The sequence below is a fragment of the Luteimonas pelagia genome (genome assembly GCF_054776035.1).
This window is the reverse complement of record NZ_BAAHCG010000001.1, coordinates 788,843-845,845: the sequence shown is the minus strand read 5'-3', so window position 1 is coordinate 845,845 and position 57,003 is coordinate 788,843. Positions and strand designations below refer to the sequence as shown.

The window sequence follows — 57,003 nt, the reverse complement described above, 5'->3', positions numbered from 1 at the left end:
CAGGAGCCACATCCGGCCGCTGCGCGACGGGGCGCGGTTCCTGCTGATCATCTTCCGCATCGCCACGCTGTACTCGCCGTTGAAGCTGTTCGCGCCGGCGGCGATGGGGTTCGGCACGTTGGGGCTGGGGTACTACGCCTGGACGTTCGCGACCGAAGGCCGTTTCACGAACATGAGCGCGCTGTTGCTGAGCGCGGCGGTGATCGTGTTCCTCATCGGGCTGGTGAGCGAGCAGATCACGGCGCTGACGTTCCGGCAGGACCGGGACCACGCATGAAGCGCATCCAGGGCGCGTCCGATCTCGCGATCAACGGCGCGCCACCCGCGTTCGATGAACTCCTCCACGTCGGCCGGCCCAACATGGGGGACCGCGAGGCCTTCCTCAGGCTGGCGGGCGAGATCCACGACCGCCGCTGGCTGACCAACAACGGCCCGCTGGTCCAGGAACTCGAGCGCCGCGTCGCCGCGCTGCATGGCGTGCGGCACTGCGTGGCGATGTGCAACGGCACGATCGCGCTGGAGATCGCGATCCGCGCGCTCGGCCTGGAGGGCGAGGTCATCGTGCCCTCGTACACCTTCATCGCCACGGCGCACGCGCTGCACTGGCAGGGCATCGCGCCCGTCTTCGCCGACATCGACCCGGCCACCCACAACCTCGATCCGGAGTCCGTGCGCCGGGCCATCACGCCGCGCACGACCGGCATCATCGGCGTGCACCTGTGGGGCCGGCCGGCACCGGTGGAGGCGCTGCAGGCCATCGCGGACGAACACGGCCTGCAGCTGATGTTCGACGCGGCGCACGCCTTCGACTGCGCCCACGCCGGCCGCAAGATCGGCGGCTTCGGCCGGTGCGAAGTGCTGAGCTTCCACGCCACCAAGGTCTTCAACACCTTCGAGGGCGGGGCGGTGCTGACCGACGACGACGCGCTCGCCGAAACGATGCGGCTGATGCGGAACTTCGGGTTCATCGGGCTGGACGATGTCGTCCATCCCGGCACGAACGGGAAGATGACCGAGGTCAACGCGGCGATGGGGCTGGTCAACCTCGACGCGCTTCCCGTGTTCGTGGAAGCGAACCGTCGGCACCACGACGCGTACCGGGCAGCGCTGTCCGATGTGCCCGGCCTGTCGGTCATCGAGTACGCAGCGCAGGACGATCCCAACTACCAGTACGTCGTGCTGGAGGTGGGCGAGGCGTTCCCGGCCTCGCGCGACGCCCTGGTCGATGCGCTGGTGGCGGAGAACGTGCGCGCCCGCAAGTATTTCTGGCCGGGCTGCCACGCGATGAAGCCGTACCGCGACCTCGACCCGTCCGCCGGCGAGCGTCTGCCGGCGACGGTCGCGGTGGCCGGTCGCGTGGTCGTGCTGCCCACCGGCGCAACGCTCTCGGACGATGACGTGGCGGCGATCGCCTCGGTCTGCCGGGCGGTGGGGACGCGCGCTGAATGATCGTCGCGATCATGCAGCCCTACTTCTTTCCCTACATCGGCTACTTCCAGTTGATGGCCGCCGTCGACGCGTTCGTCTTCCTCGACGACGTGCAGTACGTGGAGCGGGGCTGGATGAATCGGAACCGGATCCGTCGCGGAGGCCGGAGCGAATGGCTTTCCATGCCGGTGCAGAAGAGTCCGCGAAACACGACGATCAACGAACGCCGCTATGTCCTGGGGAACACCCAGGCCGTGATCGCCAGCAGGGTCCGGGAGGCCTACGGGGCCGCGCCCGCGTACCGCGCGGTGGCCAGGGTCCTCATGGATACCGTGAACTTCAACGAGCCGAACGTAGCCAGGTTCAACGCGAATCTCCTGCAGGTCATCCTGGGCCAGTTCGGAGCAGGCTCCAGGTTGCTTTTTGCATCGGACGTTCGTGGCGCGCGCCGAGAGGCAGGGCAGGCGGGCATCCTGCAACTCTGCCGCCAGCTGGGTGCGACGCGATACGTCAATGCGATCGGGGGGGGCTCGCTTTATGAAGAAGCGGCATTCACCGATGCCGGTGTGGAGCTCCGTTTCTTGCGCACTCGCGTTCCTCCCGTCGAGCTGGCGGACGGCCCGGAGCACCTGTCGATCATCGACGGACTGATGCATCTCGGGGTCGAGGGCTGCAAGGCACTGTTGCCCGACTACGAGCTGCTGTCGCCCGCCGAGGCGCGCGCACTGTCGTGAACGGCACCGCGGCCCCGCGCATCGTCGCCGTCCACGGCGCGCCCCGATCGGGCACCAGCTGGCTCGGGCAGCTGTTCAACAGCAGCGAGCGCGTCGCCTACCGCTACCAGCCGTTCTTTTCCCACGCCTTCCGCGGCCGCATCGATCCGGCCAGCGACGCGGCGCGGATGCGGGCCTTCTTCGCGGACCTGCTGGAAACCGACGACGATTTCGTGCTGCAGCGGGACGGGTCCGCTCTGGCCGGATACGAACTGACGTTCGACAAGGCGGCCTCCACGCACCTGGTCTACAAGGAGGTGCGGTTCCACGACCTGCTCGGGCCCCTGCTGGAGCGGTTGCCGGGCCTGCATGCGGTCGGCCTCGTCCGCGACCCGCGGGCGGTCATCGCCTCCTGGACGGCTGCGCCCAGGGAGTTCAGGGACGCGTGGCGCCTCGAGGACGAATGGCGCGACGCGCCTTCCAAGAACGCCGGGCAGGCGGAGAACTGGTACGGATTCACGCGCTGGCACGCGCTGGCCCGCCTGTTCCTCGACCTCGCGGACCGGTACCCGGCACGGTTCACGCTGGTCCGCTACGAAGACCTCGTCGCGGACACGGACGCGACCCTCGCGCGCGTATTCGGCGCGGTGGGCCTGCCCATGTCACCGCAGGTCCGCGCCTTCATCGCGCGCTCCGCGTCGGAGGACGACGGGTCCGCCTACGGCGTGTTGCGCAATGCCCGGCGGCGCCCCGCGGTCGAGCTCGATCCGGGCATCCGGCAGGCGATCGAGTCGGCCCTGCAAGGCGACCCTGCGGGCCGGTTCCTTGATCCGAGATGGGGCGGCGGGCAGTGACGACGCCACCGCTCGCCGATCGCGCCGCCCGCGCGTCCTGGTGGGGCGCCCTGGAGATCGCGTCCCGGCACGCCGTCCAGCTCGGCGTGACGCTGGTCCTCGCGCGCCTGCTGGCACCGGCGGACTTCGGACTCGTGGCGATGCTGCTGGTGTTCACCAGCCTCGGCGCGCTGCTGGTCGATTCCGGGCTGGGCGCGGCGCTCGTCCAGCGAGGGGCTTCGAGCGACGACGAAGAGACGTCGGTTTTCATGTTCTCGGTGGCCATGGGCGTGGGAGTGGCGGGCCTTCTCTGGCTGGCCGCGCCCGCGGTCGCGGCGTTCTATCGCCAGCCACGGCTCGTCGAGCTGATGGCGGTCGCCGTCCTGGTCGTGCCCCTTGCGGCGTTGGCCGTGGTGCCGGACGCGTTGCTTTCGAGGTCCCTTGATTTCCGGACTCGTGCGCGTGCCGAGGCTGTCTCGTCGGCCACTGCGGGTGTGGTCGCGATCACGCTGGCCTGGCGCGGCTACGGGGTCTGGAGCCTCGCGTGGATGCCGCCGGTGACGGCGGCCATGCGGGCCATGTGCCTCTGGACGGCGACCGGGTGGCGGCCTCGGGGCCGCTTCGATCGGGTCGCGTTCGGCCGCCTCTTCGGGTTCGGCGGCTACGTGATCGCAGCCAACCTGCTCGAGGTCGTGTCATTGCGACTCCAGTCGCTGTTGCTGGGGCGCCTGTTCGATGCGCGTGTCCTCGGCTACTTCACCCTCGCGCAGAACACGGAGCAGGCGCCTGCCAGCTTCATCGCGTCTCTGCTGAACCGGGTGGGGCTACCGGTGCTGTCGAGCGTGGCCGGTGACAGGGATCGGTTGCGCGAGGCATTGCGGCGTGCGCTGCGCCTCTCGATGTTCTTGTTCCTTCCGGTGATGGCGGGCATCGCGCTTGCCGCTCCGCACCTCGTAGCGCTGCTCTACGGGCCCGGATGGGGCGCGGTGGCGCCGATCCTGGCGGTGTTGGCGCTCGGCTCCTCGCTTTGGCCGCTGCACGTACTGAACCTGGCCGCCATCAATGCCCTCGGCCGGTCCGACCTGTTCCTTCGACTGACCGTGGTGAAGAAGGCCATCGCGATCCCGCTGGTACTGATCGCCGCACCGCACGGACCGGTCGCCATCGCATGGGCGCTGCTTGCAGCGGGGATCGTGGGCGTGGTTGCCAACACCTGGTTCGCGCATCGCATGGTCGGCTACGGACTGCTGGCGCAGATGCGCGACCAGGGGGCCACGGTCGCCGGGACCGCGTTTGCGGCGGCGACGGGGTGGTTCTCGCTCGACGCACTGCCCGTTGGCGGGCCCTGGCTTCTCGCGGCCGGGCTGGCCTCGGCGGCGACCTACCTGCTGGTCGCGATCGTGTTGCGGAATCCCGCGCTGGACGAGGTGCGGATGCTGTCGCGGCGGGCACTCGCATGACCGGGCGTCCCCTCGTGTCGGTCTGCATCACCACGCGGAACCAGCGCGACTACCTGGCGCAATGCGTCGGCAGCGTGCTGGCGCAACGGGGTCCGTTCGAGCTCGAGATCCTGGTCGGGGACGACGCGTCGGAGGACGGCACGGGCGAGGTCGCCGCGGCATTGGCGGCGCAGCACGGGGACGTGGTCCACCACGTGCGGCACGCCGCGCGGGTCGGTGCGTCCGCCAACACCAAGGCGCTCGTGGCGCGCGCCCGCGGCGCGTACATCGCCCGGCTCGACGGCGACGACTACTGGCTCGAAGGGAAGCTGGCGAGGCAGCTGGCCGCGCTCGAGGCCGAACCCGGATGCGCTGCCGTGTACGCCAATGCCCTTGCAGTCGACCTGGAGGGATTTCCGCTGGGTGTCTTCAACGACGCCGGTGACGCGCGGATCGATCTCGGCGCGCTCCTGCGCGGCGGCAACTTCCTCAACAACAGTTCCATGCTGTGCCGGTCCGCCCACCGCGACGCGTGGCTTGCGATGGAGGATCCGCTGCTGGACTACCGCGTGCACCTGATGCACGCGCAGCACGGCGACCTGCTGCACCTCGGCGAGCCGATGGTTGTCTATCGCGTGGCGACGCGGGGATCGATGGTCGCGGAGGCGAACGCGCGGGTGCGCGAGCTGTACTGGGCGGCGCTCGAACGGTTGCCGCGGTCGCGCGTGTCCGCGGACGACCTCGCGCGCGGGCAGGCGGACTTCCTGCGCCGCGTGGCGTTCCGCGCGTTGCGCACGCGGGATGTCGACCTGCTGAGGGCATGGGTGCCGCGCGTGCTGGCGGCATCCCCCGCCGGACCGTTGCGCACCGTCGGACTTGCATGCGCGGCAATTGCACGCGCGGCCTGGCGTGAGCTGGCCGGCGCCGCGGCCCATCGACTGCGCGGCGCGCCGCGCGTGCTCTACCACCGGTGAACGGACGATGGCACTGAAGCCCCTTCGACTGATGCGATACGCCGCCGCCGGCTGGCTGCCCGGCGGGCGGAGGACCTGCGTGCTGTGCGGGCACCGGGTGTGGCGCTTCATGCCGTACGAAGGCGGGTCGAAGGCATCCGCACCGCTGATGCGCGCGCTTGGCATGGTCGGGAGCAACCGGGACGCGTTCGAGTGCCCCCGTTGCGGCAGCCACGACCGTGAGCGGCACCTGTACCTCTACCTGCAGGCGCTCGGCCTGTTCGATGCGTTGCGGGGCCGAACGGTCGTCCACTTCGCGCCGGAGCCCCGCCTGTCAGCGCGCATCGCGTCCGCGGCGCCCGCGCGCCACGTCACCTGCGACCTGTATCCGTCGCGGCCGGGCATCGAACGCGTGGATCTCCTGCGGATGCCCTTCGATGCAGGCTCGGTCGACGTGCTGCTCGCCAACCACGTGCTCGAGCACGTCGATGACGATGCGAAGGCGCTCGAGGAGATCGCCCGGGTACTCGCGCAGGGCGGGATCGCGATCCTGCAAACGCCCTACAGCGAGGTGTTGCACCGGACGTGGGCCGATCCCGGCATCACCGATCCGGTCGCGCGTTTCCAGGCCTACGGGCAGGCGGACCACGTGCGCCTGTACGGGCGCGACATCTTCGAGGCCTTCGCGCGCGCCGGCCTGGCGCCGGACATCCGACGCCACGCCGACCTGCTGCCGGACATCGATCCCGTGCGGTACGGGGTCAATCCGGCCGAGCCGCTGTTCCTCTATCGCCGCTCGGCCTGACCCGGCGCCTCAGCGCACCCGCGGCGCCCCGTGCCGCGCCAGCAACGCGAGCTTGCGCGGCCAGGGCACGAAGCACGACAGGTACTCGGCCAGCGACGCCGAGCGGCGGGACTGGACGTCCGCCCGGCGCGCCCGCAGTGCGGGCCAGTCCTTCCGCAGCGACGCGAAGGCCGGGTGGTAGACCTCGCGCCAGACCCCGGCGCGGGGATTGAGCAGCGCCACCACCACGCCCTCGATCGCGAGGGCGCCCACGTGCACCAGCAGCAGTGGCCAGGCCGCGGCGGTCGGCGTGCACACCACCAGCGCGGCGGTCTTGTTGCGTTCGCTCAGGCGCCGCCGGCGTACCGTCGTGTCCAGCCGGGCGCCGGCCACGCGGTTGCCACCGAAGCTCGCGCCCTGGCGGTGCCGGTAGCCACTGGCGGGGAGCGCACGGACGGGATGCCCGCGCAGCCGCGCCAGGCACCCCAGGTAGAGGTCCTCGCCGATCGACTCCATCCATTCCGGCAGCCCGCCCAGCGCGTTCCACAGGGCCCGCGGGATCCACAGGCAGGCCCCGATCACGTAGGCCACGTCGCTGCGCGCGGCATCGAGGTTGGGCACGGGGTTGTAGAACGGGTCGAGCAGGCAGCCGCGGTCCACCAGCACGCCGCTCTCCCAGTCGTACTGGGGCAGCGTCAGGATGCCGGTGTCGCCCGCGCGCGCCGCGTCGAGCAGCGTGCGCAGGGCGTCCGCCTGCAGCGCGGCGTCGTTGTTGAGCAGCAGCACGTACTCGCCGCGCGCGTGGGCCACCATGCGGTTGTTGGCGACGCAGAAGCCCACGTTGACGCCGCTGGCCAGCACCTCCACGCCCGGGTACCGATCTCGGAGCAACCGCAAGGAGTGATCCGTGGACGCGTCGTCGTGGACGATGATCTCCACGCCGGCGTCGACGTCCTGGGCCAGCACCGAGTCGATGCAGTCCGGCAGCAGCGCCTCGCCGTTGTAGTTGGCGATGCAGACCGAGACCACCGGCCGCTCCGGCCGGTCTACCGCCGGGTACGGAACCAGGTCCATGTCCGCTCCAGGCCCTCGGCCAGCGGGACCGCCGGCGCCCACCCGAACGTCGTGCGCGCGGCCGTGGCGTCGGGGACGATCGAGCGGATGTCCACCCGGCGCGAGGGCTGGGCGTCCCGCCGGAGCGGGGCGCCGGTCGTCGCGTCGATCGCGTCGAGCAGGGCCTCGAGTTCCAGTCCTTCGCCCGATGCGGCGTTGAACACGTGCGTGCCCGGCGCGAGGGCGCGGTCGAGCACGCGCCGGCACAACGCCACGAGATCGTCCACGTACAGGTAGTCGCGCACGCTTGCGCCGTCGCCCCACACCGTGAGCGGCGTGCCGTGCAGGGCGGCGTCGAAGGCGGCGGGGATGATGCCGAAGCCCGCGCGCGGCGGTTGGCCCGGGCCGTACACATTGGACGGGCGCAGCACCACGGCGGTCCCGCCGTACTGCGCCGTCCAGGCCTGGATGAAGTGTTCGGCCGCCGCCTTGCCCGCGCCGTGGTACGAACGCGGTTGCAGCGGGTCGGTCTCCAGCGCGGCGCCTTCGCGGTCGCCGTACAGCGTGCCGCCCGACGACAGGTACACCAGGCGCGTCGAGGGCGCATCCTGCAGGGCCTCCACCAGGGCCAGGGTCGTGCGCAGGTTGCCCTCGAGCTGCGGCTGCGCCGCGGTGCTGCCCGGCGTGGTGTCGGAGGCGGCATGCACCACGGCGCGCGCGTCGCCCAGCAGCGGCACGAACTGTGCCGCCTCGGTGTAGTCGGACACGATATTCCGGATGCCCGGGTGGTAGAACGCGGCGGGCCGGCGCGTTGCGGCAACCACCGGCGTGCCGCCTGCGGCCAGCGCCTCGGCGAGATGGCGGCCAATGAAGCCGCCGGCGCCCAGCACCACGATGGCGTCGCGTTGGTCGGTCATGTCCCCAGCAGCGTCCGGTAGCTGTCCACGTAGCGCGCGACGCAATCGTCCCACGTGCCGACCTCGCGGGCGACCCAGTCGCGTGCCGCCATGCCGATGGCGCGGTTGCGTTCGCCCGCCTCGAGTGCGGTGAAGGCGGGTGCCAGGTCGTCGCGTGGATCGCACAGCCAGCCCGTCTCGCCGTGGCGCAGGAAGCCCGCGTGCGCGGGCATGTCGGACGCGAGGATCGGGAGGCCCGCGGCCATCGCCTCGAGCATCACCTGCGGTCGGCCTTCCGCATGGCGGCTGAGCGTGACCAGCCCGGTCGCGGTGGGGAACCAGTCGCGCCGCAGGACGTCGGGGCCGACCGGGCCGTGGTAGTGGGCCCAAGCGGGCAGGGCGACCTGTTCCTGCATCGGGCCGAACAGGTGCAGTTCGCGCGCGCCGCCGGCGAACCAGTCGCCACCGCGTTCGAGCAGCGGGCCCAGCTTGTCTCGCGTCAGCCGGGTGACGGCCAGCCAGCGCGGCGGGGTGGCCGGCGCGCGTTCCACGGCGAACCAGCCCGGGTCGATGCCGAAGGACAGGAAGCGCACGTCGGCCAGGTCGCCGAACGCCGCGCGCAGCGGCGGCACCATCCAGTCGGCGTTCGGGTGGATCGCCGTCGCGCGCCGCGCGAAGACCCGCCGCAGGCGTTGCCGCACGAGCGGCAGGCCCAGCAGCTTCATGTCGGTGCCGAGCGCGGACACCACCAGGGGACGCCCGTCGTCGGGCAGGGGCAGGGCGTTCTGCAGCCAGTTCACGTGGCGCACGTCGGGCGTGTCCCGGCGAAAGGCCGCGTGCAGGTGGCGCAGCAGGCGGAACGCCTCGAGCGGACCGCTCAGCGGCGCGCGACGCCAGAGGTGCGCGATGCCGCCGGCCGCCATCAGCCGTTCGAGCCACGCACGCTCGGCATCGGTCGACAGCGGACGCACCGCGGGATGGTGCTCGCCGGGCGGTGCCCAGAGGCCGACGTCCAGGTCGTCGCGCCGGCCCAGCGCGTCGGCGAGGTGGCGGATGAACAGTCCGCGCCAGTCGCCGAGGTCGCGCGGGTACGACGTCGCCACCAGCATGACGCGCGTGCGGCGCCTCATTGGCCGCGCCCCGGCGGGTGGCGGAGCCGCTGCTCGAGCAGGCGCGCGTCGTGCTCGGTGCTGCCCGCGCGGCCGATGGCCCGCAGCGTGGCGATCTCGCGACGGGCCGCCTCGTCCTGTCCCGCGGCGATCAGCATGCGCGCGAAGTTGACGCGGTACTGCGGCGTCCGTGGCCGCAGGTTGACGGCGCGCTGCATGAGGGCCAGCGCGCCGGCCATGTCGCCATGCAGGTTCAGCCGCTGGTCCGCCAGCTGCGAAAGGAGTTCCGCGTCCGGTCCGCGCGAGAGCGCCGCGGCATAGGTGGCGTCCATCGCACCGGGCGGGAAGCGGCAACCGCCATCGCGCGCGCAGCGTGCCAGCCCGCCGAGCGCACCGGTCTCCTGCGGGCCGATCGGGTCGCGGCGCAGCCGGGCCTGCATGTCGGTCCACAGCGCGGGATCGGCGGGCCGCCCGGCGGCCTGTGCCAGCAACAGCAAACCGCTGTGCGGCAGGATCCCGCTGCGGGGCACGGTGCGCGCGTGCTCCAGTGCATCGACCGCCGCCTCGAACAGCGGCGAGGCCGGGTCGTAGCCGCTCGCGTCGGCCAGCAGCTTGCCGTACGCGTAGGTGGCGCGCGGCGACTGCGGGTGCTTGGCGGCTTCGCTCGCCGCGAAGCGGAACGGGTCGCTCCATTCCCGGGCGCGCAGGTGCGTCAGTCCTGCGAACGCGAGGACCACGACACCCGCGACCATCGCGCCGGCCCGGGCGATACGTGGCGGTGCCTTTAGCAGCAGCGCGCCGGCCGCCAGGCACAGGCCCAGCGCGGCGAAGTAGTTGCGGTGTTCGTAGACCAGCTCGAACGGGATCACCGTGGCCGTCAGCAGATGCGCGGCCAGGAACCAGGCGATGCCCAGGGTGGCCAGCGGCGCGCGCCGCCGCAGCCACCAGGCGAGGGCGGCCATCGCGCCGAGCACCAGTGCCGCGGCGAGCGTGGTCGACGGCTGCAGCCAGCCGCGCGAGATGGCGTAGTCGTCGTGGTACAGGCTCAACTGGCCGATGTCGGGGAGCACGATCCAGCGCGCGTAGTCGACCACCACCCGCAGTTCCGTCAGCAGGCGCTCGGCCAGGGTGAAGTCGCGGCCCGCCCACGCGCCGGGCGCGAGCATCTGCGGCAGCAGCCAGGCCAGGCCGAGGGCCGCGGGCAGGAACAGCACGGCCGCGAACAGCACGCCCATGCGGCGGTCGAGCCAGCGCGACGCGTCGTGCCGCCCCGACAGGCGCATGGCGAGCTCCACGAGGAAGGCATACAGCGGCAGCAGCACGGCCGACTCCTTCGCCAGCACGCCGAGCACGGTGCCGCCCAGCAGGCCCGCCAGCACCCACGGCCAGCCGCGGCGGCCTTCGTGCATCCGCTGCCGCCCGTGCAGGTACAGCCACAGGCCGGCGAACACGAAGGTGTGCGACAGGCTTTCCATGCGCTGCACGACGAACAGCACCGGCATCAGCTGGATCGGATGCAGCGCCCAGGCCGCGGCGACCAGCCGCGCCGTCCACGCGCGTCGGGTCGCGGGCGCCTCCGGCGAGGCCACCGCAAGCAGCTTCGCCACCAGCGCCAGCACAAGCAGGGCGTTGCCGGCATGCAGCGCGACGTTGGCCAGCTTCATCCACCACGGGTCCAGCCCGGTGGCGTAGTGCTGGGCGGCGAAGGTGAGCATCGCCAGCGGGCGGCTGGCGGGGCCGGCGTCGGACGCGAACGCCGCGGCCATCCAGCGCGACCACGCCATCGCATCGACGTGGACGCGCGGGTTGTCGACGATGTTGGGGAAATCGTCGAACACGAAGCCGCCGCCGAGGCCGGGCCAGTAGACCAGCAGCACCAGGGCGACGAGGCCGAGCGCCCAAGCGGCGCCGTGAAGGGTCGGGCGCGTCATGGGCGGGGAGTGTGACCGATCGCCGCCGCGTCGTCGCCGTGGCCCGCGTCGCGCAGATCCGCGTGCAACTGCCGGCGCAAGGCGGCGAACTCGCGCGGCCAATAGCCCTGCCGCGCAAGGATCCACCGGTGCAGGCGCGGCATGGCGAATCCAGAGTCGCGCGGCGCGTCGGCACGCAGGCGGTCGTAGTGCTCGAGGTGCGCCAGGGCCTGCGCTGCGTAACCGTGCCGGCCCAGCAGGGCGGCCTGGCTGGCGGCGGCGTCGGGACGCGGGTCCGCGGCGAGGCCGCGGTCGAAATGCGCCAGGGCCGCGTCGCCGTCGCCGCGCAGCAGCGCGAGCCGGCCGGCGAGCGCGGCCGCGTCCTGCCGGCGGCCCGGACTGCGCATGGCGGGATTGCCCGCCAGGGCATCGACCCAGGTGGCGAGTGCATCGGGATCGATCCCGGCGCACGGCGTGGTGGCCACCCGGTCGATCCTGCCGTCCAGCCAGCGCCAGGCCAGGTGCTGGCCGTGCGTCGCATTTGCCAGCGCGTGCGACACGCGCCGGGTCGTATTGGCGTCGATGCCGCCGGTCATGCAACGGGCATCTGCAAGGTTGAGCACGACCTGCAGCTCCGTCGGCACGGTATCGGCCAGCGTCGAGAGTTGGACGACGGCCACGTCGGCGCGACCCGCGCGCATCGCGTCCATCGCGGCCGTCGCCTGCGCACGCGGCGACCCGGGATGCTGCAGGGCCCAGACGCGCGCCATCCGCGCCGGCTGGCCCCACAACATGGCGCGCTGCCAGGTGGTGCCCGCAAGCAGTGCCAGCACGGCGACGGCGACCAGCACGCGCAGCGCCGGAGCCGCGCGCCAGCGCACGAGTGCGCGCGCCAACGGCCACGCCAGCAACAGTGCCGGCAGGTAGTTGCGATGCTCGAAATACAGCTCCAGCGGCACCAGGCTCGACTCGAGCATGTGCCCGGCGAGCCAGAACAGCACCGCGGCCGCCGCGACCGGCCACCGTCGCCGTGCGAGCCACGCGCCCATGCCGAGCGCGGCGATGGCCAGCAGTGCCGGCAGCGTCGTCCACGGCGACAGCCAGCCGGTCGAGACGGCGTACGCGTCGTTGTAGAGCCCGGACGACAGCACGCGCGGCACCGCCAGCAGCTGCAGGTAATCGAGCAGCACGCGGGGCTGGGTCATCAGCCGCTCGGCGACCGTCCAGCTGCGCACGTCGATCGGGTCGTGCAGCATCAGCGCGAAGCGGGCGAGGTACACCGCCAGCAGCAGCGTCGGCAGCCACAGCAGGACGAGCTGCCACCCCCGAAGCCGGCGCGCGGTGGCGGGCGCGTCGTCGCCGTCGCCGGCGCGCAGCACCGTGGCCTCGAGCACCAGCGCCAGCAACGGCAGCAGGCTGCCGTTCGCCTTGGCCAGTACGCCGAGCAGGGTGCCCAGGCCGATGCCGGCCACCATCCACGCCACGCCGGCGCGGGGCCGCGCCGCGTGCAGCCGCCGGCCGTGGACGTAGGCCAGCAGCCCCGCCAGCACGCACGTGGCCGGCAGCATCGCCTCGCGCTGCACGATGTACAGCGTGGTCGACACCAGCAGGGGATGCAGCAGCCATGCCGCGGCGCCGAGCACGGCCGCCCAGTCCGTGCGCGCGCCCGGGCCGTCGACATGGCGCCCCAGCCGCCGCAGCAACGCGAACAGCAGCGCGCCGTTGAGCAGGTGCAGCAGCACGTTGGTGCGCAGGAACGGGCGCGGGTCCGCCGGCCAGTCGCGCGCGTCGAGCAGGAAGCTCAGCAGCGAGAGCGGCCGGCCGGTCGGGTCCGCGGTGCCGGAGGTGAGGTAGCGCCAGAACGCGGGCCAATCGTCGATCGCACCCTGGCGACCCAGCGCGTCGAGGTTGATGAGGTCGTCGAACAGGAAACCGCCCGACAGCCCGGGCAGGTAGGCCAGCCACGCCAGCGCAAGCAGCACGGCGAAGGCGGCCAGCGGCAGCCGGCGGGATGCGGACTCGGGCAACGGCATCGGGTCGGTCGGAAAGAAGAAGGGCCGCATGCGCGGCCCTCGACTCTAGCCGGCGGGCCCGGTCGCGGCGAGCGCGCCCGGGCCGCGCAAGGGCCGGATCAATTGCGGCAGACGGTCGGCACCCACACGTCCTTGAGCGCGCCGGACGGGTTGCACACCCATGCCATGCTGCCGCCGCCAGGAACGGCGGAGAAGGTGAGCGACTCGCCCTGGAGGGCGGCGTTCGCGTCGTTGCCGAAGCGCGCGACGATGGTCCCGTTGCTGGCATCCACCTGGTCGACGAACTTGCCGGTGATCGACGTCATCGTTGGCAGGCCGAACGACGCGTTGCTCGATGCGAACGTGCCGGTGTTGTTGTAGTACTCGGTCACCGCGGTCTTGCTTCCCGTCACCAGGGACGCGCCCTCGGCGACCTGGGTCCGGATCACGTAGTCCTGGTACTGGCTGATGGCGATGGCCGCCAGGATGGCGATGATCGCCACCACGATCATCAGTTCGATCAGGGTGAAACCGGCCTGCGCCGGCGCGTGCTGCCTGCTCATCGTGCTGCCTCCCCTAAGGCTGCTGGGACGGATCGGCCCGCCCCACCGGCCGGTCCATGGTTCCGGAACAAGAGCGCTGCAAGAGTCGTGCCATGTGCCGGGTCCTTCCTGGAAACGGAAAGGCCGCCCGGGGGCGGCCTTTCCTGGCGTCGCTTGCGCGAAACCCGAACTACATCAGTTGCGGCAGACGGTCGGCAGGTACTTGGAGTCGACGTCGGTGCCGGCGGCGGCTTCGCAGTTCCACTCCATCGAACCGGCGTTCGGCACGGCCGAGTAGACCAGCACGTTGCCCTGGATGTTGTTGTGGGCCTCGTTGCCGTAGGTGACGGTGATGATGCCGCCGGAAGCATCGACCTGGGTGACGTACTTGCCGGAGATCGAGGCGGCGGTGGACAGGCCGAACGAGGCATTGTTCGAGCCGAAGGTGCCGTAGTTGTTGTAGAACTCGGTCACCGCCGTCTTGGCGCCGGAGGCCAGCGAGGAGCCCTCCGAAACCTGCGTGCGGATCACGTAGTCCTGGTACTGGCTGATGGCGATGGCCGCCAGGATCGCGATGATCGCCACGACGATCATCAGTTCGATCAGGGTGAAGCCTTTCTGGATTGCCTTCTTCATGGTGTTTCCCCTAGGAGTGTTGGAACTTCACGTGCCCACGTCGCCGGCTGTCCCGGTTCCGTCGGCTGGCCGTGCGTCGTTGCACGTGCAGGACAGGGTACGCACGAAACATGCCAGAACGGACAGTGCGGGGGGTGCTTGCCTATCCGGTGCCTGAACTGCCACGGGGGTCACGGTCCGGAACGTGCTAACCGGCCAAGCGGGTGACGCGCAGAGTCACTTTTCTGGGGAAAACTGACGCTGTGGGTCAGCTTTCCCCCCGCCGTGACGCGACGCGTGCCAATGCCGCCACGCGCCGGCGGCCAGCCAGCCCGCCGTCACCAGCATCAGCATCTGCAGGGGGCGATAGGGAATCGCGTAGCGCGGCTCCGCCTGGAACACCCCGTGGACCAGCGTCGCGTAGATGCAGAAGGCCGCCACCAGCACGGCCGGCACCCCCGCCCAGGCGCGGCGGCGCCAGGCCCCGGCGAGCAGCAGCAGGCTGGCGAGCGCCGAGGCCGCGAAGATCGCCGGGTTGGCGCGTTGCAGCCACCGCGTGGGTGCGTGCAGCCAGCCCCCGGTGTCGAAAGGCGACCCACGCACGCGCTGCCAGTGCACGCCGCCCGCGCCGAGCCGGATGCCCCAGTCCCACAGCAGGTACGGCTTTTCCAGCGCATACCAGCGCAGGTGCCGCGCCGGGTCGGCCCGCATGCGCGTGGCCATCGCGGCGAGACCCTCGGTCGGTGCCCGGTCGACCAGGCGCGCTTCGGCGTCGATCTCCGCCAGCACCGCCTTGGCGATGGCGTTGTCATAGAGGATCCGCTGCCGATGGGCCTCGTGGTAGATCGGCCAGGCGCCCTGCGCAAGGTTGAGCGCCGCGCGGCCGGGCGGCACGTGCTCGATGCCGATCCCGCGCACGCCCCACAGCGCGGGCCCGGCGAGCGCCGCGGCCACGAAGACGGCCGCGGCGGGCGCCCGCAGCGTGCGGACCATGAGCGGCGCCACCAGCACCGGGAACAGGAGGCTCACCGGGTTGACCAGCGCGGCGCCGCTCCAGGCCAGCCCCGCCGCCGCCAGTGCTGCCGGTCCCCGGTGTTCCCAGGCCCGCGCGGTCAACAGCAGGGCGAGTGCGAGCAGGAAGCCGAACAGGACTTCACCGAGCAATGCACCGGTGGCGGCCACGTGGTGTGGCCAGAGCGCCACCAGCACGCCGGCCGCGAGGGCCGGGCCGCGCGGCAGCCAACGCACGCCCAGCAGGACGACCAGCGGGACGGTCGATGCGCCCAGCAGTGCCTGCGCATGCAATGCCGCCCAGTACCAGCCGTCGCCCGTGCTCCCGAACGCGGCCATCCACGGCAGCAGGAAGACGGGATAGCCGGGGCTGCGGAACGTGTCGGACAGCGGCGTGCCTTCGCCCGGCCAGGTGTTGGAGAACACGCCGTGGTGCAGCAGGTTCCATGCGTACGCCACGTACTGCCGGACGTCGCCGCGGAACGGCGCCTCGACCTCGGTGGAGAGGATGAAGTGCGTGCGTAGCAGCCAGGCCGCGACGGCCAGCAACACAAGGAGCAGCAGGAAGCGGCGGTCCGCCGCGGGGCGGCGGGTCGGGCGTGGATCGGACGGCACGGCGGGCCTGTTGGCGCGAAAGCGCGCAGCTTAACCGTCCGGTCGGATGGCGCCGCGCGACCGGGGATCGCGCGGAAACTAGGTGCCCGGCGAAACGGATTCGTAGCCGGCGATCTCGCTCTCGGCCACCAGCCGCCGCAACTGCGCGGCCGAGGCCCGCGCCATGGGCTTCTCGTCGATGCCAGACAGCGGGGCCTGCCGCAGCGCATCGCGCGGCAGCACGGTCAGGTCGAAGGTCAGGTCCTCGGCGGCGAACAGCCAGACCGGCAGCTCGGCCTGCCGCTCGCGGTCAAGGCGCAGCACGCGCGAGCGCGCTTCGGTGGGGACGCCCTGTTCCTCGAGGAAGCGCGGCACGGCGTCCGCATCGTCGGTGTACAGGTGCAGCGAGACGGCGGTGTGGCCGTCGGCCGTGCCTTCGAGGACCGGGCCGACGAGTCGCGCATCGAAGGGCGCGAAGAACTCCAGGGCGCGCAGCGCGGCGTCGCGGCGCACGCGCAGGGCGTCGGCCGTGGCTTCGGGCTGGAACAGGCGCTGGTATTCGCGCAGGGCGTCGTCGATCTCGCGGTTGCGCGGGAGCGAGGCGTCGTCGTGGATGCCGAGCCGGTCGGCCGCCTTGAGCTTGGCCTGGTGGTAGTCGCGGATGCCGCCCTCGGCCATCAGCCGGGCGGCTTCGGTGGCGAGGCGGTGGCGGCGTTCGCGGGTGCGGGTGACCGCGTGGGCATGGGCGTGCTGCTGCCGGCGACCGTGGTGCATGGCGCGTCCCCCCGCGTTGGCCTGCGGGGGACTGTAGCGGAACGGGGTGGAAGCGGGGTGAGGCGATGCGTCGGGTGGCGCGGGCGTCGGTGATCGCGCCCGTAGGGGCGCTCCTACGGGGGTGGGGTGTCGGGCGCGTGCGGCAGAGGGGGTGTCGGACGCGCATGCGCACGGCGGCAGGCGTGTTGGGCGCGTGCGGAGGGGTCGGTCGGGGTGTTGGTTGCGGGTGCGTGCGGCATGGGTGCCGTGCCGCAGCAGCGTCCGAATGGGTGCCGTGCCGCAGGCAACGTGCGGATGGGTGCCGTTGCCGCAGGGAACGTGCGGATGGGTGCCGTGCCGCAGGGAACGTGCGGATGGGTGCCGTTGCCGCAGGCAGCGTCCGGATGGGTGCCGTTGCCACAGGCAGCGTCCGGATGGGTGCCGTGCCGCAGGCAACGTGCGGATGGTGCCGTCCCGCAGGCAGCGTCCGGATGGGTGCCGTTGCCGCAGGCAACGTGCGGATGGGTGCCGTTGCCGCAGGGAACGTCCGGATGGGCGCCGTGCCGCAGGCAACGTGCGGATGGGTGCCGTTGCCGCAGGGAACGTGCGGATGGGTGCCGTGCCGCAGGCAACGTGCGGATGGTGCCGTCCCGCAGGCAGCGTCCGGATGGGTGCCGTTGCCGCAGGCAACGTGCGGATGGGTGCCGTGCCGCAGGGAACGTCCGGATGGGTGCCGTCATCCCCGCGAAGGCGGGGATCCATGGGCCGTCAGGTGCCGACATCCAGGGGGCTGGATTCCCGCCTTCGCGGGAATGACGGATCGGGGCCGGGGGGTCCGGACCTTCCTCGGGATTCGGACCTTCTACGGGGTTCGGGCCTTCCTCGGCATCCGGGCCTTGCTCGGCATCCGGGCCTTGCTCGGGATTCGGGCCTTCCTCGGGATTCGGGCCTTCCTCAGAAGATGTCGAACGCTTCCTCTTCGTACTGGCGCGATTCCTGCTCGTAGGCGGCGGTGGCCTGGATGCGCTCCAGGTCCTCGGCCTTCACCCACTCGGTGATCCCGCCCGTGGCGCCCTGGATGAGCCGGCCGCCCGCACCGATGGCCACCTCGACCATGCCCTGCGGCGGCTCGAGCGCCACTTCGGCCCGGTCGGCCAGCGCCACCCGCATGTAGTCGATCCAGATCGGCAGGGCGGCCTTGCCGCCGTACTCGCGGTAGCCGAGCGACTTGAAGTCGTCGCGGCCCACCCAGACGGTGGTCACCACGTCCGCACCGAAGCCGGAGAACCACGCGTCGCGGTGGTCGTTGGTCGAGCCGGTCTTGCCGCCCACGTCCGGGCGCTCGAGCACCTTGGCCGCCGTGCCCGTGCCGCGTTGGACGACGTCGCGCAGCATCGAGTTGATCTGGTACGCGGTGCGCTCGTCGATCGCGCGCGGGGCGACCACCAGGTTCGGATCCACCGGCTTCGCCTCGCGCGGCGTTTCCGGCTCGGCGGGCTGCGCGGGTTCGGCGGGCTGGGCGGGACCGAGGTTGAAGCCGTCGACCACGTTGCTGGCGGTGCGCTGCTGCGCCTGCGCGGCGTTGGCCGGCGACGTGCCGGGGCCGCAGCCCGGGCACGCGGTCGGCGGCTCGGCCTTGAACACCACCGCGTCGTCCCGGTCGCGCACCTCGTCGATGAACCACGGGGTGATGCGGAAGCCGCCGTTGACGAAGGCGGCGAAGCCGCGCGCCACCGTCATCGGGTGCACGGAGGCGGTGCCCAGCGACATCGACAGGTTGGGCGGCAGCTCGGACTCGTCGAAGCCGAAGTGGCTGATGTAGCGGCGGGCGTAGTCCACGCCGATGGCGTCGAGCAGGCGCACCGACACCAGGTTCTTGGACTGCACCAGCGCCTCGCGCAGGCGCATGGGGCCCGCGAACTTGCCGTTGTCGTTCTGCGGGCGCCATTCCTTGCCGCGGCGGTCGCGGAACACGACCGGGGCGTCCAGCACGATGGAACCCGGGTGGAAGCCGCGCTCGAACGCCGCGGCGTACAGGAACGGCTTGAAGCTCGAGCCCGGCTGGCGGCGCGCCTGCGTGGCGCGGTTGAACTTGCTGCCGGCGAAGCTGTAGCCGCCGGCGAGCGCGAGCAGGGCGCCGTTGTCGGCGTCCATCGACACCAGCGCGACCTGCGCCTGCGGCAACTGCTCCAGCACGTAGGTGGCCTCCGCTTCCGCGGCGGCGCGCGCGTCGTCGTCGTCGCCTTCGGGCTCCCGCACCACGCGCCGCACGCGAACCACGTCGCCGCGGTCCAGCAGCGCCGCCGGCGTGCGGCCGGTCCAGGTGCTCGACGCGCGATCCAGGGTCACCGTCTCGCCACTGCGGAGGACCACGGTCGCCGACGTGCCGTCCTCCGACATCACGATGGCCGGCACCAGACCACCCTGCACCGGCAGGGTGCGCAGGTGGCGCGCGGCCTCCTCGGCGGTGGCGCCTTCGGCCAGTTCCACTTCCTGTTCCGCGCCACGCCAGCCGTGCCGGTGGTCGTAGGTGGCCATGCCGTCGCGGATCGCCTGGTCGGCCGCGGCCTGCAGCGCCGGGTCGAGCGTGGTGCGCACGTGGTAGCCGCGCGTGAGCACGTCGCCGCCGAAGCGGGCGACCATTTCCTGCCGCACCATCTCGGCCACGTACGGCGCGTAGGTCTCGATGGGCCGCTCGTGCGGGCTGGCGTGCATCCGCGCGCCCTGGGCCTGGCGCATCTGCGCCGGCGTGATCATGTCCAGCTCGGCCATGCGCTGGAGGATGTAGTCGCGGCGGACCTGGTTGCGCTCGGGGTTGCTCAGCGGGTTGCCGCTGGACGGGAACTTGGGCGTGCCCGCCAGCGTGGCGATCTCGTCGAGGGTGAGCGCGTCGAGCGACTTGCCGTAATAGAACTCGGCCGCCGCGGCCACGCCGTACGCACGGTTCCCGAAGAAGCTCTTGTTGAGGTAGAGCTCGAAGATCTCGTCCTTGGTCAGCTCGCGCTCCATCTTCAGCGCCAGCAGCATCTCGGCGAGCTTGCGGGTGTAGCTGTACTCCGAGCTCAGGTAGAACTGCCGCGCGACCTGCTGGGTGATGGTGGAGCCGCCGGGGACGCGCTCGTCCTCGGTGGTGGCCAGCAGCCACACCGCGCGCACCACGCCCTTCCAGTCCACGCCGGGGTGCTCGTAGAAGCTCGCGTCCTCGATGGCGATGAAGGCGTCCTTGACCGCATCGGGCACGGTCTCGATCTCGACCGGGTAGCGGCGCGTCTCGCCGAACAGCGCCATCAGGCGCCCGTTCCTGTCGTAGACGTACATCGGTTCCTGGAGCTCGACGGTGCGGAGCGTTTCGACGTCCGGGAGCTTGGGGGCGACGATGGCGTACAGCAGGCCAAGGCCGAGCAGGCCGAGCAGGGCCACGCCGGCGAACGCAATGAGCGCCCAGCGGAGCAGGCGGCGGAATCGGGGCATCGGTTGGTGGTTCCGGAGGTACGGCAGGACTGCCGGCAAGTATAGGTGGAGGCCGGGGTGAGGCCTGTGCGAGGATGCGGCCGCCGACCCGGGACGGGTGCCCGCGGGGTGCGATGGCCGCGGCACGGGGGCCGGTCATCGCCGCGGATCGCGTTGCGTGTTGTCGGGGAGGCTGCGGACGGGGGGCGGGCGGCCAGGGGGAACCGGGGCGGGCGGCACGAAGCAGGCGACGACCACGGTCCCGGGCTTGCCACGACGTAAAAAGTCCGTTATTAACGTTGCGGGGCACGTTGTGCGCGTAAGCGCCCGTGAATAGGGGAGAAACCGTGGGACTGATCACAAAAAGTCAGCCGCCGCTGATCGGTGTCGACATCAGCTCGACCGCGGTCAAGCTGCTGCAGTTGTCCCGGACGGGCGACCGCTACCGGGTCGAGCATTACGCCGTCGAGCCGCTGCCGCCCAACGCGGTGGTGGAGAAGAACATCGTCGAGGTCGAGGCCGTGGGCGACGCCATCCGGCGCGCCGTGGCCCGCTCGGGCACCCGGGCCCGGCACGCGGCCGGCGCCGTCGCGGGCTCCGCGGTGATGACCAAGGTCATCCCGATGGCGGCGGACCTGGACGAGGACGAACTCGAGTCGGCGATCGAACTCGAGTCGGTCAACTACATCCCGTACCCGATCGAGGAAGTGAACCTCGACTTCGAGGTGCTCGGGGCGATGCCCGGCAACCCGGACATGGTCCAGGTGCTGCTGGCGGCGTCGCGCTCGGAGAACGTCGATGCGCGCGTCGCGGCGCTGGAGATGGGCGGGCTCGAGGCCCGGGTGATGGACGTCGAGGCCTTCGCGGTCGAGAACGCCTACGCCCTGATGGCCGAGCACCTGAACGTGCCCGCCGACGGCATCGTGGCGCTGGTGGACACCGGCGCGACCATGACCACGCTCAACATCCTGCGCAAGGGCCGCTCGATCTACAGCCGCGAGCAGGTCTTCGGCGGCAAGCGGCTCACCGACGAGGTGATGCGCCGCTACGGCCTGAGCTACGAGGAGGCGGGCCTGGCCAAGCGCCAGGGCGGCCTGCCCGAGAGCTACGAGATCGAGGTGCTCGAGCCGTTCAAGGAAGCGGTCGTGCAGCAGATCAGCCGACTGCTGCAGTTCTTCTACGCGGGCAGCGAGTTCAACCGCGTCGACCAGATCGTGCTGGCCGGTGGCTGCGCGGCGATCCCGGGCATCGCGGACATGTCCGAGGAGCAGCTCGGCGTGCCGACCGTGGTGGCCAACCCGCTGGCGCACATGACCCTCGGACCCCGCGTGCAGGCGCACGCGCTGGCGCAGGACGCGCCGGCGCTGATGATCGCCTGCGGCCTCGCCCTGAGGAGCTTCGACTGATGGCCAGGATCAACCTGCTTCCCTGGCGCGTCGAGCGCCGCGCGCAGCGCCAGAAGGAATTCCTCGCCATGCTCGGCGCCGCGGCGCTGGCGGGCGTGCTGGTCGCGTTCCTCATCATCAGCTGGCATGGCGCCCAGATCGACGGGCAGAACGAGCGCAACGAGTACCTGCGCGCGGAGATCAGGACGCTCGACGCCGCGATCAAGGAGATCGAGAAGCTCGACGAGCAGAAGGGGCGCCTGCTGGCCCGCAAGGAAGTGATCGAGAAGCTGCAGGCCAGCCGCTCGCAGATGGTGCACCTGTTCGACTCGCTGGTGCGGACCATCCCCGACGGCGTGGTGCTGACCTCGATCCGCCAGGCGGGCGAGAAGCTGACGCTCGAGGGCCGGTCGCAGTCCAACGCGCGCGTGAGTACCTACATGCGCAACCTGGAGAGCTCGGGCTGGATGACGCGCCCCGACCTGTCGATCATCGAGGCGCGCGCCGGCGAGCCCGGCCTGCCCTACGTCTTCAACCTGACGGTCACCCTGGCCAACCCGAACGCCCCGATCGACACCGACGGCGACGGCGTGCCGGACACCGTGCCCCCGCCGCCGCAGCCGATCGACCCGAACGCGGGCCTGTCGACGCTGCCGGAGGAGCCGGCGCCCGCCGCGGCCGCGGACGAGGCGGCGGCCGAAGGCGCCGACGCCCCGGCCGAGGGCGGGTCGACTGAAGACACCGCCCCGCAGGAGGCGCCCGCCGACGCGGATGCCCCGAGCGAGCCGGCCGAGACGGGAGGCGCCCGATGAGCCAGAAGAAGATGGCCCTCAAGGACCTGAGCTTCAGCAACACCGGGTCCTGGCCGCGCGAATACAAGATCGGCTTCGGCGTCCTGATCGCGCTGGTGATCGTCGGCCTGGCCTGGTGGTTCTTCGTCCGCGACCAGCGCGAGGAACTGGCCGGCCTGGAGCGCGAGGAGACCACCCTGCGCGAAGAGTTCGAGACCAAGCAGGGCCGCGCAGCGAACCTCGAGCCGCTCAAGCAGCAGCTTGCGCAGATGGAACTGCAGTTGCAGCAGATGCTGCGCCAGCTGCCCAGCCGCACCGAGATGCCGGACCTGATCGTCGACATCTCGCAGACCGCGCTGGCCACCGGTATCCAGAACGAGCTGTTCCAGCCCGGTCCGGAAACGCCGAAGGAGTTCTACGCCGAGAAGCCGATCCAGCTGCGCATGGTCGGCAGCTACCACCAGTTCGGTTCGTTCGTCAGCGGCGTCGCCTCGCTGCCGCGCGTGGTCATCATGACCATGCACGACATCGCGCTGCGCCCGCGCGGCCGCGACCAGAGCGGGATCGGGCCCAACTCGACGCTCGAGCTGTCGGGCACGGTCAAGACCTACCGCTACCTCGACGAGGACGAGACGCAGCCCGCCCAGGCGCCTGCGGCACGGGGAGGTGCGCGATGAGCACGCACGTGAAGACCATGCTGCGATCGGGGGCCACGGCCGCCGCGTTGGTCCTGCTGGCCGCCTGCGGCCGCGGCATCACCAGCACGCCCGGCGATGCGCCGAACCTGGAGGCGTGGACCGCCGAGGTCCGCGCCCGTCCGGCGCCGCCGCTCGACCCGCTGCCGGTGATGCAGCAGTTCGAGACGTTCGAGTACGCCGCGCAGGGCCTGCGCGATCCGTTCAGCAATGCGTTCACGGACCAGGGCAACGGCAGCGGCCCGCGCCCGGACCCGAGCCGGCGCAAGCAGGTGCTCGAGCAGTTCCCGCTCGACAGCCTGGACATGGTCGGCACGCTCGGCACCGGCGGCGGCCTCGTCGCGCTGGTGATGGCGCCCGACAAGGTGACCTACCGGGTGCGCCCGGGCGTGTACATGGGGCAGAGCGACGGCCAGGTCGTGGCCGTGGCCGAGGACCGCATCGAAATTGTGGAACTGGTGCCGGATGGCGCGGGTGGATGGCTGGAGCGTCCGGCCGAAATCGCGCTCGAAGATCAATGATTGGGGGATGACACGATGACCGTCTTCAACGCCAACCAGCGGCCGGTCCGGCGCACCACCGCCCTCGGCGCCATGCGCGTCGGGGCGCTCGGGCTCGCGTTCGGCCTGGTCGCAGCGGCCAGCGGCGTCCATGCCGCCGCGCCCGTGGCCGTCCCCGGCATGGCGCAGGCCACCGCGGTCACCGGCAGCGACCCGGCGCGGCGCGCCCCGGGCGCGGTCGAGGTGTCCAACATCGACTTCCGCCGCGGCGAGGGCGGGTCCGGCAAGCTGGTGATCCGCTTCGACGGACCCGGCGCGGTCGCCGACCTGCAGAACAACGGCTCGCAGGTCGTCATCGACATGCCGAACGCCGAACTGCCGGCCAGCCTGCAGCGGCCGCTGGACGTGCGCGACTTCGCCACCCCGGTCGACACGGTCAGCCCGCGCGACGGCAGCGGCGGCGCCAAGCTGGTGCTGGAGACCCGCGGCGCGTTCGAGTCGCTCGCATACCAGAGCGGCAACGAGTACATCGTCGAGGTGGTGCCGCGCGCGGCGCCCGGCCCGCAGCGCGCCATGGGCCAGGTGGTCGAGGGCGGCTCCGTGACCACGCTCGAGGAGCGCACCTACAGCGGTCGCCCGGTGACCTTCAACTTCCAGGACGTGCCGGTGCGCACCGTCCTGCAGCTGATCGCCGAGGAGTCCAACCTCAACATCGTCGCCAGCGACACGGTGCAGGGCAACGTGACCCTGCGCCTGATCAACGTGCCCTGGGACCAGGCGCTGGACATCGTCCTGCGCGCCAAAGGCCTGGACAAGCGCCGCAGCGGCAACGTGGTGTGGGTGGCGCCGCAGGCGGAGATCGCGAAGTACGAGCAGGACGTGCTCGACGCCCGGATCGCGGTGTCCAACCGCGCCGAGATGGTGACCGAGTACATCCCGATCAACTACGCCAATGCCGAGGACATCGCGACGCTGCTCACCGAGGGCGCCAAGAACAGCACCGGCGGTGGCGGCGCGGGCGGCGAGGGTGGCAACCAGCGCGGCTTCCTGTCCCCGCGCGGCAGCATCAGCTTCGACACCCGCACGAACACGCTGCTGGTGATCGACATCCCGGAGAAGGTGGCCGAGATCCGCCGCCTCGTCAGCCTGCTCGACAAGCCGGTCGACCAGGTGCTGATCGAGGCGCGCATCGTGATCGCCACCGAGTCGTTCGCCCGCGAGCTGGGCGCACGCTTCGGCATCAGCGGCAACAAGGACGAGGACGTCTACTTCAGCGGCGACCTCGACGCCAACCGCGCCAACATCAACAGCACGGACGGCACGATCACCCGCGGCCTCAACGTCGACCTGCCGACCTCGTTCACCAACGCGGGCGCGCTGGCGCTGTCGATCCTCAACGCCGGCTACCTGCTGGACGTCGAGCTCTCGGCGCTGCAGCAGGAAGGCCGCGGCGAGGTGATCTCCAACCCGCGCATCGTCACCAGCAACCAGCGCGAGGCGGTGATCCGCCAGGGCCAGGAGGTCGGCTACGTGACGGTCTCCGGCGCGCAGACCGCCGGCACCGTGCCGATCCCCAACGTCCAGTTCAAGGACGTGCTGCTCGAGCTCCGCGTCACCCCGACGATCACCAACGACGGCCGGGTGTTCATGAACCTGGTGGTCAACAAGGACGAGATCGAGGGCTTCGTGGACACCTCCATCGGCGACGTGCCGCAGATCAGCACCCGCGAGGTCACCACCGCGGTGCTGGTGGAGGACGGCCAGACGGTGGTCATCGGCGGCGTCTACGAGTTCCGCAGCCGCGACGACGTCTCCAAGGTGCCGTTCCTGGGCGACCTGCCGATCATCGGCAACCTGTTCCGCACCAAGGGCCGCAGCAAGGACAAGGCCGAACTGCTGATCTTCGTCACCCCGAAGGTGATGGAAGTCGCGCGGCGCGGCTGAGCCCGGCCTGCCAGGCAAGACCCGCGACGGGGCCCTTCGGGGCCCCGTTCGCGTTTCAGGACAATACCCTCCACCTCCGTAGGAGCGCGCCTACGCGCGCGATGCCTTCCGTTCCGCCCACGGGTGCGCACGCCACCACGCGAACGTCGACCAGATCGCGCGCGTAGGCGCGCTCCTACGGGGAGGTGGGCCAGATGAACGCGGGGCAGGGCACCGCGAACCTTCCCCGTGTCGATCGGTCAAACTGCGTCCGTCGCAGTTCACGACCGAGCCCGCATGGACGACCGCGCCCACGAGGCACCGCTTTCCCCGCCGCCCGCCGACGACGACCGCCGCATCCCCGCCGACGAGGTCGCGCGCCTGCACGAGGCGTTCCATGGCCTGCGCGCGTCCCTCTCGGACACGATCATCGGCCAGGCCGCCCTCGTCGACCGCCTGCTGATCGCCCTGCTGGCCGACGGCCACCTGCTGGTGGAGGGCGCGCCCGGCCTGGCCAAGACCACCGCCATCCGCACCCTGGCCGCGCACCTGGAGGCCGACTTCGCCCGCGTGCAGTTCACCCCCGACCTGCTGCCGGCCGACCTGACCGGCACGGAGGTCTGGCGCCCGCAGGACGGCCGCTTCGAGTTCCAGCCCGGGCCGATCTTCCACCCGCTGCTGCTGGCCGACGAGATCAACCGCGCGCCGGCCAAGGTGCAGTCCGCCCTGCTCGAGGCGATGGGCGAGCGCCAGGTGACGGTCGGGCGGCACACCTACCCGCTGCCGGAACTGTTCCTGGTCATGGCGACCCAGAACCCGATCGAGCAGGAGGGCACCTTCCCCCTGCCCGAGGCGCAGCTCGACCGCTTCCTGATGCACGTGCGCATCGCCTACCCTGAGGTCGACGCCGAAACCGGGATCCTGCGCCTGGCGCGGGAGCGCGCACGCGATGCGGTGGCGCACGTGGCCAAGGTGCCCCGCCGCCTGCCGCAGTCGGACGTGTTCGCCGCGCGCGCGGCGGTGCTGGACCTGCATGTCGCGCCGGCCCTCGAGCGCTACCTGGTCGAGCTGGTGCTCGCCTCGCGCACGCCCGGACGCTATGACGCGGACCTCGCCCGGCGCATCGCCTGGGGCGCGAGCCCCCGCGGGTCCATTGCGCTGGAGCGCTGCGCACGGGCCCACGCGTGGCTGGCCGGTCGCGACTTCGTGACCCCGGAGGACGTGCGCGCGATCGCGCCGGACGTGCTGCGCCACCGGGTGCTTCCCAGCTACGAGGCGACCGCCGAAGGCTGGGACGGCGAACGCCTGGTGGCCGAGCTGCTGGCGAAGGTGCCGCTGCCCTGATGCCGCGGCAGGAGCCCCACGCCGTAGGAGCGCGCCTACGCGCGCGATGCCCTTCGGTCCGGCGACGCGTGCCGTCGACCCCATGCAGACGATTGCGCAATCGCGCGCGTAGGCGCGCTCCTACAGGTGTGGGATTGGGCTGTCCGTGCGGGGGATCCCGGCCTGCGGATGGCGCGTTGCGGCATGACTGACGGCATCCACCCGACGCTGGAGGAACTGGTGGCGCTGCGCGCGCGCGCGGCCGGGCGGCGGCTGCCGCGCCGGGGGCGCCATGGCGTGCGCGGGCAGGGCGCGTCGCCCGTGCGCGGTCGCGGGATGGAATACGCGGAATCGCGCGAATACGCGCAGGGCGACGACGCCCGCCACATCGACTGGCGGCTGACCGCGCGCAGCGGCCGCACGCATACCAAGCTGTTCCAGGCCGAGCGCGAGCGTCTCACGCTGGTGGTGGCCGACACGGCGCCCGCGCTGTACTTCGGCACGCGCGTGCGCTTCAAGTCGGTGCAGGCCGCGCGCGCCGGCGCGGTGGCCGCGTGGGCCGCGGTCCGTGACGGCGACCGGCTCGCCGCGTTGCGCGGCAGTGCGCGCGAGGCACCGGTGCCCCCGGCGTCCGGGCCGCGTGGCGCGTTGCGCGTGCTCGACGCGCTGGTGCGCTGGTATGCCGGGTCGCCTCCCGACGACGCCGGGCTGGCGACCGCGCTCGACCATGCGGCGCACCTGCTGCGGCCCGGTTCGCGGATGCTCGTGCTGGCCGATCCGTCCAGCCTGCCCGCGCTCGCCGGCGCCGGCTGGCCCGAGGCGCGCTGGTCGCAACTCGCGCGCCACCATGAGGTCGTCGTCCTGCTGCTGACCGATCCGCTGGAGCAGGCGCCGCCCCGCGCGGCACTGCCGTTCCTCAGCGGCGGCGCGGACGCGCCGCACCGCGTCGAGCTGGACCTTGCAAGCGGCCCGCAGCGCCAGCGCTGGGGCGCCACGTTCGCCGCGCCGGTCGAGGCCGCGCTTGCCGCGCTCCCGTCCCGCGGGGTGCGCGTGCGCACGCTGTCCACCGACGAGGACAGCGATGCCTGGCTGCCGCTGTTCGGTGGCGGTGCCGTGGCGTCGGCCCCCACGGCGGCCCACGCATGACCGCGCCCGACCTCGTCCTGCGCGACGTGCACGCGCCGCTCGCGCCGCCACTCTGGCCGCCCGCGCCGGGCTGGTGGCTGGTGGCCGCGCTGCTGCTTGTCGTGGTCGGGGGCGTCGCCTGGTGGATGCGCGCGCGCCGTCGGCGCCGCCGCACGCTGGACGCGCTCTTCGAGGACACGCTCGCGGACGCGGCGACGCCGACCGAACGCGTGGCCGCACTGTCCGGCCTCCTGCGCCGCGCGGCACGACTGCACGACGCCGCAGCGACGCACCTCGACGGCGAGCGATGGCTGGACTGGCTCGACGCCCACGCGGGCGTGCCCGGCATCGGCCACCGCCATGCGGAACTCCTGCTGGAGGGTGGCTGGCGTCGTGACCTGCCCGCGCACGCGGTGGATGCGCTGGAAGCGGATGCGCATCGGGCATGGCGCCATCTCGTGTCCGACCGTGGTGCATGGACCCGTGCGCGAAGGTGGTTGCCGGCGTGGCATCGCGGCAATCCGGCATCGCGGACGGGGACCCCGGTGGCGGACGGCGAGGCATCGCGGTGACGGGCCTGCTCGCCGGTGCCGGCCTGCCTGAATTCGCCTGGCCATGGGCACTCCTCGCCCTGCCGCTGCCTTGGCTGGCGCGTTGGCTGCTGCCGCCGCGCCGCGGCGGATCCGCGGCGTTGCGCGTGCCGTGGGGCGACCGGCTGGATCCCATCGCGGCGGCCGGTGGCCGCGCGCTGCGTGGCACGGGCGCCGGGCTGCTGGCCTGGGCGGCATGGGTGCTGTTGTGCACGGCCGCCGCGCGGCCGCAGGTCCTGGGTCCGCCGCAGGTGCCGCCGCAGTCGGGTCGGGAAATGATGCTCGCCGTGGACCTCTCGGGAAGCATGGCCGAGGAGGACATGGAACTCGGCGGGCGCCTGGTCGACCGGCTGACCGCGGCCAAGGCGGTGCTTGCCGACTTCCTCGACCGTCGCGCGGGCGACCGCGTGGGCTTGGTCGTGTTCGGGCAGCGCGCCTACGTGCTCGCCCCGGTGACGCAGGACCTGGAGACGGTGCGCGCGCAACTGGCGGCGAGCACAGTCGCGCTGGCCGGGCGCGAGACCGCGATCGGCGATGCGATCGGGTTGTCGGTGAAGCGGATGCGCGACGACAGCGCCGGCGACGGTGGCCGCACCGACGTGCTCGTGCTGCTGACCGATGGCGTGAACACCGCCGGCGTGCTCGAGCCGGTCAAGGCGGCGGAGCTCGCGCGCGATGCCGGCGTCCGCGTGCACACGATCGCGTTCGGCGGCGAGGGCGGTGCGCTCGGCCTGTTCGGCTTCCGCCTGCCCGGCGGCGGCGAGGAGATCGACGAGGACACGCTGCGCGCGATCGCCGAGACCACGGGCGGCACGTTCTTCCGCGCACGCGACACCGCGTCGCTGGCGGGCATCTACGGCGAGATCGACCGCATCGAACCGATGCCGCGACCGGGGCGCGCGGTGCGGCCGCGGATCGAACGCTATCCCGCGCCGCTGGCGGCATCGCTGGGCTGCGCGCTGCTCGCGTTCGCGTGGGCGGGCCGGAGGCGGGCGTGATGCCGTTGGCCATGGACGCGATCGCGGACCTCCACCTGCTGCGCCCGCAGTGGCTGTGGGCGCTGCTCGCCATCCCCGTGCTTGCATGGTGGTGGCGCGCGCGGCGGCAGCGCGCCCAGGCCTGGCGCGGCGCGGTCGATGCGCACCTCCTGCCGCACCTGCTCGAACACGAGGCCGGCCGGCGCGGGCGCTTGGGGCTGGCGACAGGGCTGCTCGCGTACGCGCTGGCGGTCGTCGCGCTCGCCGGACCCAGCTGGCGCCAGTCCGAGGCGCCGCTGTGGCAGTCGCGCGCGCCGTTGGTGGTCGCGCTGGACCTGTCGAGCGCGATCACCGCCACCGACCTGCCGCCGTCGCGGCTGCTCCAGGCGCGGGCCAAGCTCGCCGACCTGCTCACGACGCGGACGGGGGGCGAAGTCGGCCTGGTGGTCTATTCGGGCGATGCGTTCACCGTGGCACCGCTGACCGACGACGCGCGCAATGTCGCCCTGTTCCTCGATGCGCTCGAGCCGTCGGTGATGCCGCTCGAGGGCGATCGGCCGGATCGCGCGATCGCGCATGCCGCGGACCTGCTGGCACAGGCCGGGTTCGACCAGGGCGACATCCTGCTGATGGCCGGCGGCGCCGATGCGCCGGCGCGCGATGCCGCCCGGGATGCAGCGGCGCGCGGCTACCGCGTGTCGGCGCTGGGACTGGGCACGCCCACCGGCTCGGCGGTCCGCACGGGCCTGGGCGCGATCGAACAGGTGCGGCTGGATGTCGGCGCGCTGCAGTCGCTGGCGACCACGGGCGGGGGCACGTACGCGACGATCACGCCGGATGCGGCGGACCTGCGCGCGCTCGGCGTCCTCGATCCGCGCGAAGCGGGCGACACGGCGGGCGGGCGGGGCGGCCGGCAATGGCAGGACCAGGGCTACTGGCTGCTGCCGCCGCTGATGCTGCTGGCGCTGTTCGCGTTCCGCCGGGGCGGTGGTGCCGCGCTGGTGGTGCTGTGCCTGGCGCTCCCGATGGTGCCTGTCCGCGCGGCGCCCGCGTCCGTGCCGGCCGCGGCCCCGTCGCCTGTGTCGAGCGGCTGGTGGCTCCGCGAGGACCAGCAGCGCCACCGGCGGATGCAGCGCGGCATCGACCACTATCGCGCCGGGGAACACGACGCTGCCGCGGAAGCGTTCGCGGGCGTCGACACGGCCGACGGCCACTACAACCGCGGCAACGCGCTCGCGAAGGCGGGCAAGTACCGGGATGCCATCGCCGCGTACGACGCCGCGCTCGAGCGCGCGCCGGGCATGCCCGACGCGGTCGCCAACCGGGCGGCCGTCCAGGCGCTGCTCGACCGCAAGCCGCCGCCCGGGCCGAACGACAGCGAACGCGGCGATGGCGAAGGCCAGGGCGGCGACGCGGGCCAGCCGTCCGACCGGGGCGAGCCGGGGTCGCAGGGCGACGGCGGAAGCGACGGCGAACCGCAATCGCCGCCCGGGCCCGCGCAGGACACGCCGGGCGGTAATCCGGCCGAGCCGGCGCAGGACGGACAGGCGGCACCCGAAGACCCGGGCGAACAGGCCGAAGCCGACGCCGCGCAGCGCGCGCGCATGCGCGAAGCGATGGAACGGCAGCAGGCCGAAGCCAACGCCGCCGACACGACCGACGCGCGCGAAGGCGAGTCCCCGGAGGCGCGCGAACGCCGCCTCGCGAACGAAGCCTGGCTGCGGCGCGTGCCCGACGACCCGGGCGGCCTGCTGCGGCGCCGCTTCGCGCTGGAGTACGAACGCCGCCTGCGCGACGGGGACGCGCCATGATCCCGAACCTGCCCAGGGCCATCCCGATGCCGACGCGCGCGTTCCTCCTGTTGATGCTCGCGATGCTCGTCGTCGCCTCGCTGCCGCTCGATGCGCGCGCGGCGGCCCGCGCGTGGCTCGATCGCGACCGCATCGCGTACGGCGAGACGGCCACGCTCAACATCGAGGTCGACGGCCACGCGCCGCCGCCCGACTACGCGCCGCTCGCGCCGGATTTCCGCGTGGATGGCCATACCAGCAGCCGGCGCTTCCAGTCGGGTCCGGACGGCCGCTCGGAGCGCACGCTCTACGCGGTGCTGGTGGAGCCGCGGCGCGAGGGCGTGCTCGGCATCCCGTCGCTGCGGGTCGGCAACGCGCGCACCCAGCCGCTGTCGTTGACCGTCACGCCGGCCGCCGCGGCGCCGGCACGCGCGGGCGAGCGGGTGTTCATCGAGGTCGAGGTGGACGACCGGGCGCCCTACGTCCAGCAGGCGGTGGGCGTCATCGTGCGCCTGTTCTACGCCATGCCGCTGGTATCCGGGCAGCTCGACCAGGATGCGCCGGACGGCGCGAGCCTGCAGCGCGTGGGCGAGGACCTGCGCTTCACCCGCGAACTCGCCGGGCGACGCTACGAGGTGGTGGAACGTCGCTTCCTGCTGATCCCCGAGGCGAGCGGCGACCTGGTGCTGCCGGGCGCGCGCTTCTCCGGTCGGGGCGTGCCGGGCTTCTTCGACGAGATCTTCAACGGCGGCGTGGGCGATGCGCTTCAGGCGCGTGCCGCGCCGGTGCGGATGCGCGTGCAGCCGATCCCGGGCGGCGCCGCGCAGCCGTGGCTGCCGCTGCACGACCTGCGCCTGCGTTACGCATCCACGCCGCAGTCCGCGCGCGCCGGCGAGGCCGCGACGGTGGCGGTCGAACTCGTCGCCGACGGCGCCGGTGCCGCGCAGCTGCCCCCGCTGGAACTCGCGGTCGGCGGTGGCGCGCAGGTGTTCGCCGAACCCGTGCAGGCCGACGAGCGGTTCCGTGGCGGACGGCCCCAGGCCACGGTGGTGCGGCGGTTCTCGGTGGTGCCGGGACGGCCCGGCACCCTGGAGATCCCCGGGCCGAAGGTGCAGTGGTGGGACGTGGGCGAGGACCGGCTGCGGACTACGGAACTCCCGCCGCTCGTGCTCGAGGTCGCACCGGGGCAGGGGGCGTTCGCGCGGGGACCGGCAGCCGTGGTACCTGGCGATGCCGGCGCGGCGCCGGACCGCGGGCCGGCGGGCGGCACCTGGCTTCGCGTGCCGGGCATCCAAGGCGAGGTGCGCCCCTGGGCGCTGGCGACGGTCGGGTTCGCGCTGCTGTGGTTGCTCACGCTCGCCTGGGGCCTCTACCGCCAGCGGACGGCGCCGGTGCAGGCGAGGGCCGAGGCGGTTGAGGACACGGGGGCGCGCGCGGCGCGACAGGCACGGCATGCATCTCTACGCCGCGCGTTGGCCGACGGGGACCTGCTTGCGATCGAGGATGCCTTGCGCGCCGCGGCGCCAGAGCCGGCCGCGGACCTCGCGGCGGTGCACCGGCAGCTCGCCGATCCCGCGCAACGCGCGGCGATCGAAGGCCTGCAGCATGCGCGGTGGGGCGGTGGCGATCCCGCCGCCGCCCGGGAAACCCTGCGCCGCGTGTTCGCGCGCGGACCGGCGTGGGCCGGCGACACGGGCCACGATGCCCCGCCAGTCCCGCCCCTCTATCCGGATTGAGCCACCAAGCAACGCCCGCAAGGCGCCTCCCGTAGGCGCGCGCCTACGTGCGTGATGGGGCGTGACGCAGCCGCGGCAATCGCGCCTGTAGAGGCGCTCCTACGGGGGAAAGCGACATCGCTCCGTGGGGGCGCGCCCACGCGCGCGATGGATGTGCGACGCGGCCGCGGCAATCGCGCCTGTAGAGGCGCTCCTACGGGGGAAAGCGACATCGCTCCGTGGGGGCGCGCCCACGCGCGCGATGGATGTGCGGCGCGGTCGCGGCAATCGCGCCTGTAGAGGCGCTCCTACGGGCGGAAAGGGGGACATCTCGCTGTAGGAGCGCGCCTAGGCGCGCGATGGGTGGGTGACGCGGCCGCGGCAATCGCGCCTGTAGAGGCGCTCCTACGGGGATAGGGATTTCCTCCGTAGGAACGCGCCTACGCGAGGGGCAGTTCGAATCGCAGGCGGATGCCGTTATCGGTCGGTTCCGCGACCAGGCGTCCGCCATGGGCCTCGGCGATCGCGCGCGCGATCATCAACCGCAGGCCCAGTCCCTCGTCGGGCGGATCGGGGACCGGTGCCTCCAGCAGCGAACCTGCCTCCCCGGCCATGCCATCGGCTTCCACGTCGAGCCGGAGCCGGTCGCCCGCGACGGACAGCCTGATGCGCGGCGGCGCATCGCCGCGGGCTGCCGGATGGACGGCGATCGCACGCATCGCCTGCACCAGCCGGCCGGGATCGCCGCGCAGGCGCGCCTCCACCACGCCGGGCGCGACCTCGGGGGTGACCCCCGACAGCACGGCATCACCCTCCAGCGCCATCGCAAGCAAGGCGTCCGGCTCGCAATCCTGCAGCGCGCCGAGCAGTCGTCCCTGCGAGGCGCGCGACCAGTCGGCCACCTCGTCGATCATCCGCGACAGGCGCCGCGTCTGGCGGTCGATCAGGTCGAACAGTTCCTTCTGCCGCGACTCGTCCAGCGCGCCGGAGCGCAGCAGGTAGGACGCCGTCTGCAGCGGGGCCAGCGGTCCACGCAGGTCGTGGGCCAGGCGGTCCAGCCACTCGGGCATGCCGGACGCGCTCATGCGTCGTCGGCCCCGGTGCGCGCGGGATCAAGGCAGATCGCGCGGATGTCCTCCAGTTCCACCGGCTTGACCAGGTGCCGGTCGAAGCCGGCCTCGCGCGTGCGCCGGCGATCCTCCGGCTGGCCCCAGCCGGTGACCGCGACCAGCAGCATCGCGTCGCCGTCCGGGCGCGCGCGGAGCACGCGGGCGAGGTCGTAGCCGCTCAGCCCGGGCATGCCGACGTCGAGGAACACGATCTCCGGCTTGTAGTCCGCCACGATCCCCTCGACCTCGTGCGGGTCGTAGGCGCGCTTCACCTGGTGGCCGAGGAGCTCGATCATCATCGCCAGCGTGTCGGCCGAATCGCGGTTGTCGTCGACCACCAGCGTGCGGCAGCGTTCGCGCACGCAAGGAGTGTCGGCCCGCGGGGCCTCGCGCGGCGGCGCCACCGCGCCGGGCACCTTCAGCGGCAGGCACACGCGGAACTCGCTCCCGCGGCCCAGGCCCTCGCTGTGCACCTCCACGCGCCCGCCGTGCATCTCGGTGAGCTGTTGCACCAGCGTCAGGCCGATGCCCAGCCCGCCGCGCGCGCGCTCGATGGCGGTGTCGACCTGCGAGAACAGCTCGAAGATGTTGGCGATCTGGTCGGTGCTCAGGCCGATGCCGTCGTCGCGCACGGCCACGCACGCCTCGCCGCCGCGCACCTTCGCCTCCAAACCGATGCGGCCATGGGCGTCGGAGTACTTCGCGGCGTTGTTGAGCAGGTTGGAGAACACCTGCGCCAGGCGCTCGTCGTCGACGAGCATCGGCACGTCCTCGCCAGGCACGTCGAGCTGCAGGTCGTGGCCGCCCGCCTCGATCACCGGCGTCGCCGTCTCGACCGCCGCCTCGAGCACCCGTGCCAGCGTCGTTTCGCGCGGCCGCAGCGCCAGCTTGCCGCGCGAGATGCGCGCCACGTCCAGCAGGTCGTCGATCAGCCGGACCAGCAGGCCGAGCTGGCGTTCCATCGTGCGCTGCAGCGGGTCGTCCGGGGCGCCGTCGGTGGACAGCCGGCGGATGTTGAGCGCGTTGCGGAGCGGCGCGAGCGGGTTGCGCAGTTCGTGCGCCAGCGTGGCCAGGAACTCGTCCTTGCGCAGGTCCGCCGCGATCAGCTGCCGTTCCACGCGGGCACGCTCGCCGATCTCGATCTGCAGTTCACGGTTGCGCGTGGCCAGCTCGGTGTTGGCCTCGCGCAGCGACGCGTTGAGCCGCTCCAGCTCGCGCGCCTTCTCCAGCTGCAGCGCCTCGTTGGCGGCGGCCAGCTTCTCGTTGGCCAGCTGCAACTCGCGGCGCTTGCGGAACAGCTCGACCAGCACCACCACCTTGCTGCGCAGGATCTCCGGGATGACCGGGACCATGACGTAGTCGACCGCGCCGAGCTTGTAGCCCTTCAGCCGGTCCATGTCGGTGACGTTGACCGCGGTGACGAAGATGATCGGCGTCTTCTCGTACCGCGGATGCTGGTGGATCATCGACGCGGTCTCGAACCCGTCCATGCCCGGCATGTTCACGTCGAGCAGGATCAGCGCGAACTCCTCCTCCATGAGGCGCTTGAGCGCCTCCATGCCGGAGCTCGCCTCGACCAGCCGCTCGCCGAGCGGCTCGAGGATCGCGCGGTACGTGAGCAGGCGCCCCGGCTGGTCGTCGACCAGCAGGATGTTCACCGGCTCGGGCGGCACCGCGCCCTCTGGGACGGGGGTCAGCGATGCAACCACTGGCGCAGCACTCCGAGCAGCTGGTCGGTGACGACGGGCTTGGCGAGGTAGTCGGACGCGCCGGCTTCCAGGCACTTCTCGCGGTCGCCCTTCATCGCCTTGGCGGTGACGGCCACGATGGGCAGCGTGCGCAGGTCGGGCTTCTCGCGGATCGCGCGCATGGTGTCGTAGCCGTCCATGCCCGGCATCATGATGTCCATCAGCACCAGGTCGATGGCGTCGTCGCCGGTGACCTTCTCGATCGCCTCCTGGCCGTTGCCGGCGCTGACCACCTGGATGCCGTGGCGCTCCAGCACGCTGGACATGGCGAAGATGTTGCGCACGTCGTCGTCGACCACCAGCACGCGCTTGTCGCGCAGCACGTCGTCGGACTCGTGCAGGCGCTGGACCATGCGGCGCTTGGACTCGGGCAGGTCGTCGATCACGCGGTGCAGGAACAGCGCGGTCTCGTCGAGCAGGCGCTCGGGCGATTCCACGCCCTTGATCACGACCGACTTGGCCACCTTGCGCAGCTTCGCGTCCTCCTCGGCGGTGAGTTCCTTGCCCGTGAACACGACGATCGGAAGGTCGCGCAGGGCCTCGATGCCCTGGATCCGGTCGAGCAGTTCGAAGCCGGTCATGTCCGGCAGCTTGAGGTCCAGGACGACGCAGTCGAACTGGCGGTCCTGGCCGAGCAGATCGAGCGCGGCCTCACCCGTGCCGACGGTGGTGATCTCGATGTCGTCGTGGCGGATGAGCTCCTCAATGCTCATGCGTTCGCGGTCGTCGTCCTCGACGATCAGCAGGCGCTTGACCCGCGGCAGCGTGTATTCCTTGATCCGCTGCAGCGCCGCCGACAGCGATTCGCTGGTCGCCGGCTTGGCGAGGTAGGAGAACGCGCCGCGCTCGATCGAGTGGTGGCGCTCCTCCTCCACGGTGACGATCTGCACCGGGATGTGCCGGGTCGACGAGTCCTGCTTCAGGCGCGCGAGCACCGTCCAGCCGAGCATGTCGGGCAGGAAGATGTCGAGCGAGATCGCGCTGGGCCGGTACTCGCGGACCAGCCGCAGCGCGTCGGCGCCGCGGTTGGCGACCAGCACCTTGAAGCCGAGTGCACGCGCCTGGTCGCGAAGGACGGCGGCATAGCGCGCGTCGTCCTCGACCACCAGCAGGCTCGGCTCGCCGGGCAGCAGCTGGGCGCGATCGTCCGCGATCTGCTCGAGCGCGGCGGCATCCTTCGGACCATGCGCGCCCTCGTGTTCGATGGCCTGCACGTGCGCGGCCTCGGCCCGGCGGCGCGGGTCCTCGGACTGGGTGTCGGGGCCGGAGTAGCGCAGTGGCAGGTACAGGGTGAACGTGCTGCCCTTGCCGGGGGTGCTTTCCAGGGTCAGTTCGCCGCCCAGGAGCCCCGCGATCTCGCGCGAGATGGCCAGCCCCAGGCCCGTGCCGCCGTACTTGCGCGAGGTGCCGGCGTCGGCCTGCTGGAACGCCTCGAACACGATCTTCTGCTTCTCGGGCGAAATGCCGATGCCCGTGTCGGTGACCTCGAAGGCGACCACCGTCGACGCCTCGTCCAGCACCTTGTGGCCCGCGCTCCAGCCGCGGCTGACCGGCCGCGCGGTCAGCGTGACGCTGCCCTCGGAGGTGAACTTCATGGCGTTGGACAGCAGGTTCTTGAGGATCTGCTGCAGGCGCTTGGGGTCGGTGGTGAGCGATCGGCCGAGGCTGGCCGAGAAGTCGACCTCGAAGTCCAGGGCGCGGCGCTCGGCCTCGTGGCGGAAGCTGCGCTCGATGTTCTGCCGCAGGTGCGAGAACGCGATGTCCTCGCTGTCCACGGTGACCGTGCCGGACTCGATCTTGGACAGGTCGAGGATGTCGCTGATCAGGTGCAGCAGGTCGGTGCCGGCGGCGTGGATGGTCTTGGCGAACTCGACCTGCCGCTCGCTGAGGTTCTCGCCCGCGTTCTCGGCCAGCTGCTGGCCCAGGATGAGGATCGAGTTCAGCGGCGTGCGCAGCTCGTGCGACATGTTGGCCAGGAACTCGGACTTGTAGCGCGAGGTGAGCGCCAGCTCGGCGGCCTTCTCCTCGAGCGCCCGGCGGGCCTGCTCGATCTGCTGGTTCTTCTGCTCCACCTCGGTCTTCTGCTCGGCGAGCAGCGTGGCCTTGAGGGCGATCTCCTCGTTGGTCTGCTGCAGCTCCTCCTGCTGCGCGCGCAGTTCCACCGCCAGCTGCTGCGACTGCGCCAGCAGCCGCTCGGTCCGCATGTTCGCCTCGATGGTGTTGAGGGTGATGCCGATCGAGCCAGACAGCTGCTCCAGGAACAGGCGCTGCGACTTGGTGAACTCGCCCAGCGTCGCCAGCTCCAGCACCGCCTTCATCTGGTCCTCGAAGCGGACCGGGATGACCATGACGTTGCGCGGACGCGCGCTGAGCAGGCCCGATTCGATCTGCACAGAATCCGGCGGCACGTCGTTGATCTGGATCAGCTGCCCCTGCGCGGCGCACTGGCCGACCAGGCCCTGGCCGAACTCGAGCGTGCCGCGCGACGCCGGCTGGCCGCCCGCGTCGGCGTAGCCGGCCAGGCGGTGCAGCTGGCGCTTGCCGCGGTCGTCGGCCTCGGCCATGTAGATGACGCCCTGCTGCGCGCCGACCAGCGGCGCGAGCTCGGACAGCAGCGTGGCGCCGAGGGTCTGCAGGTCGCGCTGTCCCTGCATCAGGTCGCCGAAGCGCGCCAGGTTCGACTTCAGCCAGTCCTGCTCGCTGTTCGACTCGGTGGTCTGCTTCAGCGTGCCGATCATCAGGTTCATGTTGTCCTTCAGGTCGGCCAGCTCGCCACGCACGTCCACGGTGATCGAGCGGGTCAGGTCGCCCTGGGTCACCGCGGTGGCGACCTCGGCGATCGCGCGCACCTGGGTGGTCAGGTTGGCCGCGAGCTGGTTCACGTTCGCGGTCAGGTCCTTCCAGATGCCGGCGGTGCCCGGCACGTGCGCCTGGCCGCCGAGGCGGCCCTCGACGCCGACCTCGCGGGCCACGGTCGTCACCTGGTCGGCGAAGATCGCGAGCGTCTCGGTCATCGAGTTGATGGTGTCGGCGAGCGCGGCGATCTCGCCCTTGGCCTCCACGGTCAGCTTCTTGTGCAGGTCGCCGTTGGCCACCGCGGTCACCACCTTGGCGATGCCGCGCACCTGGGTGGTCAGGTTGGACGCCATGCTGTTGACGTTGTCGGTGAGGTCGGCCCAGGTGCCGGCGACACCGGGCACCGTCGCCTGGCCGCCGAGCTTGCCTTCCGTGCCCACCTCGCGCGCCACGCGGGTCACTTCGGCGGCGAACGCGTTGAGCTGGTCCACCATCGTGTTGAGGGTGTCCTTCAGCAGCAGGATCTCGCCCTGCGCATCGACGTCGATCTTGCGCGACAGGTCGCCCTTGGCCACCGCGGTCGCGACCTCGGCGATGTTGCGCACCTGCTGGGTGAGGTTGGACGCCATCGAGTTGACGTTGTCGGTGAGGTCCTTCCAGGTGCCGGCCACGCCGGGCACGCGCGCCTGGCCACCGAGCTTGCCCTCGGTGCCCACTTCGCGCGCCACGCGGGTGACTTCCGCGGCGAACGCGTTGAGCTGGTCCACCATCGTGTTGACGGTGTTCTTCACCTCCAGGATCTCGCCGCGCACCTCCACCGTGATCTTGCGCGACAGGTCGCCCTTGGCCACCGCGGTGGTGACCTCGGCGATGTTGCGCACCTGCGAGGTGAGGTTCGAGGCGAGCGTGTTGACGTTGTCGGTGAGGTCCGCCCAGGTGCCGGCCACGCCCGGCACGGTCGCCTGGCCGCCGAGCTTGCCCTCGGTGCCGACCTCGCGCGCCACGCGCGTGACTTCCGCGGCGAACGCGTTGAGCTGGTCCACCATCGTGTTGATGGTGTCCTTGAGCTGCAGGATCTCGCCCTGGGCATCGACCGCGATCTTGCGCGACAGGTCGCCGCGCGCCACGGCCGTGGTCACCTCGGCGATGTTGCGCACCTGCGAGGTCAGGTTCGACGCCATCGCGTTCACCGAGTCGGTGAGGTCGGCCCACGTGCCCGCCACCCCCGGCACCTGCGCCTGGCCGCCGAGCTTGCCTTCCGTGCCCACCTCGCGCGCCACGCGCGTCACTTCCGCCGCGAAGCCGTTGAGCTGGTCCACCATCGTGTTGAGGGTGTTCTTCAGCTCGAGCATCTCGCCGCGCACGTCCACCGTGATCTTGCGCGACAGGTCGCCCTTCGCCACGGCGGTGGTGACCTCGGCGATGTTGCGCACCTGCGAGGTCAGGTTCGAGGCCATCGAGTTCACGTGGTCGGTCAGGTCCTTCCACGTGCCTGCGACGTCCGGCACCTGCGCCTGGCCGCCGAGCTTGCCCTCGGTGCCGACCTCGCGCGCCACGCGGGTCACCTCCGCGGCGAACGCGTTGAGCTGGTCCACCATCGTGTTGACGGTGTTCTTCACCTCCAGGATTTCGCCGCGCACCTCCACCGTGATCTTGCGTGACAGGTCGCCCTTGGCCACCGCGGTGGTGACCTCGGCGATGTTGCGCACCTGGGTGGTGAGGTTGGACGCCATCGCGTTCACCGAGTCGGTCAGGTCCTTCCACGTCCCCGCGACGCCCGGCACGATCGCCTGGCCGCCGAGCTTGCCGTCCGTGCCCACCTCGCGCGCCACGCGCGTCACCTCGGAGGCGAACGAGCGCAGCTGGTCGACCATCGTGTTGATGGCCTCCTTCAGTTGCAGCATCTCGCCGCGCACGTCCACCGTGATCTTGCGCGACAGGTCGCCGCTGGCCACCGCGATCGTCACCTCGGAAATGTTCCGGACCTGGGCGGTCAGGTTGTTGGCCATCTGGTTGACCGAGTCGGTCAGTTCCTTCCAGACGCCGGACACGCCCTTCACCTTCGCCTGGCCGCCCAGCAGGCCGGCGGTGCCGACCTCCAGCGCCACGCGCGTGACTTCCGAGCTGAACTCGGTCATCTGCTCGAGCATGCGGTTGACGATGGTGGCCGCGCGCAGGAACTCGCCCTGCAGCGGGCGGCCGCCGGCCTCGAGCGGCACGGTGCGGGTCAGGTCGCCCTTGGCCACCGCGGCCATGGATTCGGTCATCGCCTCGACCGGGCGGACCATGTCGTCGATCAGGCCGTTGACCGACTGTTCCATCTCGCCCCAGTTGCCGGCGCGCATGGACAGGTTGATGCGCTGGCGGGTCTGGCCCTCGTGGCCGACCTTTTCACGCACGCGTGAAAGCTCGCCCGCGAGCTGGCGGTTGGCGGACACGACCTGGTTGAAGTGCTCGGCGAGCTTGCCGTGGATGCCCTCCCAGTGCTCGGGCAGCTGGACCTCGAAGTCGCCGTTGCGCACGGCGACCATCGCCGAGAGCAGCGCCTTCATCGGATCCCCGTCCTCGATCCGGCGGCCGGGCGCGGCGCGCGCCGCCTTGCGCGCCGGCGTCTTCTTCGGGGCCTGTTCGGTCCCGCCGCTGGCGCGGCGCGGACGGCGGGCGGTGTCGGTACTCACGCGGTCGTTCTCCCCCGGTACTTGCGTGCGCGGGCGTGGCCCGCGAATGGCCCGCGGCGACCTGGACCGGATGGTCCCGGGCGCGGGCGGATCGCGGACCATACCTTGCGTGGGCGTCGCGTCGATGTGTACGCGGCGCGAAGAGCGGGCGGCAGGGCGCGGCGGGGCACCCCGCGTGCGCGAACCGTGACGCGCGTGCGCCCCGGCGGCGCGGGGCCGGTGGTGTACCCTCGCGGCGGTTCGAGGGGATCGCCGGGGGAAGGCAATGCAAGAGGGCACGGGCGCGGCGCGCAAGCGGCTGCCGCTGCACTGGAAGATGCTGATCGGCTTCGTGGCCGGCCTCGCGCTGGGCCTGGTGGCGCACTACGTTTCCGGTCCGGACGCGGGTTGGGTGCAATGGCTGACCGGCTACGTCACCCAGCCGATCGGCACGCTGTTCCTGCGGCTGATCTTCATGCTGGTCATCCCGCTGCTGTTCTCGGCGCTGGTGGTGGGCATCGCCGAAATGGGCGACATCCGGTCGCTCGGGCGCGTGGGCTGGAAGACGCTTGCCTACACGGTGATCGTCTCGGGCATCGCTGTGGTGATCGGCCTGGTGCTGGTCAACTGGCTGCAGCCGGGCGCGGGCGTGGACCGCGAGGCCGCGGCGATGATGCTGGCGGAAGGTTCGGAGCGCGCTCAGGCGATCGTGAGTTCGGGCGCGGAACAGCCGCAGGGCCTGAACATGCTGCTGTCGATCGTGCCGGACAACGTGGTCGCGGCCGCGGCCGACAACGCGATCCTCGCGGTCATGTTCTTCGCGCTGTTCATGGGCATCGGCCTGGTGCTGGCCCGCAGCCCGGCGACGGACACGCTCAAGCGCGGCATCGAGGGCCTGTTCGAGGTCTCGATGAAGCTGATCGGCCTGGTCATCCGGCTGGCGCCGTACGCGGTGTTCTGCTTCATGTTCAACCTGGCGGCGCTGTTCGGCTGGGACCTGCTGGTCCGGCTGGGCGCCTACGTGGGCGTGGTCGTGCTGGCGCTGTCGATCCACATGGTGGTCGTCTATTCGATGGCGCTGAAGTTCGTCGGCGGCTACTCGCCGGCGAAGTTCTTCCGCGGGTCGCAAGAGGCCATGGTCATGGCCTTCTCCACCGCGTCCAGCAACGCGACGCTGCCCACGGCGCTGCGCGTGGCGGAGGACCAGCTGGGCCTGCCGCGCCGGGTCTCGCGCTTCGTGCTGACGGTGGGCGCGACCGCCAACCAGAACGGCACGGCGCTGTTCGAGGGCGTCACCGTCCTGTTCCTGGCCCAGTTCTTCGGCATCGACCTGAGCCTGACCCAGCAGGTCACGGTGATGTTCGTCTGCATCCTGGGCGGCATCGGCACCGCGGGCGTGCCCGCGGGCTCGCTGCCGGTCGTGGCGCTGATCTGCGGCATGGTCGGCGTGCCGCCGGAGGGCATCGGCCTGATCCTGGGCGTCGACCGCTTCCTCGACATGTGCCGCACCACGCTCAACGTCACCGGTGACCTGGCCGCGGCGGCGGTCGTCTCGCGCGGCGAGGTCGAGGCGCCCGCGGAACTGGTAGCCGATTGAGGCCATCGCCCCGGGCACTCGCTCCGCTCGCCGCTCTCCGCTCCCGCTCCCGCTCTCCGTCCCGAAGCCCGAACGGGTCGGGACGGGCGGTGGACGGCAGGGGGATTGCGGAGAGCCGGCCAGGGATGGCCGGCGCCCCCGAATCAGGGCAGGACGCCCTGTCTGAGGGGCGGAGCAATCCCCCTGCCGGCCGGCGACCGCTTCGATTGCTTCCGGAGTCGCTCTGGGGGGGCTTCGGAAGGTTGCGCTGGGCAGTCGCCGGCAGAGGGGGCATTGCTCTTCCCTCGGTCAGGACATCCTGTCCTGACTCGGGCGCAGGCCATCCCTGGCCTGCTTGGCCGCAATACCCCCTCTACCGACGCCTGCCTCCTCCGATCCGGGGCTTCGGGTTGCAAAGCTGAAGAGCTGAAGCCGGGACGAGGAAGTGAGGGCATCCGGGGATTCGGGGACCTGGCGTCGGGACACGGGGTCGTCGTGGATGGGACAATGGGCGCTGATCCGCCCCAGGTTGCCCCATGTCCGCCCCGTCCCGCCGTGAGCTCGCCAACGCCATCCGTTTCCTTGCCGCCGACGCCGTCCAGGCCGCCAATTCCGGGCACCCGGGCATGCCGATGGGCATGGCGGACATCGCCGAGGTGCTCTGGAACGACTTCCTGAAGCACAACCCCGCGAATCCCGGGTGGTTCGACCGCGACCGGTTCGTGCTGTCCAACGGCCACGGCTCGATGCTGCAGTACGCGCTGCTGCACCTGGCGGGCTACGACATGTCCGTCGATGACCTCAAGGCGTTCCGCCAGCTCGAGTCGAAGACCCCGGGGCACCCCGAGAACTTCATGACCCCGGGCGTGGAGACCACGACCGGGCCGCTGGGGCAGGGCTTCGCGAACGCCGTGGGCTTCGCGCTGGCCGAGAAGCTGATGGCGCAGCGGTTCAACCGGGACGGCCACGCCATCGTCGACCACCGGACCTGGGTGTTCATGGGCGACGGCTGCCTGATGGAGGGCATCTCGCACGAGGCCGCCTCGCTCGCCGGCACCTGGGGGCTGGGCAAGCTGGTGGCGTTCTGGGACGACAACCACATCTCGATCGACGGCGACACCGCCGGCTGGTTCACCGACGACACGCCGGCGCGCTTCGAGGCCTACGGGTGGAAGGTGATCCGGGACGTGGACGGCCATGACGCCGACGCCATCCGTGCGGCCATCCAGGACGCCATGGCGGCCAGCGACCGCCCGGTGCTGGTGTGCTGCCGCACGACGATCGGCTACGGGTCGCCGAACAAGGCGGGCAAGGAGTCGAGCCACGGCGCGCCGCTGGGCGGCGACGAGCTGGCGGCCACGCGCGAGGCGCTGGGCTGGTCGCATGGCGCCTTCGAGGTGCCGGAGGCGGTGCGCGCGGGGTGGGACGCGCGCGAGGCCGGCGCCCGGCGCGAGGCCGACTGGAACAGGGCGTTCGAGGCGTATTCGAAGGCGTTCCCGGAGCAGGGTGCCGAGCTGTCGCGCCGGATGGCCGGCGAGCTGCCGGCGGGCTTCGCCAAGGCGGCCGACGACTACGTCGCGAAGCTGCAGGCGGACGGCCCGGAGGTCGCCTCGCGCAAGGCGTCGCAGATGGCGATCGAGGCGTACGCGCCGCACCTGCCGGAGCTGGTGGGCGGGTCGGCCGACCTGGCGCACTCGAACCTGACCCTGTGGAAGGGCAGCAAGTCCGTGGCGGGCGACGACGCCGACGCCAATTACATCTACTTCGGTGTGCGCGAGTTCGCGATGACCGCGATCAGCAACGGCCTGGCGTTGCACGGCGGGTTCGTGCCGTACGACGCCACGTTCCTGGTGTTCAGCGACTACGCGCGCAACGCCGTGCGCATGAGCGCGCTGATGGGGGCGCGCGCGGTGCACGTGTACACGCACGATTCGATCGGCCTGGGCGAGGACGGCCCGACCCACCAGCCCATCGAGCACATGGCCAGCCTGCGTTACATCCCGCACAACGATGTCTGGCGCCCGTGCGACGCGGTCGAGTCCGCGGTGGCCTGGCGCGCGGCGATCGAGCGCGCGGACGGGCCGAGCTGCCTGGTGTTCTCGCGCCAGAACCTGCCGCACCAGGCACGCGATGCCGAACAGCTGTCGGCGATCGCGCGCGGTGGCTACGTGCTGCGCGATTCGAAGGGCGCGCCGGAGATCGTGCTGATCGCGACCGGCTCGGAGGTCGGGCTGGCGATGGACGCCGCCGCGAAGCTGGGCGACGGCGTGCGCGTGGTGTCGATGCCGTCCACGGACGTGTTCGACCGGCAGGACGCGGCGTACCGCGAGTCGGTGCTGCCGAAGGCCTGCCGCAAGCGCGTCGCCATCGAGGCGGGCGTGGGCGACTTCTGGCGCAAGTACGTGGGCCTGGACGGCGCGGTCATCGGCATCGACCGCTTCGGCGCCAGCGCACCGGCCGGCAAGCTGTTCCCGCACTTCGGCTTCACCGTCGACGCCGTCGTCGAGGCTGCGCGGGCCCTCTGACACCGCGCATCCTCGGCCACCCCCGTAGGAGCGCCTCTACAGGCGCGATCCCGGCGGCCGCGTCACCACCGCCCCAATCGCGCGCGTAGGCGCGCTCCTACAGGGTTACGCAGCTCGGGCGCGGTCACCGCGCCCTTCTCAACCTCCGCCATTCGCGCGCGTAGGCGCGCTCCTACAGGGGTTCCCCCCACCTCCCGTAGGAGCGCCTCTACAGGCGCGATCAGGGCGCACGCGTCACCCACCGGCCCCAATCGCGCGCGTAGGCGCGCTCCTACGGGGGCGGGGTGTGGGCGGCGCCGCCATTGGACACGGCCGGGTTCAGGTGAACAGCAGCTTCGCGGCAGCCACCAGCAGCACGACGCCGAGCGCCCGCCGCAACATTTCGACCGGCAGCCACTTCAGGCCGAGCTGCGTGCCGACCAGGGCGCCGATCGCCACCGCGGCGAGCCAGGCGGGCAGGGCGACCGGCAAGGCGCCGCCCGCCAGCAGCAGGCCGGCGAGCGCAGTGATGGAGTTGATCCAGACGAAGGCCACCGACGTGCCCGAGGCCTCGCGCGTCGGCATCCAGTGCGCGAACAGCAGCAGGGGCGTGAGGAAGATCGCGCCGCCCGTGCCGGTCAGCCCCGACAGCACGCCGATGGCCGCGCCCGCTGCAAGGCCCGCAGGCCAGGGCACGCGTCGGCCCGCGGCGGCGGTGTCCTCGCCGGTCGCGCGCGCCGCGTGGCGGAACACGCCGATCGCCGCGACCAGCAGCACGATCCCGAGCAGGGTGGAGAACTGTTCCCTCGGCAGCGTCACCTGCGCGGCGAGGAACGCCGCGGGCGCCGACGCCAGCACGAACGGCAGCACGTTGCGCCAGCGCACCTGCCCACCGCGCCAGAAGCGGTACAGGCCGATGCCGCCGACCAGCAGGTTCAGCGCGAGCGCGGTGGGCCGCACCTGCTCGGGGGCGAAGCCGAGCAGCGCCATCGCCGCGATGTAGCCGCTGGCGCCTGCGTGGCCCACGGACGAGTAGAGCGTCGCGACCACGAGGAACAGCGCCGCGAGCAGCCAGACGGTGGAGTCCATGCGGGGATGCTAGGGCACGCCGCGCCCGCCAGGCGGGTTTCGCCCAACCAACCGGTTGCACACCCTGTAGGAGCGCGCCTACGCGCGCGATGGTTGGCGCGGGGCGTCGGGCCGGCAGCCGCGTGACCTGTCGACATCGCGACGGCGCGTGCCGTACCCCGGCCCCGGGGACATCGCGCGCGTAGGCGCGCTCCTACACGGAGGGCCGGATGGCGTGGGGTCGCGTCCCGAGGTGCGCGCCTACGGGGTGGCCTTCGCGGGGACGAGGCGGGCGACCTGGGCGCCGGCGAGGAGGGCGGCGATGAAGGCGAACGCCTCCAGCGAGCCGTGCGCCAGGTTCGCCAACGCGGGTCCCGGGCAATAGCCCGCGATCCCCCAGCCGATGCCGAACAGGGTGCTGCCCGCCACCAGCCGCGCATCGATCCGACGGGCTGACGGCAGCTGCAGCGGATCCCCGCACGCCGACGCCGCGCCGCGACGCCGCACCCAGGCGTAGCCGGGCAGCGAGACGGCGAGCGCACCCGCCATCACGAGCGCCAGCGACGGATCCCAGCGACCGGACACGTCGAGGAAGTTCAGCACCTTGTCCGGGTTCGTCATCTGCGAGACCGCGAGGCCCAGGCCGAACAGCGCGCCGGACGCGAGTGCGTACAGGGTCCGCTTCATGCCAGCACCCCCGCGGCGTGGCGCAGCACGTAGACGGTCACGAAGCCCGCGGCCATGAAGACGCACACCGCCACCATGGACCGGGGCGACAACCGCGAGAGCCCGCAGATGCCGTGGCCGCTCGTGCAGCCGCTGCCCAGGCGCGTGCCGAAGCCGACCAGCAGGCCGCCGGCGACCAGCCAGGGCAGCGGGAATCCAGCGCGGGGCACCGCGCCCGAGACGGCGAACCAGGCGCCGGCCGCGAGGACGAGCCCGGCGAGGAAGGCGACGCGCCAGCCACGGCCGACACGCTCCTCGAGCGCGCCGTTGAGGATGCCGCTGACGCCGGCGATGCGGCCCAGCGACCACAGCAGGAGCGTGGCCGCGCCTCCAATGAGCATGCCGCCCAGCAGGGCGGAAACAGGCGTGAAATCGGTGGGCATCAGAGCTGGTCCAGCGGGATCTTGAGGTAGCGGACGCCGTTGTCCTCCGGGTCCGGGAGGCTGCCGGCGCGGATGTTGGTCTGCACCGCCGGCAGGATCAGCGTCGGCATGTCGAGCGACGCGTCGCGCGTTTCGCGCATCTCCACGAACTGGTCTTCCGTGGTGCCGGAATGCACGTGGATGTTGCTGCGCTTTTGCTCGCCGATCGTGGTCTCGCAGGCGGGTTCCCGGCCACCGGGACCGTAGTCGTGGCAGACGAAGACGCGCGTGGCGTCGGGCAGTTCGAACAGGTTCTGGATGGAGCGGTAGAGTAGCCGCGCGCTGCCGCCGGGGAAGTCGCAACGCGCCGTGCCGCCATCGGGCATGAACAGCGAGTCGCCGGTGAACAGCGCATCGCCGACCAGGAACGCGTTGGAGTCGTTGGTGTGCCCGGGCACCGGGATCACGCGGCCCTGGAGCGTGCCGATGTGGAAGGTCTCGTCCGCCGCGAACAGGTGGTCGAACTGCGAGCCGTCCACGGGGAAGTGCTCCCCGAGGTTGAAGATCGGCCGGAAGGTCTTCTGCACCGTGCGGATGCCCTCGCCGATCGCGAGCCTCGCGTCGGGCAGCCGGCCCTTCAGCCAATGGCCGGCGCTCAGGTGGTCGGCGTGCGCGTGGGTCTCGAGGATCCACTCGACCGCCAGGTCCTCCCCCCGGACGAAGTCCAGGACGGCCTGCGCCGACGTGGTGGACGTGCGGCCGGCCCTGGGATCGAAGTCCAGGACCGGGTCGACGATGGCGGCGGCCTTGCCGCCGGGCTCTGCGACCACGTAGGTCCAGGTGCCGCTGTCCTTGTGGAAGAAGGCGTGGACGACGGGGTTCATGGGTGCCTCCCGGTGTGACTGCGACAAGAATAACAGTACTTGCTAAATTAGCAAATACGAATATAATGCACCGGGTCCAGACGGAGGACCCTCCAGGATGAACACGACCGACCAGACCGTCCCGCCACCGATGCCGGTGGACGTGGACGACATGGCCAGGCACGCCGGCGAGGCCGCCACGCTGCTGCGCTCGATGGCGAACGAGCAGCGCCTGCTCGTGCTGTGCCACCTGGCGCAGGGCGAACTGTCGGTCGGGCAGCTGCTCGAACGCATCGACCTGTCGCAGTCGGCCCTGTCGCAGCACCTGGCGATCCTCCGCGATGCGGGCTTCGTCACCACCCGGCGCCAGGCGCAGCAGGTGTTCTACGCACTGGCCGAAGGCCCCGCGCTGCAGGTGATGCAGACCCTCCATGCGCTGTACTGCGCGGATGGCGCGCCGTGATGTGGCTCGCCTGGCTGGGCGCCGGGCGATACGGCCTTCGCGATCGGCTGGCAGACCCTGCCGCGCGCCTTCGCCGCCACGCCGGCGGCCGGCCACGCCGCAACCCTGCCATCCGGCAACCCACCCATCCCACCCACCGCCGCCAGCGCGGCGCGATCCGCGCCATCCCCTGACCGAGGAGACACTCCGATGCCCCCCCGGGACACCATCCCGCGCGTGCCCGGATTCAAGGAGCCGCGCATCGACCTGCTGACCGGCGGGCAGCCCGACGAAGGCGACTGGCTGCGGCTGCGTCGCGCCGGCGTCACGACCGTCGTGAACCTCCGGACCGCGGAGGAAATGGCGGGCCGCGACGCGGCCGGCGAGGCGCAGGCGGCGGGCCTTCGCTACCTGTCCATGCCCATCGACGGCGCGGCGGGCGTGACGCCCGAGGCCGCGCGCGCGCTCTGGGCGCTGCTCGAATCGGAAACGGACGGGGGCGCCACGCTCGTGCATTGCGCGTCAGGCAACCGGGTCGGCGCGCTGCTCGCCGTGGGCGCGGCGCAGTCGGGGGCCATGTCGACGGAACAGGCGATTGAGTTCGGCCGCGCGGCCGGCCTGACGGGGCTGGAGGACCGGGTCCGCGAGCTGCTGGCGCCCGCCGGGACCCGCTAATCGATGGTGGACGCCGGGTCGCCGGCCAGCGCGGCGTTCAGCACGGCGGCCAGCCGGCTCGCCGCGATGCGGACCCGCGCCTCGGCCACCGGCCGCCAGGTGGCGTAGTACGCGACGTCGAGCGTCGCGGCGGGTGGCACCAGGCCATCCTGCAGCACCAGGCGGCAGGACTCCCCGGCCCAGTCCCCGGCAGGGGGCGGCAGGGCCGGATCGACCACCTCGACGGCCATGGGGAGGGCGCGCAGGCGCTCGCGGAGGTCGTCCTCGTCCAGTCCGGCGCTGTGCAGCAGGCCCCCGTCCCATACCGAGTGCAGGTTGCTGCCGGGGTTGCCGTTCGCGTAAGGGGGGATGAAGGGCGCCGGCAGCCGGACCTGGATCGTGTTGCCGCCGCGGTCCCGGGCGAACCCGGCGTGCAGGGGCTGGTGGACGTCGCCGATGAAGTGCACGACGAACTTGAGGGCGCGGAGGCGCTCGGCGTCGCTGCGCGCACGATCCGCGAGGATCGCCGCCTGTTCGCGGATCGCCTCCACCACGCAGTCGCCGCCAGGGCAGGCCGTCGCGGCGTCGTAGCGGCAGCCGTGCTCTCCGAGGTTCACGTAGTGCCACGGCGCCGAACGGCGGCCGAGCCCGGGGTCGTGTTCGCGCAGCTGGTCGGCCCACGTCGAGATGCCGGCCAGGGTCGGCTCGGGCTCGCCCGCCATCAGCCGGGCGGCCTCGGCGCGCGCGGCGGGCGACAGTTCCTCGGTGGCGAGCGTGGCGACCAGCCGGTGCCCGAGCTTGCCCCACGCGGCGGCGGGCCCGGCGGCCAGCAGCAGGAACGCGGCCAGCAGTGCAGGCAGGCGCCGGACGGGGCGGGTCGGGGTGGCGCGGCGCGCGGTCGGGGTCTCGGGCATGGGTCGGGGGTGAAGCGGGGCGTCCGGCGGGCTAAAATAGCGGGCTTTCCGGCGTGCCGGCCACCGTGCACGTCCGTCACCCCGCCCGCTGGCCGGGCCCCGAGGAGCGCGCAATGGCGATCAAGGTAGGCATCAATGGCTTCGGCCGCATCGGACGCAATGTTTTCCGGTCGGCGGTGCTGAATTTCGGCGACGACATCGAGGTCGTGGCGATCAACGACCTGCTCGAGCCGGACTACCTGGCCTACATGCTGCGCTACGACTCGGTGCACGGCCGCTTCGACGGCGACGTCGAGGTCAGGGACGGCAACCTGGTGGTCAACGGGAAGACGATCCGCCTGACCCAGGAGCGCGACCCCGCCAACCTGAAGTGGGATGCGGTCGGCGCGGACGTGGTGATCGAGTCCACCGGCATCTTCCTGACCAAGGATGGCGCGCAGAAGCACATCGACGCGGGCGCGAAGAAGGTGATCATGTCGGCGCCCTCCAAGGACGACACGCCGATGTTCGTCTACGGCGTGAACCACGCGGCGTACGCCGGCGAGGCGATCATCTCCAACGCGTCGTGCACCACCAACTGCCTGGCGCCGGTCGCCAAGGTGCTCGACGACAAGTGGGGCATCAAGCGCGGCCTGATGACCACCGTGCACGCCGCCACCGCGACCCAGAAGACCGTCGACGGCCCGTCCAACAAGGACTGGCGCGGCGGCCGCGGCATCCTCGAGAACATCATCCCGTCGTCCACGGGCGCGGCGAAGGCCGTGGGCAAGGTGCTGCCGGCGCTCAACGGCAAGCTGACCGGCATGAGCTTCCGCGTGCCGACCTCCGACGTCTCGGTCGTGGACCTGACCGTCGAACTCGGGAAGCCGGCCACCTACGCCGAGATCTGCGCGGAGATGAAGGCGCAGTCGCAGGGCGCGCTGAAGGGCGTGCTGGGCTACACCGAGGACAAGGTGGTCGCCACCGATTTCCGCGGTGACGCGCGCACCTCGATCTTCGACGCCGAGGCCGGCATCCAGCTCGACGACACCTTCGTCAAGCTGGTGAGCTGGTACGACAACGAGTGGGGCTACTCCAACAAGTGCCTGGAGATGGCCAAGGTCGTCGCCGCGGCGTGATCGCCGCGGTCGCCCGGGGCGCGTGATGGCGCGCGCCCCGCTGGCCGGTTACGGTTCCCGCATGCCCGCTCCCGGTGCACCAGGCCCGCGACCGCGCGGACGCTCGCTCCGGCGGGCGTTCGGGCGACTGCTGCTGCTCGCATCGCTGCTGCCGGCGCTGATCTTCGGCGCCTTCATGGTCGCCAACCAGCACAACGACGAGCAGCGCCGGCTCAAGGAGAGCCTGTCGGCCTCCGCGGTGGTCACCGCGGATGCCGTGGACCAGGTGCTCGAGGGCAAGCTCAGCAGCCTGGCGCTGCTTGCCGACGTGCGTTCGGCCTCGCCGCCGGACTGGCCGTCCGACCTGGCCGCCCTGCGCGCGCGGCATCCGGAACTGGTCACGGCGCTGGCCACCGATGCGGAGGGTCGCATCGTCGCGGTCGTACCGCGCGAACGGCTCCCGGAGGGACCGCTGGGCGGGGTCGCGGACCGCGACTATTTCCAGACGCCCCGGCGCACGCTGGCGCCGCACATTTCCAACGCCTTCCGCGGGCGGAGCCTCGGCAACGACCCGCTCGTGGCGATCTCCGCGCCGGTCGTGCGCGACGGGGCCTTCGCGGGCGTGGTCGAAGGCTCGATCCGCGTGGACTCGCTCCTGCACGAGGGCGGCAAGGCATTCACCGAGCGCGGTTACGCCATCGCCCTCCTCGACCGCGATGGGAAGGTGATCCTGGCCACGCCGGGCCTGGGCCTGGAATTCCTCGAGGACGTGGACCTGGACGCGCGCTTCGGGCCCGTCACCGGTCGCCGGCCGGCGATGGCCCTGCCCCATGCGCTCGAGGGCGGGGAACCGGCGCTGGTCGCGCGCGCTCCGATGCGTTCGGGCTGGACGCTCGTGCTGGCGGCGAGCGAGTCGCGCCTGATGTCGGGCGTGGCGACGCGGGGCTGGATGCTGTTCGGGGTCCTGCTGCTGGTGACTTCCGGCGTCCTGCTGGCGTCGTGGTGGCAGCTGCGCCAACTGGCCGGCGGCATGCGCGGCCTGCTCGATGCGATGGCGGGCCTCGGGCCGGGCGAGCGCCTGCCGGACGAGAGCCGCGCGCGGATGCCGCGCGAACTGGCACCGGTGGCCGACGCGATCGACGCGCTCGCGCGTCGGCTCGGCGAAGCCAACGCGGGGCTGGAGGAGGCCCTGGCGCGCGAGCGCGGCCTGGCGGCCTCGCTCCAGGACGTGGTCGCCACGCGCGAGCAGGAAGTGGCCGCTCGCACGGAGGAACTGCGCGAGGCCGTCGAGGAACTAGACCGGGTCAGCCGGACCGATCCGCTCACCGGCGCCTTGAACGTCCGCGGCCTGGAGGACTGGATGGAGACGGCGTGGCCGGCACTGCGCGCGAATGCGGCGTGCCTCGGCCTGCTGGCCATGGACGTCGACCATTTCAAGGAGTTCAACGACGCCTACGGCCACCCCGCGGGCGATGCCGCCCTCAAGCGCCTCGTGGGTGCGGTGCGTGGCGCCCTGCGCGGACCGGACGACGAGATCGTGCGCATGGGCGGCGAGGAATTCCTCGTGCTGCTGCCCGGCGCGGATGCCAGGACCACGCGCGAGGTCGGCGAGCGGACCCGTCGCGCGATCGAGGCGGCCGGCATCCCGCACGAGGCGGCCGCGGGCGGGGTGCTGACCGCGAGCTTCGGCATGGCGGTCGCCGATCCCGGCCGCGACGGCGACATCCACCGAGCGCGGGGCGATGCGGACAGGGCGCTGTACCAGGCCAAGCACGACGGCAGGAACCGCCTGCACGGTTGAGCGGTTTTGTCCGCGCACGGCGCGCCTGCGACAATGCGCGCCCCGTGAATCCGCCCGGAACCCGCCCGATGGCCATCCTCCGCATGACCGACCTCGACCTCGCCGGCAAGCGCGTGCTCGTCCGCGAGGACCTCAACGTGCCGATCGACGCCGAGGGCCGCATCAACTCCACCCAGCGCATCGACGCCGCCGTGCCGACGCTGCGCATGGCGCTCGAGCGCGGCGCGGCCGTGATCGTGATGTCGCACCGCGGCCGCCCGGTGGAGGGCGAATGGAGCGAGACGGACTCGCTCGCGCCGGTCGCCGCGCACCTGTCGCGGGCACTGGGCATGGACGTGCCGCTGGTGCGCGACTGGGTCGGCGGGGTGCCGGTTCGGCCGGGCCAGCTGGTCATGCTCGAGAACTGCCGCATGAACGCCGGCGAGAAGAAGGACGACCCGACGCTGGCGAAGGCCTATGCCGACCTGTGCGACGTCTTCGTCATGGACGCGTTCGGCACGGCGCATCGTGCGCAGGCGTCCACCCATGGCGTCATCCGCGAGGCGAAGGTGGCCTGCGGCGGCCCGCTGCTCATGGCCGAACTGGATGCGCTCGGCAAGGCGCTCGACGCGCCCGCGCGCCCGCTGCTGGCGATCGTCGCCGGCAGCAAGGTGTCGACCAAGCTCGAGCTGCTGGCGTCGCTGGTGGGCAAGGTCGACCAGCTGATCGTCGGTGGCGGCATCGCCAACACGTTCATCGCCGCGGCCGGACATGCCGTGGGCAGGTCGCTGTACGAGCCCGACCTCATCGAGACGGCCCGGAAGATCATGGCGGACGCCAGGGCGCGCGGCGCCGAGGTGCCGGTGCCGGTCGACGTCGTCGTCGCGCCCGAATTCAAGGCCGATGCGCCGGCCACGGTGAAGCCGGTCGACCGGGTCGGCGCGGACGACATGATCCTCGACATCGGCCCCGAGACGGCCACGCGCTACGCGGCGATGGTCAAGGCGGCGGGCACGGTGGTGTGGAACGGCCCGGTGGGCGTGTTCGAGTTCGACGCGTTCGGCAAGGGCACCGAGGTGCTGGCGCGCGCGATCGCCGACAGCGACGCGTTCTCGATCGCGGGCGGCGGCGACACGCTGGCGGCCGTGGACAAGTACGGCATCGCCGGCGACGTGTCGTACATCTCGACCGGCGGTGGCGCGTTCCTGGAGTTCCTCGAGGGCAAGACGCTGCCGGCGGTCGCCGCGCTCAGGGCACGCGCGGCCTGAGGTCCGCCCGGATCGCGCGCCACTCGCGCGCGAGCAGGCCGTGCCAGGCGCTGTCGCAGGTCTCGCCGCCGACCTGCCAGCGTTCGCGGAGCAGGCCTTCCTGCCGGAATCCGAGCGTGCGCGCCAGGCGCATCGACCCGTCGTTGCGCGGGTCGATGTCGGCCTCGACCCGGCGCAGCCCGAGCGTGTCGAACGCATGGTCGAGCACGAGCGCGACCGCCTCGCGCGCGAGGCCCCGTCCCCAATGGGCGCTGCCCAGCGCGTAGCCCAGTTCCGCGCGGCCCTGCGCGCGATCGATGGCGGCGAGGGTGCTCGTCCCGATGAGCACGTCCGCCTCCGCCGGGGTGACCACCCAGCACAGCATGTCGTCCGGATCGGTCGCGGCCAGGCCGCGCGCGAAGTACTCGCGCGCCTGTTCCGGATCCGTCCATGCCGGGAAGCTCCAGTAGCGCATCACCCGTGGATCGGAATGCAACGCGAAGAGCGCCTGGAAGTCGGTGTCCCGGAAACCGCGCAGGCGCACGCGCGCGCCGTGCAGGACCGGCAGGGACGCGTCGTCACCGGGCGTGTGTCCGCTCACGACAGCAGCAATCCGATGCCGATGACCACGCCGGTCACCAGCAGCTGCACCACGCAGAACCCCATGACGTCGCGCGCCCGCAGGCCCGCGATCGCAAGCAGCGGAAGCGCCCAGAACGGCTGCACCAGGTTCGTCCACGCATCGCCCCAGGCCACGCCCATCGCCACCTTCGCCATGTCCGCGCCGAGCGCCTCGGCGGCCGGCACCATGATCGGTGCCTGCACGGCCCACTGCCCGCCACCGGACGGCACGAAGATGTTGAGCACGCCGCCGGCGAGGAAGCTCCAGAACGGCAGGGTCTCGGCGGTCGCCAGCGTGACGAACGCGCGCGACAGGTCCGCGGCAAGCCCGGACCCGCCCATGATCGCCATGATCCCGGCGTAGAACGGGAACTGGATGACGATGCCCGCGCCGCCCCGGATCGCCTGCTGCAGGCTGTCCAGCAGGTGCCGCGCGGTCCCGTGCATGACGATGGCAAGCATGAGCAGCGCGAAGTTGACGGTGTCCAGGTCGAGCCGGCCGCCGGCCAGGAAGCGGTCGGCCAGCCACGCCAGGCCGGGCAGCCCGATCGCCAGGGCGAGCAGGCGGCTGTGCTCGAGGCGGTCGGCCAGGCGGGTGCCGTCCGCCGCCGCGGGCGCCGCGGGCGCCTCGGCGTCGTCCCCGGGCGTCGCGTCCGCGTGCACGCGCCATTCCTCCGCGGGCGGCAACATCAGCCGGTTCACCACCGGCACGACGACGAACAGCGCGGCGACGATCGCCAGGTTCCAGGGCGAGAAGATGGTGGCCGACGTCGGCACGACGCCCATCGCGTCGGCCATGAAGTGCCCTTCGCCCGCGATGGCCAGCGGCACCGAGCCGGACAGGCCGCCGTGCCAGACGACGAAGCCCGAGTACGCGCTCGCGACCAGCAGCCGGTAGTCCACGCGCACCTGCCGCGCCAGTTCGCGCGCGAACAGGGCGCCGACCACCAGGCCGAAGCCCCAGTTGAGCCAGCTCGCCAGCAGCGACACGACGGAGACCAGCACGATGGCCGAGCCCGCGCCGCGCGCCAGCGCCGCGAGCCGCCGCAGCCCTGCGCGCACCGGCGGGGTGCTCGCGAGCATGTAGCCGGTCACCAGCACCAGCAGCATCTGCATCGAGAACGCCAGCAGCCCCCACAGGCCGTCGCCCCACAACCGCAGGACCTGCAGCGGCGTCTGCTGCTCGAACGCCATCGCCGCGCCGGCCGCGACCAGCGTGAGCAGCAGGACCAGCACGTAGGGGTCGGGGAGCCAGCGTTCGACGAGCCGCACGGCAGGGCGGGAAACCTTGTCCAGCATCGTGTGTTCCCCCCGCGCGGCGTGCCCCGGCGGACATCGTAGACAACGCGCGGCTGGCCGTCGCGTGCGTCCGTTTGCGTGATATCCCTGACGACGCCACGGTCCGGGACCGCGTCGGCCGTGGAAGCGGGGTAGGCTGTCGCCCGGGGAACACGACTCAGGGACGGGAACAGGGGAATGCGGGGATTGTTGTTGGTCGGCCTGCTGTGGGCGGCAGGCGCGCGCGCGGATGTGATCGAGCATCGCAGCGGGGAATTCGCCTACACCATCGGTCCCGTGCCTGAATTCGTCGTCGAGCGCGACGTGCCGGACGCGTGGCCCGCCGAGGCGCCCGGCGCCGCCGACGAACGCTGGCGCTACTGGCTCTACGACACGCAGGTCGACCGGCGCGAAGGGCGCGACGCGGTCTACCGCGCGCATGCCTACGAAGCGAGGTCGACCTCGCAGCTCGGCGACGCGGGCCGGTTCTCCGTCAGCTTCAGCCCGGGGCACCAGGCGCTGCGCATCCACCACGTGCGGGTCCGTCGCGGGGATGCCTGGCACGACCGGCTCGATCCGGCGGGCATTTCGCTCGCGCGACGCGAGAGCGAGTTCGAGCGCGACCTGTCCGACGGCGAGGTCACCGCGCTGG

At 72.0% G+C, this 57,003-nt stretch carries 45 protein-coding genes and 3 pseudogenes (2 of these 48 only partly in view); 26 read left to right on the top strand and 22 right to left on the bottom strand.

What is annotated here, in order from left to right; translation table 11 throughout:
- The 7 genes in view from ACYU7H_RS03895 to ACYU7H_RS03865 are tightly spaced (at most 7 nt apart) and all read left to right on the top strand, a layout consistent with a single transcriptional unit that may run on beyond the window.
- Window positions 1-277, top strand: the 3' portion of a protein-coding gene (locus tag ACYU7H_RS03895; RefSeq protein WP_460812634.1) for a glycosyltransferase family 2 protein. The gene continues 599 nt to the left of window position 1, outside the view; only the last 277 of its 876 coding nucleotides appear in the window; its start codon lies beyond the left edge, outside the window; its stop codon occupies window positions 275-277.
- Entirely contained in the window at window positions 274-1,449 is a 1,176-nt protein-coding gene (locus ACYU7H_RS03890) for an aminotransferase class I/II-fold pyridoxal phosphate-dependent enzyme (RefSeq protein ID WP_460812632.1), read from the top strand. The genes ACYU7H_RS03895 and ACYU7H_RS03890 overlap by 4 nt, the downstream gene beginning before the upstream one ends.
- Window positions 1,446-2,162 (top strand): WbqC family protein, encoded by a 717-nt coding sequence (locus ACYU7H_RS03885; protein ID WP_460812630.1) that lies wholly within the window; start codon window positions 1,446-1,448, stop codon window positions 2,160-2,162. The genes ACYU7H_RS03890 and ACYU7H_RS03885 overlap by 4 nt, the downstream gene beginning before the upstream one ends.
- Window positions 2,159-2,995, top strand: coding sequence for a sulfotransferase family protein (locus ACYU7H_RS03880; protein WP_460812628.1), 837 nt, complete (start codon window positions 2,159-2,161; stop codon window positions 2,993-2,995). Before ACYU7H_RS03885 ends, ACYU7H_RS03880 begins: the two co-directional genes overlap by 4 nt.
- Window positions 2,992-4,434: a lipopolysaccharide biosynthesis protein gene (locus tag ACYU7H_RS03875; protein ID WP_460812627.1), complete on the top strand. Its 1,443-nt coding sequence runs from the start codon at window positions 2,992-2,994 to the stop codon at window positions 4,432-4,434. The genes ACYU7H_RS03880 and ACYU7H_RS03875 overlap by 4 nt, the downstream gene beginning before the upstream one ends.
- A complete protein-coding gene (locus ACYU7H_RS03870) occupies window positions 4,431-5,387 on the top strand; it encodes a glycosyltransferase family 2 protein (RefSeq protein WP_460812625.1) in 957 nt (318 codons plus the stop codon). The genes ACYU7H_RS03875 and ACYU7H_RS03870 overlap by 4 nt, the downstream gene beginning before the upstream one ends.
- A gap of 7 nt (window positions 5,388-5,394) precedes the next feature.
- Window positions 5,395-6,171, top strand: coding sequence for a class I SAM-dependent methyltransferase (locus tag ACYU7H_RS03865; RefSeq protein WP_460812624.1), 777 nt, complete (start codon window positions 5,395-5,397; stop codon window positions 6,169-6,171).
- A gap of 9 nt (window positions 6,172-6,180) precedes the next feature.
- Here the strand turns inward: ACYU7H_RS03865 and ACYU7H_RS03860 are convergent, their stop codons facing one another.
- The 10 genes from ACYU7H_RS03860 to ACYU7H_RS03815 form a co-directional block, all read right to left on the bottom strand.
- Window positions 6,181-7,224, bottom strand: coding sequence for a glycosyltransferase family 2 protein (locus tag ACYU7H_RS03860; RefSeq protein WP_460812622.1), 1,044 nt, complete (start codon window positions 7,222-7,224; stop codon window positions 6,181-6,183).
- Complete coding sequence (locus tag ACYU7H_RS03855; RefSeq protein WP_460812620.1) at window positions 7,197-8,120, bottom strand: NAD-dependent epimerase/dehydratase family protein; 924 nt, start codon at window positions 8,118-8,120, stop codon at window positions 7,197-7,199. Before ACYU7H_RS03855 ends, ACYU7H_RS03860 begins: the two co-directional genes overlap by 28 nt.
- Entirely contained in the window at window positions 8,117-9,229 is a 1,113-nt protein-coding gene (locus ACYU7H_RS03850) for a glycosyltransferase family 4 protein (RefSeq protein WP_460812619.1), read from the bottom strand. The genes ACYU7H_RS03855 and ACYU7H_RS03850 overlap by 4 nt, the downstream gene beginning before the upstream one ends.
- Window positions 9,226-11,139 carry a hypothetical protein gene (locus ACYU7H_RS03845; protein WP_460812617.1) on the bottom strand — a complete coding sequence of 638 codons (1,914 nt, stop codon included), beginning with the start codon at window positions 11,137-11,139 and terminating at the stop codon, window positions 9,226-9,228. Before ACYU7H_RS03845 ends, ACYU7H_RS03850 begins: the two co-directional genes overlap by 4 nt.
- Window positions 11,136-13,181, bottom strand: coding sequence for a tetratricopeptide repeat protein (locus ACYU7H_RS03840; RefSeq protein ID WP_460812615.1), 2,046 nt, complete (start codon window positions 13,179-13,181; stop codon window positions 11,136-11,138). The genes ACYU7H_RS03845 and ACYU7H_RS03840 overlap by 4 nt, the downstream gene beginning before the upstream one ends.
- Before the next feature lie 68 nt (window positions 13,182-13,249).
- Entirely contained in the window at window positions 13,250-13,693 is a 444-nt protein-coding gene (locus tag ACYU7H_RS03835; protein ID WP_460812614.1) for a pilin, read from the bottom strand.
- A gap of 174 nt (window positions 13,694-13,867) precedes the next feature.
- A complete protein-coding gene (locus tag ACYU7H_RS03830; RefSeq protein WP_460812612.1) occupies window positions 13,868-14,308 on the bottom strand; it encodes a pilin in 441 nt (146 codons plus the stop codon).
- Between the two features lie 216 nt (window positions 14,309-14,524).
- A complete protein-coding gene (locus ACYU7H_RS03825) occupies window positions 14,525-15,913 on the bottom strand; it encodes a hypothetical protein (protein ID WP_460812611.1) in 1,389 nt (462 codons plus the stop codon).
- A gap of 78 nt (window positions 15,914-15,991) precedes the next feature.
- The gene (locus ACYU7H_RS03820) at window positions 15,992-16,666 is read right to left on the bottom strand and encodes a hypothetical protein (protein WP_460812610.1); all 675 of its coding nucleotides are present in this window, start codon (window positions 16,664-16,666) and stop codon (window positions 15,992-15,994) included.
- 933 nt (window positions 16,667-17,599) lie between these two features.
- Window positions 17,600-20,116 carry a penicillin-binding protein 1A gene (locus tag ACYU7H_RS03815; protein ID WP_460812609.1) on the bottom strand — a complete coding sequence of 839 codons (2,517 nt, stop codon included), beginning with the start codon at window positions 20,114-20,116 and terminating at the stop codon, window positions 17,600-17,602.
- 326 nt (window positions 20,117-20,442) lie between these two features.
- Here ACYU7H_RS03815 and ACYU7H_RS03810 point away from each other — a divergent pair, with 326 nt between their 5' ends.
- From ACYU7H_RS03810 to ACYU7H_RS03760, 11 genes are all read left to right on the top strand, one after another.
- A complete protein-coding gene (locus tag ACYU7H_RS03810; RefSeq protein WP_460812607.1) occupies window positions 20,443-21,501 on the top strand; it encodes a pilus assembly protein PilM in 1,059 nt (352 codons plus the stop codon).
- Window positions 21,501-22,292: a PilN domain-containing protein gene (locus ACYU7H_RS03805; RefSeq protein WP_460812605.1), complete on the top strand. Its 792-nt coding sequence runs from the start codon at window positions 21,501-21,503 to the stop codon at window positions 22,290-22,292. Before ACYU7H_RS03810 ends, ACYU7H_RS03805 begins: the two co-directional genes overlap by 1 nt.
- The gene (locus ACYU7H_RS03800) at window positions 22,289-22,948 is read left to right on the top strand and encodes a type IV pilus inner membrane component PilO (RefSeq protein WP_460812603.1); all 660 of its coding nucleotides are present in this window, start codon (window positions 22,289-22,291) and stop codon (window positions 22,946-22,948) included. Before ACYU7H_RS03805 ends, ACYU7H_RS03800 begins: the two co-directional genes overlap by 4 nt.
- A complete protein-coding gene (locus tag ACYU7H_RS03795; RefSeq protein ID WP_460812601.1) occupies window positions 22,945-23,487 on the top strand; it encodes a pilus assembly protein PilP in 543 nt (180 codons plus the stop codon). The genes ACYU7H_RS03800 and ACYU7H_RS03795 overlap by 4 nt, the downstream gene beginning before the upstream one ends.
- 15 nt (window positions 23,488-23,502) lie before the next feature.
- The gene (locus ACYU7H_RS03790) at window positions 23,503-25,410 is read left to right on the top strand and encodes a type IV pilus secretin PilQ (protein WP_460812599.1); all 1,908 of its coding nucleotides are present in this window, start codon (window positions 23,503-23,505) and stop codon (window positions 25,408-25,410) included.
- A gap of 276 nt (window positions 25,411-25,686) precedes the next feature.
- Window positions 25,687-26,733 (top strand): AAA family ATPase, encoded by a 1,047-nt coding sequence (locus tag ACYU7H_RS03785; RefSeq protein ID WP_460812597.1) that lies wholly within the window; start codon window positions 25,687-25,689, stop codon window positions 26,731-26,733.
- A gap of 183 nt (window positions 26,734-26,916) precedes the next feature.
- A complete protein-coding gene (locus ACYU7H_RS03780) occupies window positions 26,917-27,858 on the top strand; it encodes a DUF58 domain-containing protein (RefSeq protein WP_460812596.1) in 942 nt (313 codons plus the stop codon).
- Window positions 27,855-28,409: a DUF4381 family protein gene (locus tag ACYU7H_RS03775; RefSeq protein WP_460812594.1), complete on the top strand. Its 555-nt coding sequence runs from the start codon at window positions 27,855-27,857 to the stop codon at window positions 28,407-28,409. The genes ACYU7H_RS03780 and ACYU7H_RS03775 overlap by 4 nt, the downstream gene beginning before the upstream one ends.
- Window positions 28,400-29,425, top strand: a complete 1,026-nt coding sequence (locus tag ACYU7H_RS03770) for a vWA domain-containing protein (RefSeq protein WP_460813057.1) — start codon at window positions 28,400-28,402, stop codon at window positions 29,423-29,425. Before ACYU7H_RS03775 ends, ACYU7H_RS03770 begins: the two co-directional genes overlap by 10 nt.
- A complete protein-coding gene (locus ACYU7H_RS03765; protein ID WP_460812593.1) occupies window positions 29,425-31,215 on the top strand; it encodes a tetratricopeptide repeat protein in 1,791 nt (596 codons plus the stop codon). The genes ACYU7H_RS03770 and ACYU7H_RS03765 overlap by 1 nt, the downstream gene beginning before the upstream one ends.
- Complete coding sequence (locus ACYU7H_RS03760) at window positions 31,212-32,930, top strand: BatD family protein (protein ID WP_460812591.1); 1,719 nt, start codon at window positions 31,212-31,214, stop codon at window positions 32,928-32,930. The genes ACYU7H_RS03765 and ACYU7H_RS03760 overlap by 4 nt, the downstream gene beginning before the upstream one ends.
- A 419-nt stretch (window positions 32,931-33,349) precedes the next feature.
- Here ACYU7H_RS03760 and ACYU7H_RS03755 read toward each other — a convergent pair whose 3' ends face one another.
- The 5 genes and pseudogenes from ACYU7H_RS03755 to ACYU7H_RS03735 form a co-directional block, all read right to left on the bottom strand.
- Window positions 33,350-33,994: a sensor histidine kinase gene (locus tag ACYU7H_RS03755; RefSeq protein WP_460812589.1), complete on the bottom strand. Its 645-nt coding sequence runs from the start codon at window positions 33,992-33,994 to the stop codon at window positions 33,350-33,352.
- A complete protein-coding gene (locus ACYU7H_RS03750; RefSeq protein ID WP_460812588.1) occupies window positions 33,991-35,727 on the bottom strand; it encodes a response regulator in 1,737 nt (578 codons plus the stop codon). Before ACYU7H_RS03750 ends, ACYU7H_RS03755 begins: the two co-directional genes overlap by 4 nt.
- Window positions 35,712-37,694 (bottom strand): annotated as a pseudogene (locus tag ACYU7H_RS03745) (response regulator); the annotation flags it as partial. The gene ACYU7H_RS03750 and the pseudogene ACYU7H_RS03745, both read right to left, overlap by 16 nt.
- Window positions 37,694-37,763 (bottom strand): annotated as a pseudogene (locus tag ACYU7H_RS03740) (histidine kinase dimerization/phospho-acceptor domain-containing protein); the annotation flags it as partial. The pseudogenes ACYU7H_RS03740 and ACYU7H_RS03745, both read right to left, overlap by 1 nt.
- Window positions 37,764-38,000: 237 nt before the next feature.
- Window positions 38,001-40,850, bottom strand: a pseudogene (locus ACYU7H_RS03735) (HAMP domain-containing protein); the annotation flags it as partial.
- Between the two features lie 655 nt (window positions 40,851-41,505).
- Here ACYU7H_RS03735 and ACYU7H_RS03730 point away from each other — a divergent pair.
- Both ACYU7H_RS03730 and tkt read left to right on the top strand, forming a co-directional pair.
- Window positions 41,506-42,816, top strand: coding sequence for a dicarboxylate/amino acid:cation symporter (locus ACYU7H_RS03730; protein ID WP_460812586.1), 1,311 nt, complete (start codon window positions 41,506-41,508; stop codon window positions 42,814-42,816).
- 515 nt (window positions 42,817-43,331) lie between these two features.
- Complete coding sequence (tkt, locus tag ACYU7H_RS03725) at window positions 43,332-45,320, top strand: transketolase (protein WP_460812585.1); 1,989 nt, start codon at window positions 43,332-43,334, stop codon at window positions 45,318-45,320.
- 318 nt (window positions 45,321-45,638) lie between these two features.
- Here the strand turns inward: tkt and ACYU7H_RS03720 are convergent, their stop codons facing one another.
- From ACYU7H_RS03720 to ACYU7H_RS03705, 4 genes are all read right to left on the bottom strand, one after another.
- Window positions 45,639-46,388, bottom strand: a complete 750-nt coding sequence (locus tag ACYU7H_RS03720; RefSeq protein ID WP_460812584.1) for a sulfite exporter TauE/SafE family protein — start codon at window positions 46,386-46,388, stop codon at window positions 45,639-45,641.
- Window positions 46,389-46,628: 240 nt separating this feature from the next.
- On the bottom strand, window positions 46,629-47,054 hold the full coding sequence (locus tag ACYU7H_RS03715) for a DUF6691 family protein (RefSeq protein WP_460812582.1): 426 nt from the start codon (window positions 47,052-47,054) through the stop codon (window positions 46,629-46,631).
- Window positions 47,051-47,476 (bottom strand): YeeE/YedE family protein, encoded by a 426-nt coding sequence (locus tag ACYU7H_RS03710; RefSeq protein WP_460812580.1) that lies wholly within the window; start codon window positions 47,474-47,476, stop codon window positions 47,051-47,053. The genes ACYU7H_RS03715 and ACYU7H_RS03710 overlap by 4 nt, the downstream gene beginning before the upstream one ends.
- On the bottom strand, window positions 47,476-48,339 hold the full coding sequence (locus ACYU7H_RS03705; protein ID WP_460812579.1) for an MBL fold metallo-hydrolase: 864 nt from the start codon (window positions 48,337-48,339) through the stop codon (window positions 47,476-47,478). The genes ACYU7H_RS03710 and ACYU7H_RS03705 overlap by 1 nt, the downstream gene beginning before the upstream one ends.
- Window positions 48,340-48,436: 97 nt before the next feature.
- On the opposite strand from ACYU7H_RS03705, the gene ACYU7H_RS03700 reads away from it, so the two are divergent.
- Together ACYU7H_RS03700 and ACYU7H_RS03695 are read left to right on the top strand one after the other, a co-directional pair.
- Window positions 48,437-48,781: an ArsR/SmtB family transcription factor gene (locus tag ACYU7H_RS03700; RefSeq protein WP_460812578.1), complete on the top strand. Its 345-nt coding sequence runs from the start codon at window positions 48,437-48,439 to the stop codon at window positions 48,779-48,781.
- Window positions 48,782-48,970: 189 nt separating this feature from the next.
- Window positions 48,971-49,435, top strand: coding sequence for a protein tyrosine phosphatase family protein (locus ACYU7H_RS03695; RefSeq protein ID WP_460812576.1), 465 nt, complete (start codon window positions 48,971-48,973; stop codon window positions 49,433-49,435).
- On the opposite strand, the gene ACYU7H_RS03690 is transcribed toward ACYU7H_RS03695, so the two are convergent.
- Window positions 49,432-50,328 carry a S1/P1 nuclease gene (locus ACYU7H_RS03690; RefSeq protein ID WP_460812575.1) on the bottom strand — a complete coding sequence of 299 codons (897 nt, stop codon included), beginning with the start codon at window positions 50,326-50,328 and terminating at the stop codon, window positions 49,432-49,434. The genes ACYU7H_RS03695 and ACYU7H_RS03690 overlap by 4 nt on opposite strands.
- A gap of 113 nt (window positions 50,329-50,441) precedes the next feature.
- Between ACYU7H_RS03690 and gap the strand changes: the two genes are divergently transcribed.
- From gap to ACYU7H_RS03675, 3 genes are all read left to right on the top strand, one after another.
- A complete protein-coding gene (gene gap / locus ACYU7H_RS03685; protein ID WP_460812574.1) occupies window positions 50,442-51,446 on the top strand; it encodes a type I glyceraldehyde-3-phosphate dehydrogenase in 1,005 nt (334 codons plus the stop codon).
- A 61-nt stretch (window positions 51,447-51,507) separates the two neighbouring features.
- Window positions 51,508-53,226 carry a sensor domain-containing diguanylate cyclase gene (locus tag ACYU7H_RS03680; RefSeq protein WP_460812572.1) on the top strand — a complete coding sequence of 573 codons (1,719 nt, stop codon included), beginning with the start codon at window positions 51,508-51,510 and terminating at the stop codon, window positions 53,224-53,226.
- 68 nt (window positions 53,227-53,294) lie between these two features.
- Window positions 53,295-54,473: a phosphoglycerate kinase gene (locus tag ACYU7H_RS03675; RefSeq protein ID WP_460812571.1), complete on the top strand. Its 1,179-nt coding sequence runs from the start codon at window positions 53,295-53,297 to the stop codon at window positions 54,471-54,473.
- Here the strand turns inward: ACYU7H_RS03675 and ACYU7H_RS03670 are convergent.
- Both ACYU7H_RS03670 and ACYU7H_RS03665 read right to left on the bottom strand, forming a co-directional pair.
- Window positions 54,454-55,053 (bottom strand): GNAT family N-acetyltransferase, encoded by a 600-nt coding sequence (locus tag ACYU7H_RS03670; protein WP_460812570.1) that lies wholly within the window; start codon window positions 55,051-55,053, stop codon window positions 54,454-54,456. The genes ACYU7H_RS03675 and ACYU7H_RS03670 overlap by 20 nt on opposite strands.
- A complete protein-coding gene (locus ACYU7H_RS03665) occupies window positions 55,050-56,372 on the bottom strand; it encodes a short-chain fatty acid transporter (RefSeq protein ID WP_460812568.1) in 1,323 nt (440 codons plus the stop codon). The genes ACYU7H_RS03670 and ACYU7H_RS03665 overlap by 4 nt, the downstream gene beginning before the upstream one ends.
- Before the next feature lie 276 nt (window positions 56,373-56,648).
- On the opposite strand from ACYU7H_RS03665, the gene ACYU7H_RS03660 reads away from it, so the two are divergent.
- Window positions 56,649-57,003, top strand: the 5' end (the start) of a protein-coding gene (locus ACYU7H_RS03660; protein ID WP_460812566.1) for a DUF3857 domain-containing protein. 1,571 nt of this gene lie beyond the right edge of the window; 355 of the gene's 1,926 nt are visible here — the first part of the coding sequence; its start codon is at window positions 56,649-56,651; its stop codon lies beyond the right edge, outside the window.

What these genes read in the sequence shown, in the direction of transcription:
- ACYU7H_RS03715 (WP_460812582.1), bottom strand. Translation starts at nt 47,054, where the DNA reads ATGAAGCGGACCCTGTACGCACTCGCGTCCGGCGCGCTGTTCGGCCTG.
- ACYU7H_RS03695 (WP_460812576.1), top strand. Translation starts at nt 48,971, where the DNA reads ATGCCCCCCCGGGACACCATCCCGCGCGTGCCCGGATTCAAGGAGCCG.
- ACYU7H_RS03775 (WP_460812594.1), top strand. Translation starts at nt 27,855, where the DNA reads ATGACCGCGCCCGACCTCGTCCTGCGCGACGTGCACGCGCCGCTCGCG.
- ACYU7H_RS03760 (WP_460812591.1), top strand. Translation starts at nt 31,212, where the DNA reads ATGATCCCGAACCTGCCCAGGGCCATCCCGATGCCGACGCGCGCGTTC.
- ACYU7H_RS03700 (WP_460812578.1), top strand. Translation starts at nt 48,437, where the DNA reads ATGAACACGACCGACCAGACCGTCCCGCCACCGATGCCGGTGGACGTG.
- ACYU7H_RS03820 (WP_460812610.1), bottom strand. Translation starts at nt 16,666, where the DNA reads ATGCACCACGGTCGCCGGCAGCAGCACGCCCATGCCCACGCGGTCACC.
- ACYU7H_RS03680 (WP_460812572.1), top strand. Translation starts at nt 51,508, where the DNA reads ATGCCCGCTCCCGGTGCACCAGGCCCGCGACCGCGCGGACGCTCGCTC.
- ACYU7H_RS03845 (WP_460812617.1), bottom strand. Translation starts at nt 11,139, where the DNA reads ATGACGCGCCCGACCCTTCACGGCGCCGCTTGGGCGCTCGGCCTCGTC.
- ACYU7H_RS03720 (WP_460812584.1), bottom strand. Translation starts at nt 46,388, where the DNA reads ATGGACTCCACCGTCTGGCTGCTCGCGGCGCTGTTCCTCGTGGTCGCG.
- ACYU7H_RS03830 (WP_460812612.1), bottom strand. Translation starts at nt 14,308, where the DNA reads ATGAAGAAGGCAATCCAGAAAGGCTTCACCCTGATCGAACTGATGATC.
- ACYU7H_RS03865 (WP_460812624.1), top strand. Translation starts at nt 5,395, where the DNA reads ATGGCACTGAAGCCCCTTCGACTGATGCGATACGCCGCCGCCGGCTGG.
- ACYU7H_RS03890 (WP_460812632.1), top strand. Translation starts at nt 274, where the DNA reads ATGAAGCGCATCCAGGGCGCGTCCGATCTCGCGATCAACGGCGCGCCA.
- ACYU7H_RS03815 (WP_460812609.1), bottom strand. Translation starts at nt 20,116, where the DNA reads ATGCCCCGATTCCGCCGCCTGCTCCGCTGGGCGCTCATTGCGTTCGCC.
- ACYU7H_RS03835 (WP_460812614.1), bottom strand. Translation starts at nt 13,693, where the DNA reads ATGAGCAGGCAGCACGCGCCGGCGCAGGCCGGTTTCACCCTGATCGAA.
- ACYU7H_RS03665 (WP_460812568.1), bottom strand. Translation starts at nt 56,372, where the DNA reads ATGCTGGACAAGGTTTCCCGCCCTGCCGTGCGGCTCGTCGAACGCTGG.
- ACYU7H_RS03730 (WP_460812586.1), top strand. Translation starts at nt 41,506, where the DNA reads ATGCAAGAGGGCACGGGCGCGGCGCGCAAGCGGCTGCCGCTGCACTGG.
- ACYU7H_RS03755 (WP_460812589.1), bottom strand. Translation starts at nt 33,994, where the DNA reads ATGAGCGCGTCCGGCATGCCCGAGTGGCTGGACCGCCTGGCCCACGAC.
- ACYU7H_RS03850 (WP_460812619.1), bottom strand. Translation starts at nt 9,229, where the DNA reads ATGAGGCGCCGCACGCGCGTCATGCTGGTGGCGACGTCGTACCCGCGC.
- ACYU7H_RS03855 (WP_460812620.1), bottom strand. Translation starts at nt 8,120, where the DNA reads ATGACCGACCAACGCGACGCCATCGTGGTGCTGGGCGCCGGCGGCTTC.
- ACYU7H_RS03840 (WP_460812615.1), bottom strand. Translation starts at nt 13,181, where the DNA reads ATGCGGCCCTTCTTCTTTCCGACCGACCCGATGCCGTTGCCCGAGTCC.
- ACYU7H_RS03800 (WP_460812603.1), top strand. Translation starts at nt 22,289, where the DNA reads ATGAGCCAGAAGAAGATGGCCCTCAAGGACCTGAGCTTCAGCAACACC.
- ACYU7H_RS03780 (WP_460812596.1), top strand. Translation starts at nt 26,917, where the DNA reads ATGACTGACGGCATCCACCCGACGCTGGAGGAACTGGTGGCGCTGCGC.
- ACYU7H_RS03765 (WP_460812593.1), top strand. Translation starts at nt 29,425, where the DNA reads ATGCCGTTGGCCATGGACGCGATCGCGGACCTCCACCTGCTGCGCCCG.
- ACYU7H_RS03790 (WP_460812599.1), top strand. Translation starts at nt 23,503, where the DNA reads ATGACCGTCTTCAACGCCAACCAGCGGCCGGTCCGGCGCACCACCGCC.
- ACYU7H_RS03675 (WP_460812571.1), top strand. Translation starts at nt 53,295, where the DNA reads ATGGCCATCCTCCGCATGACCGACCTCGACCTCGCCGGCAAGCGCGTG.
- ACYU7H_RS03785 (WP_460812597.1), top strand. Translation starts at nt 25,687, where the DNA reads ATGGACGACCGCGCCCACGAGGCACCGCTTTCCCCGCCGCCCGCCGAC.
- ACYU7H_RS03885 (WP_460812630.1), top strand. Translation starts at nt 1,446, where the DNA reads ATGATCGTCGCGATCATGCAGCCCTACTTCTTTCCCTACATCGGCTAC.
- tkt (WP_460812585.1), top strand. Translation starts at nt 43,332, where the DNA reads ATGTCCGCCCCGTCCCGCCGTGAGCTCGCCAACGCCATCCGTTTCCTT.
- ACYU7H_RS03710 (WP_460812580.1), bottom strand. Translation starts at nt 47,476, where the DNA reads ATGCCCACCGATTTCACGCCTGTTTCCGCCCTGCTGGGCGGCATGCTC.
- gap (WP_460812574.1), top strand. Translation starts at nt 50,442, where the DNA reads ATGGCGATCAAGGTAGGCATCAATGGCTTCGGCCGCATCGGACGCAAT.
- ACYU7H_RS03705 (WP_460812579.1), bottom strand. Translation starts at nt 48,339, where the DNA reads ATGAACCCCGTCGTCCACGCCTTCTTCCACAAGGACAGCGGCACCTGG.
- ACYU7H_RS03795 (WP_460812601.1), top strand. Translation starts at nt 22,945, where the DNA reads ATGAGCACGCACGTGAAGACCATGCTGCGATCGGGGGCCACGGCCGCC.
- ACYU7H_RS03690 (WP_460812575.1), bottom strand. Translation starts at nt 50,328, where the DNA reads ATGCCCGAGACCCCGACCGCGCGCCGCGCCACCCCGACCCGCCCCGTC.
- ACYU7H_RS03860 (WP_460812622.1), bottom strand. Translation starts at nt 7,224, where the DNA reads ATGGACCTGGTTCCGTACCCGGCGGTAGACCGGCCGGAGCGGCCGGTG.
- ACYU7H_RS03870 (WP_460812625.1), top strand. Translation starts at nt 4,431, where the DNA reads ATGACCGGGCGTCCCCTCGTGTCGGTCTGCATCACCACGCGGAACCAG.
- ACYU7H_RS03805 (WP_460812605.1), top strand. Translation starts at nt 21,501, where the DNA reads ATGGCCAGGATCAACCTGCTTCCCTGGCGCGTCGAGCGCCGCGCGCAG.